This is a genomic window from Aeromonas bestiarum (assembly GCF_000819745.1).
Taxonomy (GTDB): domain Bacteria; phylum Pseudomonadota; class Gammaproteobacteria; order Enterobacterales; family Aeromonadaceae; genus Aeromonas; species Aeromonas bestiarum.
On the sequence record NZ_CDDA01000037.1, the window covers coordinates 168,980 to 224,395 of the forward strand.

The following is a 55,416-nucleotide window of genomic DNA, read 5'->3' on the forward strand; positions in this document are numbered from 1 at the left end:
CGATCAAGAGAACGAAGATGCAACACGGCTGATGTCATGGATGCGCCTCGCTGCGGTGGCAGGCCTGCTGGCCGGCCTGACCGCTTGCAGTACCCGGCCGCCGGCCCAGCCGGAGAACCTGTGCCAGATCTTTCGGGAGAAACCCGAGTGGCACAAGGCGGCACTCAAGATGAACGAGAAGTGGGGTACACCGATCCAGGTGGTGATGGCCATGATGTACCAGGAGTCCTCCTTCGTACACGACGCCCAGCCGCCGATGGGGTACTTCCTCTTCATCCCGACCGGGCGGGCCAGCTCCGCTTATGGTTATGCCCAGGTGAAAGACGAAACCTGGGACGATTACCAGCGGGAAACCGGCAACGGCTGGAGCAGTCGCGACGACTTTGCCGACGCCATCGATTTCATGGGCTGGTACACTAACAAGGCCCAGCGGCTGAACGGCACCTCCAAGTGGGATGCCTATGGCCAGTATCTCAACTATCACGAAGGGTGGGGTGGCTACCGGCGTGGCAGCTACCGCAGCAAGGGGTGGTTGATGAAGACCTCCCGCAAGGTAGAGGCTCGCGCCCAGCGCTACGGCGCCCAGTATCGACAATGCAAGGATCAGCTCTCCAGCGGGGGCTGGTTCTGGTAACCAAATCAGGAGTCAGAAATGCCGTTATTGGACAGTTTTACCGTTGACCACACCCGCATGGAAGCCCCTGCGGTACGCGTGGCCAAGACAATGCAGACCCCGAACAAGGACACCATTACCGTGTTCGATCTGCGTTTCTGCGTGCCGAACCAGGAGATCCTCTCCGAGCGTGGCATCCACACCCTCGAGCACCTGTTTGCCGGTTTCATGCGTGATCACCTGAACGGCAATGGGGTGGAGATCATAGACATCTCCCCCATGGGTTGCCGTACCGGCTTCTACATGAGCCTGATCGGCGCACCGGACGAGGCCCGTGTCGGCGCAGCCTGGCAAGCGGCCATGAGCGATGTGCTGACAGTGCAGGATCAGGCCAAAATCCCGGAGTTGAACGAATACCAGTGTGGCACCTTCAGCATGCATTCGCTGGAAGAGGCCCATGCCATCGCCCGTCACGTGCTGGAGCGCGGCATTGGCGTCAACCACAACGACGAGCTGGCCCTGCCGGAAGAGAAGCTGAAAAGCCTCTGAGCCTGGTATCGCCAGCATGAAAAAGGCCGGTCATTGACCGGCCTTTTTGTTGTCTGGAAGGATCAGGATGGCAGCGGCATCACCCGGTTTCGGCCCAGTTCCTTGGCTTTGTAGAGCAGCTTGTCGGTACGTTCGACCAGGGCATCGCCCGTCTCCTGGCCATTGTACTCGCCCACCCCGAACGAAGCCGTGATGTGGTCGATGCGGCGGCCAGACTTGCGATCCAGAATGGACATCTTCTCGATGGCCCGGCGCAGGCTCTCGGCCATCTGGCGGCTCAGGGCCAGGCTGCGCATGGGCACCAGCAGGGCAAACTCCTCGCCACCGAGCCGGTAGGCGGTGATGCCCTCCTTGCAGGTTTCCCGCAGCCGCTTGCTGAAGGCGCGCAATACCTGATCCCCCAGCAGATGGCCATATTCATCGTTGAAGTTCTTGAAGCGGTCTATGTCCGACAAAATGAGAGAGAAGGGGCGCTTGCCGCGGATCAGGCCGTCTATCTCCAGATCGAAGGCGCGTCGGTTGAGCAGGGAGGTGAGGGCATCCTCGTTGGCCAACTTGCGAGTCTCATTCAGCGCCTCGCGCAGCTCCTTGATCTCCTTCTCGGCGCTGCTGAGCTGATTGCGAAAATGCATGGTCGACATGCGAACATCCCGCGACTCGCGTACCAGATCCCGCAGGATACCCATGGTATCCTCCAGGCTCAGCCCCTCATCGTCGATGAGGCTCAGCCGATCGAAGCTCTTGTCGAGCATCTCCTGGAACATGCCGGTGTCGGAGATGGCATCCTGCATGCTATGGCCGAGCTCGTTGGCCATGGCAGCCAGAGTGAGCTTCATCGCCTCCATCTGCTGCTCGTCCTCGGCGGCGAGATGCTGGTGATAGAGGCGTTCGCAAGTGGTGAGAGAGCAGGTGCCCTGCAGCTTGATGGCCTGATCGATGGCCTGATTGAGCTCGGGCATGCTGGCGGCCACATAGTTATACCAAAGGGTGTAATTATCCGGCGTCGTGGGAATTTGATACTTGATCATCAGGGGAACCGCCTGCTTCAGATAGGCGGCGGATTGGGCGAACGAGTCCTTGCTCATGAGTTCCGTGTCTCATCATGCCTGCAAACTTTGCATAGTATGACAGAGAGATTGGCCAAAAGGCAGCCGATGGATGCCATTAGCTCCCCCCTTCGATATAATGTCTGCGTTATTACCTACCCTAAGGCCTGCTTATGTCTCAAAAAGATCCTTTCCTCCAACGCGAGGCCGAAAAATACGAAAACCCCATCGCCAGTCGCGAGATGCTGCTGGAGCTCATCAAGGGCCATGAAAAACCCATGTCCCGGGAAGAGCTGGCCAAGGCTCTCAAACTGACCGACGAAGAGCCGTTGGAAGCCTTGCGCCGTCGTCTGCGCGCCATGGAGCGTGATGGGCAACTCGTGTTCACTCGCAACCAATGTTATGCCCTGCCGGATCGTCTGAATCTGGTGAAAGGGTATGTACTCGGCCACAAAGATGGTTTCGGTTTTCTGCGCCCGGAAGGTGGTGGACCGGATCTCTATTTGAACAACCGCGAGATGCAGCGCCTGATGCATGGCGACTACGTGCTGGTGCAGCCGACCGAGATTGACCGCAAGGGTCGTCAGGAAGCGCGTCTGGTGCGTCTGCTCAAGTCCCGCGAGGCGGATATCGTCGGCCGTTACTTCGTCGAGAATGGCGTTGGTTTCGTGGTGCCGGATGACAGCCGCATCGGCCAGGACATCATCATCCCCGAAGGGGAAAACAAGGGTGCCCGCCAGAGCCAGGTGGTAGTGGTGCGCATCAATCAGCGTGCCACCTCCCGCATCAACGCGGTCGGTACCGTGCTGGACGTACTGGGCGAGAACATGGCGCCGGGCATGGAGATCGAAATCGCCCTGCGTACCCACGGCATCCCGCATACCTGGCCGGAAGAGGTGACCAAGGAGGTTGCCGGTCTGGGCGAACAGGTACCGGAGAAGGCCAAAGAGGGTCGTATCGACCTGCGAGCTCTGCCGTTGGTCACCATAGACGGGGAAGATGCTCGTGACTTCGATGATGCCGTCTTCTGTGAAGCCAAGCGCGGTGGCGGCTGGCGCTTGTGGGTGGCCATCGCGGATGTCTCCTCCTACGTGAAGCCCGGTACTGCGCTGGATGCCGAAGCGTATCAGCGTGGCAACTCCGTCTACTTCCCCGAGTTCGTGGTGCCCATGCTGCCGGAGGTGCTCTCCAACGGCCTCTGCTCCCTGAACCCGCAGGTCGACCGTCTGTGCATGGTATGCGAGATGACCATCTCAGCAGCCGGCCGCATGTCCGGTTACAAGTTCTACGAAGCCGTGATGAACTCCCACGCGCGCATGACCTACAGCAAGGTGGCTGCGATCCTGGATGGCGAGCCCAAGCTGCGTCAGCAGTACGAGCCGCTGGTGGGTCACATCGAGGAGCTCAACAACCTCTACAAGGCGCTCAAGCACGCTCGTCACCAGCGTGGCGCCGTGGAATTCGAGAGCGAAGAGACCCGCTTCATCTTCAACGCCCAGCGCAAGATCGACCAGATAGTGCCGCTGGTGCGCAACGATGCCCACAAGATCATCGAAGAGTGCATGATCCAGGCGAACGTGGCCGCAGCCCGTTACATCGAGAAGAACGAAGCCTTTGCCCTGTTCCGGGTGCACGACCGTCCGGGCGAAGAGCGTCTGACCGGTTTCCGTGACTTCCTGGCCGAACTGGGTCTGGAGCTCAAGGGGGGCCTCGAGCCAGAGCCGAAAGACTTTGCCGAGCTGGCCGCCAAGTTTGAAGGGCGTCCGGATGCGGAGCTGCTCTCCACCATGCTGCTGCGCTCCATGCGTCAGGCCGTCTATCAGGCCGACAACATAGGTCACTTCGGTCTGGCCCTGAAGTCCTATGCGCACTTCACCTCGCCGATCCGTCGTTACCCCGACCTCATCCTGCACCGCGCCATCAAGTACCAGACGGCCAAGGAGCAACAGGGCAATCTGCGCCACAAGTGGACTCCGAGCGGTGGTTACCACTACCAGCTGGAAGAAGTGGATCCCATGGGCGAGCACTGCTCCATGACAGAGCGCCGTGCCGACGATGCGACCCGCGACGTGGCCGACTGGCTCAAGTGCGAGTACATGCTGGACCACGTGGGTGACGAGTTCGACGGCGTCATCGCCAGCGTCACCGGCTTTGGTTTCTTCGTCCGTCTGGCGGAGATCCACATCGACGGTCTGGTGCACGTCAGCACCCTCACCAATGACTACTACCAGTTTGATCCCCTGCACATGCAGCTGATCGGCGAGAACTTCCGCCGTCGCTACCGTCTGGGCGACAAGGTACGCGTCAAGGTGATGGGCGTGAACCTGGACGATCGCAAGATCGACTTCGTGATGGTGGAAGCGCCACTCACCGGCAAGGATGGCAAAGAGGTAGTGCGCAAGCCTGCCAAGGGTGGCCAGCGTCACGATAAACGCAAAGAGGGCAAGGATACCGGTAAATCCGACAAGGGTGGCCGCGCCAAGCCCAGCAACAGACGACCGAGCAAAAAGGCTCGTGATAAGGTCAAGAGCACGAAATGAGTACTGAACTGATCTACGGCATTCACGCTGTATCTGCGCTGCTTGAGCGTACCCCGGAGCGTTTCATCGAAGTGTGGGCCCTCAAGGGCCGGGATGACGACCGGCTGCAACCCCTGCTGACCGAGCTTGAATCCCTCGGTCTCAAGGTGCAGAGCGTGAACCGCAAGACGCTCGATGACAAAGCCGAAGGCAGCAATCACCAGGGCATCATGGCCAAGGTGATAGAGGCGCCCAAGCTGGCCGAGCACGATCTGGCCAGCCTGCTGGACAGCTTGGCGGTGCAAGAGACCGCCCCCTTCCTGCTGGTGCTGGACGGGGTGACTGATCCGCACAACCTGGGTGCCTGCCTGCGCAGCGCCGATGCGGCCGGGGTCCATGCGGTGATAGTGCCGCGGGACAAGGCCAGCGGCCTGACCTCTGTGGTGCGCAAGGTCGCCTGTGGTGCCGCCGAAGTGGTGCCGCTGATCCAGGTCACCAACCTGGCCCGCAGCCTGCGCGAGTTGCAGGAGCGCGGCATCTGGCTGGTCGGTACCGCCGGTGAGGCAGATCACGACCTCTATCAGGCCAAGCTGACCGGCCCCATGGCACTGGTCATGGGCGCCGAAGGCAAGGGCATGCGCCGCCTGACTCGCGAGCATTGCGACGAACTGGTGAGCATCCCTATGGCCGGGGCCGTCTCCAGCCTCAATGTCTCGGTGGCAACGGGCGTCTGCCTGTTCGAAGCCGTGCGTCAGCGTCGCGCCTGAGGCGAACGGGATGGACAGACCCCCGTTTAGCCGGGATCGGGTCATGAATGAGCAGGAGGCCACGCGCCTCCTCTCTTTTGCCCGGCCTTTGACCCTGAGCCCTCGTTCCTGCCTCTGGCATGCCGGTGACCAGCCCGATCTGCTGGTCAAGGTGGAGCAGGGGTTGCTGCGAGCCAAGGTGGTGCTGGCGGATGGGCGCGAGTACATCAAGGAGTTCTATTGGGAGGGGGACGAGTTTATCGACTTCCACCATCTGCTCAGTGGGGAACCCGCCCGCTACAGTGTTGAGGCGCTGGAGCCCTGCCGCCTGCAACTCTTCAACCTGAGCGATTTGCGTCAGCTCCCTTGCTGGTCCGCCTGGTATCACCACTTGCTGGCGGTACAGTTGCGTATCAAGGAAGAGAAAGAGTTGCTGCTGTTGACCGAGAGCCCCCAGGCCCGTTATCAGCACTTCCTGCAATGCTTCCCCGAGCTGGACGCCAGGGTGCCGGATCACCAGATAGCCGCTTATCTGGGCATCACCCCCATCAGCCTGAGCCGCATTCGCAAACGGCTGAAGGATCTTAACAAAGGTTAATGCCAGCCCGTTGCTGGCTGGCTATGCTGCCTTTCTCATCATGAGCAAGGAATCCCCATGAACTGGTCCCTCAAGTCTTTTGAACAACTCGACGTCAACGAACTGTATGAACTGCTCACCCTGAGATCCCGAGTCTTCGTGGTGGAGCAGACCTGCGTTTTCCTCGATCTGGACGGGGTCGACAAGCACCCCGATGTGCAGCACTTGCTCGGTTGGCAGGATGGCGTGCTGGTGGCCTACGCCAGACTGATGGCGCCCGGCGTGGCCAAGGCGAATCAGGTGGTGATCGGCCGGGTGGTGACGGCGCCCGAGGCCAGAGGCGACGGTCTGGGTCACCAGTTGATGCAGCAGGCGCTGCTGGAATGCGAACAACTGTGGCCCAAGGTCAGCATCTATCTGGGCGCTCAGGCGCACCTGCAGGGTTTCTATGGTCGTCATGGCTTCACCGCCGTGGGTGAGCCCTATCTGGAAGATGACATTCCCCATATCGGCATGACCTCCTCTTAATATCTTTTAGGCATAACAATGAAATTATTATGTCTTGAGGTAGTAAAGAAAACGGGTGCTCGCCGCCATGTTACTGGGTACCCTCTGAGTGATTAATCGGCAACCGTTGATGGATAGGTTTAAAAATGGTTTTTTACCCCATTAATACAGAACAAGATTCAGCGATTGAGCCGTTGAGCCATTTTATCTGCGTTCGCCACACGAGCGGCTGTCGCTGATGGAGCTGTTGCGCAAGCGGTTCGCTCTGGACCTGCAAACCTTCGCCATCATCACCCTGGTGCTGGGCAATCTGGCCCAGGCCTTCTCCGATGTGCTGGTCAAGCTGATCGGCCCCGGTTTCAGCCCCTTCCAATACATGTTCCTGCGCCAGCTGCTGACCCTGCTGGTGCTGCTGCCTTTCATGCTGCGGGTGCCGAGAGCGGCCTGGGGACTGGGCGCCTGGAAATGGCACCTGCTGCGCGGTCACCTCTGCCTGCTCGGCGGGGGCGGCATGATGCTGGCCCTGACCCAGCTGCCGCTGGCCACGGCCAACGCCATCTTCTACGTCTCTCCGCTGCTGACCCTGCCGCTAGCGGCCTGGCTGCTCAAGGAGAAGATCAATTCCCGGGTCTGGTTGCTGGGAGGCATGGGGCTGATCGGGGTCGTGTTCGTGCTCAAGCCGGGGGATTTTCATCTGGCGGGGCTGGGTGCCCTGGTGACCGCCTTCACCCTGGCGCTGTTCAACGTGACCGGCCGCAAGCTGCCAGCGGGTATCTCTGTGGTGGCGACCCTGTTCTGGGCCAACCTGCTGGCATTGCCACTGACGGCGGGCTTGGCGGTGAATCAATGGCAGCCGGTGGACTGGCGTCTGCTGGCGCTGATCGGTGGCAGCGGCGTGATGCAACTGCTCTACCATGCCAGTTGCATCTATGCCTATCGGCAGGTCGAGGCCAACCGCATCGCGACGACCGAGTATTCCGGCCTGATGTTCGTGGTGCTGCTGGGGGTCTGGCTGTTTGGCGAGATCCCTGCCTGGAACCTCTGGGTCGGGGTGGGCTTTATCCTGCTGGCCATCCATTGGCAGCGTCGCCTGCGCTAGCGCGCTCTCCTCCATATGACAAACCGGCTGCTTGCCGGTTTGTCATATGAGCAGCTTATGAAGCCGATCCCGGTTGTGGCACCGAAAATAGGCTAGCCTGTCCCGCTCTCAGTGACAGGAACCCCATCGTGACACCCACCCTCTTTGCGGCCATCCTGCTGGCCGCGCTGCTGCACGCCCTCTGGAATGCGCTGGCCAAGCGCCAGGCCGAGGGGCGCGTCAGCGTCTTGCTGGTCTCCCTCTGCTCCGGGCTGTTTGCCGCCCCCTTCTTGCCGCTGGTGGGGTTGCCTGTGGCTGCCGAATACCCCTGGCTGGCGCTCTCCATCCTGCTGCATTGCGGCTATTGCCTGTTTCTCGGTCGGGCCTATCGACTGGGGGAGTTCGGCCAGATCTATCCGCTGGCCCGTGGCAGTGCCCCCCTGGTGACCCTCTTGCTCGGGGCCCTGCTGCTGGGGGAGGTGCCCGGTGGGCTGGCGGTAGCGGGTGCCCTGGTGCTGGTGAGCGGGGTGCTGTTGATGGCCTGGCGCGGCGGTATCAGGCTGGCGCCTGCTGCCCTGCGTGCCGTGCTGATCACGGCGCTGTTCACCGCCGCCTATACCCTGTCCGACGGCGCTGGCGCCCGCTCGGCCGGGGCGCCTGTGCGCTACACCCTCTGGCTGTTTGCCCTGACTGCGCTGATGATGCCGCTGCTGATGCGCTGGCAGAGTCGCACCGCCTGGCGTGCGCTCGATCTCGCGGCATGGCGTACCGGTGCCCTCGGCGGTGCTCTGTCACTGCTTGCCTACGGCATCGTCATCTGGGCCATGACCCTGGCGCCCATCGGACTGGTGGCGGCGCTGCGCGAGAGCAGCGTGCTGTTTGCCATGCTGCTCTCCTGGGGCTGGCTGGGGGAGAAGCTGGGGCGGGTACGGCTGTGGGCCGCGTTGGTGATCCTCTGCGGTATCTTGCTGATCCGCCTCGGCTGATGGGTGACGACGTCAGGCCGGGATAGCCCCGGCCTGACGGTTGGCTCAGGGAGTGACCCGGGTCGTCAGGGTGAAGCCCTCCTCGCAGGGGGCGAGCTGCACCCGCACCTGGCCCAGCTCGGCCAAGGTGCCGACATGGGTGCCGCCGCAGGGGATGGTGACCTCTTTACCTTCAAGCATGCAGTGCCAGTAGCGCGAAGCTATGATGGCCTCGCCGGCCCGGCTGCGGCGGATCTCGCCACCGGCCGACAGCCAGTCTGCCAACTGCTGGTTTACGCTGGTCTCGATCTGCGCCAGTTCCGCCAACAAAGCGTCACTATTGACCCCCTTCTTGCGCAGGCTCTTGCCGATGCGGTACTGCTCCAGGGAACCCATGGGCTCGACCCGCGAGGTCTGGATGGCGAGGCGGTCAAAGTCGGGCTGATCCAGCGCGTCGCGCTCGCTCACCTCTTTGCGCCAGTAGGGAACCAGCATCCGGTTGAGGGCCAGCGCTGCCAGATGGCAGCCGCTGTGGCCCAGGCTCAGGGCGTGGCGGACTGTGGCATCTACCTTCAGTTCAACCCGTGAGCCCACCGCCAGAGAGTGCCGGCCTGCCAGGGGATGCACCACCACGAAGGCCCAGCCTTCGGCGCCACGCTTGACCGGAATCTCTGTGTCCACGAACAGTTCGCCTTCCGGGCTGATGGCGCCCATGCGGCAGGGGCCCACACTGGCATCGCCGCCATCCCAGCAAACCGTGCCCACATCGCCTGGCTGATCGGGCCAGAGGTGGCTCTGGGGGTGGAAAGGGGTGAGGTCGGTGACCAGCAGGCTGGTGTCGCCGCTCTGGCAGAAGAGCACGCTGGCCTGTTCATGATGGTGGCCCAGCACGAAGCTGGCTCGGGTATGTTCCATGGATGGCTCCTGCGAATCGAAGAGGAAGAGAGAGCCGCAGCATACGCCAAAGTGCAGGCCGGCTCATTAACCTGGGTTAATGAGCCGGCCTGAATCGCGGGTTGTGAGCGCTAGATCATGGCGACCAGCAGGTAGGCGTTGAGCCCGATCACCAGCGCGACTATGAGGCGGCCGACTGCCTGGGTCACCGGGTGGTTGCGATACTCGCCCATCAGCGCCCTATCGCCGGTCAGGATCAGCAGCGGAATGAGCGCCAGCGCGATACCGAAGCTCAGCACCACCTGGCTCAGCACCAATATTTCGGTGGTGTTGAGCCCCATGGCGATCACCACGAAGGCGGGGGCCATGGTGATGGCGCGGCGCAGCCAGAGCGGTATGGTGAAGCGCACGAAGCCTTGCATCACCACCTGACCGGCGAGTGTACCCACTACCGTGGAGGAGATGCCTGAGGCCACCAGTGACAGGCCGAACAGGGTGGCGGCGGCCTGACCCAGCAAGGGAGTGAGCGTCTGGTAGGCGGTTTCGAGTTCGGCCACGGGCTGGTTGCCGGCGCCGTGGAAGGCGGCCGCCGCCATGGCCATCATGGCCAGGTTGACGAAGCCGGCTATGGTCATGGCGATCGCGACGTCCACCCGGGTGGTGTGCAGTCGCTGAGGTACTGTGCCCTGATCCTGGGTGTGCTGGGTCAGCGCCGAGTGCAGGTAGATGACGTGAGGCATGACGGTTGCACCGAGCACGCCAGCGGCCAGATAGACGGCGTCGCTGTTGGGCAGACCGGGGAAGAGGGCGCCTTCCAGCAGGCTGGGCAGGTGGGGGCGGGAGAACACCAGCTCGACGATATAGGCCGCCGCCACGAACAGTAACAGACCGCCAACCACGAACTCCAGCGGCTTCTGACCGCGGGATTGCAGCATCAGAATGCCCCAGGTGACCACGGCCGTGATGCCGGCGCCTTCCAGCAGGGTGACGCCGAGCAGCAGCTTGAAACCCACGGCCGCACCGATGAACTCGGCAAGATCCGTGGCCATGGCGATGATCTCCGCCTGTACCCAGTAGGCCCAGACCGCTGGTTTGGGCAGCCGATCGCGGATGTGCTCCGCCAGGTTCTTGCCGGTGACTATGCCGAGCTTGGCTGAGAGGGTCTGCACCAGCATGGCCATCAGATTCGCCCATACCACCACCCACAGCAGCTGATAACCGAAGGTGGAGCCGGCCTGGATATTGGTGGCGAAGTTGCCCGGGTCTATATAGCCGATGGCGGCGATAAAGGCGGGGCCAAGCAGGGTCAGTTTGAATTTGCGGGCCGGGATGGCCGTGGTCAGCGCGGGTTGCATGGAATCACCCTCCATAAGATTATGGAGATAGAATAGATCTAAATGATAATTATTATCAATTGATGTTTTGTATCATACCCATAGATAAAAACATCTGTGGCGGCCAGTTGCAGTGAGGGATGTGATTTCGTACAATACGCCGCCCTAGAAAGCAGTGTCTAAACACACCATACGTTCCTTGCCTCCGAGGTCTGGCTGCACCTGGGCGGAGGCTGAATTAATCCGTAAGGAGCTAAAATGCGTCATTACGAAATCGTCTTCATGGTTCATCCGGACCAGAGCGAGCAAGTACCCGGCATGATCGAGCGTTACACCGGCGCTATCACCACCGCAGGTGGTACTATCCATCGCATGGAAGATTGGGGCCGTCGTCAACTGGCTTACCCGATCGACAAGCTGCACAAAGCTCACTACGTTCTGATGAACGTGGAAGCAGAGCAAGCCGTTATCGATGAACTGGAAACCAACTTCCGTTTCAACGATGCCGTTATCCGCAACATGATCATGCGCACCAAGCACGCCGTGACTGAAGTTTCTCCGATGGCCAAGGCCAAGGAAGAGCGCTTCGTCCGTCGTGACGACGAGCGCCGCGAAGATACTGTTGAAGCAGCGTCTTCCGAAGAGTAATTCTGGATCACTGAATAGAGGATAAAGGCCATGGCACGTTATTTCCGTCGTCGTAAGTTCTGCCGCTTCACTGCCGAGAACGTTACCGAGATCGACTACAAAGATATCGTTACTCTGAAAAACTACGTCACTGAATCTGGCAAGATCGTACCGAGCCGTATCACCGGTACCCGCGCCAAGTATCAGCGTCAGCTGGCACGCGCCATCAAGCGTGCTCGTTACCTGGCTCTGCTGCCGTACACCGATCTGCACAACAAGTAAGAATCGGCCCGGCACTTAAGCCTAACTCAACTTTTATAGAGGAAAGGTAATGCAAGTTATCCTGCTCGACAAAATCGCCAAACTGGGCGGTCTGGGTGATCAAGTCGCTGTTAAAGCTGGCTACGCCCGTAACTATCTGATCCCGCAAGGCAAAGCCGTTATGGCTACCAAGGCCAACATCGAGACTTTCGATGCTCGCCGTGCTGAACTGGAAGCCAAACTGGCTGCCGGTAAAGCTGCCGCTGAAGAGCGCGCTGCCAAGCTGGGTGAACTGGCTGCTGTTGTCATCGCCTCCAAATCTGGCGACGAAGGCAAGCTGTTCGGTTCCATCGGTACCCGTGACGTGGCTGAAGCCATCACTGCTGCCGGCGTTGCTGTTGCCAAGAGCGAGGTCCGCATGGGCAACGTTCTGCGTAACACCGGCGAGTACGAAGTTGTTGTTCAGCTGCACGCTGACGTCAAAGCAACCGTACAAGTTCAGGTTGTTGCCCTGTAATAGCGTTTCGCTTTTGCAGAAAAACCCGCGCATTTGCGCGGGTTTTTTATTTTGGGATCAAAGGGTAAAGTGAGGTTCTGTTCCTCTGGAGGAGATCCTTATGGCAGCCTGGGTCGAAGGTAGGGTCATCGAGCGCATCGAATGGACCCCCACCCTGTTTTCCCTGCGTGTGGAGGCCGAACTCGCCCCCTACAAGGCAGGTCAATTTACCAAGCTGGCCCTCGAGCAGGGTGAGCGCCGCATCCAGCGGGCCTACTCTTTCGTCAATCCCCCCTCTGCGCCTTACCACGAGTTTTACTTCGTCGAGATCCAGGGCGGTGAGCTGACGCCTTCCCTCGGTTCCCTGCAAACGGGCGACACTCTGCTGGTGCAATCCCAGGCGACCGGCTTTCTGACCCTGGATGAGCTTCCACCAGGCCACGATCTCTGGCTGCTCTCCACAGGTACCGCCATAGGCCCCTTCCTCTCCATGCTGGCGGACGGCGAGGCGTTCGAGCGCTTCGAGAACCTGGTGTTGGTGCACGGGGTACGCAAGGGGGAGGAGCTGAGCTACCGAGCACTGATCGATGGTTTTTCCGAGCGCCACGGCGAGCGTTTTCGCTACGTGCCCTTCGTCAGCCGCGAGGCCTGGCCCGATGCGATGGAAGGGCGGATCCCGGCGGCCATCGCCGACGGGCGACTGCAGGAGCGAGTCGGGCTCGCATTTTCACCCGAGCTGAGCCAGGTGCTGATCTGTGGCAATCCGGCCATGGTGAAGGAGACGCAACAGACCTTGCTGGCATTGGGGCTGGCCAAGAACCTGCGGCGGGCGCCGGGCAACATCAGTGCGGAGAATTACTGGTAGTCCAATGAACACAGGGGCCATGGGCCCCCGTGTTATGGCTGCTGTGGTTTCGGCTAGTTCTTCTTGCCGTTGCCGTTGCCCTTCTGCTTGTTGTGGCCCTGACCCGGATTGTTGCCGCTGTGGATGCTGCGGTTGTAGTGATCGCGATACTTGCCATCCACCTTGTCGCAGTTGAGCTGGATCCGGCTGTCGCCTATGCCGAGATCCAGGCAGTTGTTCTGCCACCAGTCGTACTCTTTCTGATCCCAGTTGATGTCCAGCTTGATGTCGTCGGTGGAGAGCTTGACGCCATCGTTGTTCTTGGAGGGCGGCGCCGCAAAGGCCACACCATGGACCAGCAGGAGGGAGAGCAGCAGGGCGGTTTTATTCATGATGACCTCGGATTCAGGGTGATTGCTATCAGTCTAGAAGGTGCAGGCTTAACCTGAACGGAACCAGCCATCATTGTGGCTGCGCCGGCTTTGCGGCTTGGCACCTCACCTTGCCAGGGGGGCTGCGCCGCTTCTGCGGTTCGACGGGCCCGCTTGTCATTGCGTCGAGGCTGGCAGCTTGGGTTCGGCCCGTCATCATGCCGGTGGCGGCTATTTGCCCAATCTGGTCGCAGCCTGTCCATTCAGGGCCGTATCTGATTGAATTCAAACGATTAGCCTTCATTCTGTCGATGGGGGGACTATAATCGGCAGCCAACTTTTCCTGCACAGTATCCCCACTTCATCATGAATACACAGGCTTCCGCCATATTGCGCTACCCCAAGGGGTGGTTCGCTCTGACCACGGTGTACAGTTTTACCGGGCTGGCCATTCTGGCCTCCATCGTCTTCTCCCTGTTGCTGTTTCTCTCCATCGACGACAACCCCCTGATGAAGTGGTTGTTCGGCGGTCTGGCCATCATCTTCGAACTGGGCAAGTTCTACGTCTGGTACGAGTACGGCGAGTGCAAGGCGCGCCGCGATCTCGGCGGTGCCTTCTGGTCGCTGCTGTTCTACAGCGTGCTGGCCGCCATCTCCATCGGCGGCAGCATAGGTGGCATCAACAGTGCCACCAACACCATCTTGAGCCAGCAGGCGCGCCACGAGCGGGAGCTGGCCCGTTTCGACGAGCAGATCGCCAGCATAGAGCGCCAGATCCAGCTCAACGAAGAGGCGGCCCGCAAGTACATAGAGATGGCGCGTATCTCCAGCGGCGTCAGCGGCTTGCAGCAGGCCAACACCAAGCTCAGGTTGAAGCAGGATGAGTTGCGCCAGGAGCGGGACGCCAAGCCGCTCAACGAGCAGTCCTCCATGCTGGGGCTGATGAGCAGTCTGGCGGACGGGGTGGGCATGAGTATCAGCCAGGTGCAGTTTCTGCTGGTCTGTTTCCTCTCGGTGCTGCTGGATGTGTTTGGCGCCTTCTTCGTCAGCCTGATCGGCGAGGAGAACCGCTTTCGTCGCATCTGGCTGTGGCAGCAGGCGCGGGAGCAGGCCGCGGCGCGGCAGGCGGAGGCGGCGATCACTGCGCCCCCGGTGGCGAGCAAGCCGGAACCCGAGCCCGCCGTGGTGGCCCAGGTGCGCTCCGTGCTGGAGAGCGGCGAGCTCAAGTGCAGCAAGCGCGGGGTAGCCGAGGCGTTGTCGCTGTCGCTGGAAGAGGTGGACAGGGTATTTCAGCATCTGCTGGCCCAGGGGGTGCTGGGGCAGGGCAGCAATCGCCACTACCACCTCAGCGCGCAAGCGGGTTGATGATCTGGCCACCTAGAGGTGGCCTTTTTGTTGCCGCGTGCGGGCGGCGCTAGTGAGTCAGCACCATCATCAGGCTGAGGAAGGCGGCCAGCCCCCCACCTATGCCGATGATCCAGTAAAACCCCTTGGCCCCCTGTTTGAGCGGGATGCGGAAGTAGAGCAGAAACGCCCACCACCCCAGGGCCAGCAACAGAGGAATAAGAAACATTCGAGCCATGGTGTCCTCGCTGTTATTCTGTTGACCCTTGATCAGTCAACAGGATGGATTGTGCAATGACGCAGCTACAGATTACCGCATTCGGCGACCCCTCGGTACTCAAGCTCAACCCTTCGCAGGGCAAGGTGCCCGCCGAGGGGGAAGTCCGGGTGCGCATCTGCTTTGCGGGAGTCAATCCCATCGATGCCAAGACCCGGGCCGGCCTTGGCTGGGCGGCGGCCCAGAACAAGGACAAGCTGCCCTGGACGCCGGGTTATGATGTGGCTGGCGTGATTGAGAAGGTGGGCCCAGGCGTGACCTCGCTGGCAGAGGGAGATCAAGTGTGCGGCATGGTGGGCTTTCCGCTGGCGGGCGGCGCCTATGCCGACAGCACTGTGGTGAACGCAGAGGCGCTGGTCAAGCTAGATGGCATCAGCCTCAAACAGGGCGCAGCCCTGCCGCTGGCCGGTCTCACCGCCTGGCAGGGGCTGTTTGAACATGGTGCCCTCAAGGCCGGGCAGCGGGTGCTGATCCTGGCCGGTGCCGGCGGGGTTGGCCATCTGGCGGTGCAGTTTGCCAGCGCTTACGGCGCCGAGGTGGTCGCCACGGCCAGTCGTGACAATCACGGTTTTCTCCATGGCCTGGGGGCCGGTCATCTTGTGGATTACCACGACGCCGACTGGGTCGCGCAGATCCTGGCCCTGGGTGGGCAGGTCGATCTGGTGCTGGATCTGGTGGGCGGCGAGAGCGGCAAGGCGGCGATGGCTTGCGTCAAGCCCGGTGGCCGTCTGGTGACTGTGCCCACCATCACGGCCCAGCAGATCAAGGATGCGGCGGTCGATGCCGGCATAGAGGTGCTCGGCATGCTGGTGCACCCCGACAGCAAACAGCTGGCCCAGATGCTGATCCTGCTGCGCCAGGGGGATGTACACATCACGGTCGGTGGCGAGTTTGCTCTGGCCGAGGGGGCGCTGGCCCATCAGGCCATCGAACAGGGTCATGTGCGTGGCAAGCTGGTGCTGCGCATGCCTGCCGCCGATGGTCAGCCCGGATGACTGGCATTGCCGAGATGGGGCTGGGCTGGCTGTTTCTGAGCGCCTTCACCTCCGCCACCCTGCTGCCCGGCAGCTCGGAAGTGCTGCTGGGGGCCATGGCGGCCAAGGGCGAGTGGAGCATGACCAGCCTGCTGCTGTGGGCGACGCTTGGCAATACCCTCGGCTCCATGACCACCTGGTGGCTCGGCTGGCTCGCCACCTTCAAGAAAAAACCGGAAGATTTTCAAGGCCGTGGGGAACAAAAAGCCCTCGGCTGGCTCAAACAACATGGTCACTGGTGTCTGCTGCTGGCCTGGACGCCCGTGGTCGGCGATGGCCTCTGTCTGCTGGCCGGTTGGCTGCGTCTCTCCTTCTGGCGCTCTCTCATCCTGATCGGGCTTGGCAAATTATTGCGTTATGCCCTGGTTTTTCTGTTGGCCAGTCACATTTTCTAGCCCCTTTCTTCACTCACGAGGTAACCGTGAACAAACTCATTCCATTAAGTCTTCTTCTGGGCTTCACCCTGCCCGTGCTGGCAGCCCCCACCCTGGTGTCGGAGCAGGTCAAGGAAGAGGGCAAGCTCGGCATCCCTTACCAGATGTACAAGCTGGACAACGGTCTGACCGTGATCCTGGCGCCCGACAAGTCAGATCCCCTGGTGCACCTCGACGTCACCTATCACGTGGGTTCGGCCCGCGAGCAGGTGGGCAAGTCCGGGTTTGCCCACTTCTTCGAACACATGATGTTCCAGGGCTCGAAACACGTTGGCGATCAGGAGCATATGCGGATCATCAACGAGGCGGGTGGCGACATGAACGGCACCACCAACAAGGATCGCACCAATTACTACGAGACTGTGCCGGCCAATCAGCTGGAGAAGGTGCTCTGGCTGGAAGCGGATCGCATGGGCTTCCTGCTCGATGCGGTGAGCCAGAAGAAGTTCGAGATCCAGCGCGCCACCGTCAAGAACGAGCGCGCCCAGCGCATCGACAACCAGCCCTATGGCCTGGTGAGCGAGAAGGTGGGGGAGGCGCTCTACCCGCGCACCCATCCCTACTCCTGGCAGCCCATCGGCTATGTGGAGGATCTGGACCGGGTCGGGGTGGATGACCTCAAGCAGTTCTTCCTGCGCTGGTACGGCCCGAACAACGCCACCCTGACCCTGGGCGGCGACTTCGATACCAAACAGGCGCTGGCCTGGATCGAGCAGTACTTCGGTTCCATCCCGCGCGGTCCTGACGTGGCCGAGCCGACCCCGGAGCCGGTGAGCTTGCCCGAGACCCGCTACGTGACGCTGGAGGACAAGGTCCATCTGCCGCTGCTCTACATCAGCTACCCGACCGTCGCTCTCGGCGATCCGCAGGAGCCGGCGCTGGACATGTTTGCCGACGTGCTCGGCGGCTCCGCCAGCTCCATGCTCTACCAGTCGCTGGTGAAAACCGGCAAGGCCATAGACGTGGGCGCCTCCCACTACTGCGAGGAGCTGGCCTGCACCCTGACCGTCTATGCCTATCCCAACCCGGCGGTGGATGGCAGCCTCAAGACCCTCAAGGGGGAAGTGGACAAGGTGATCGGCGAGTTTGCCGGTCGCGGCCTCAAGCCGGAGGATCTGGAAAAGGCCATCAGCAGCTATCGCGCCTCGGCCATCTGGGGTCTGGACAGCGTCTCCGGCAAGGTGAGCCAGCTCGCCATGGGCCAGGTGTTCGCCCAGGATCCCAACTATGTGTTCAAGAGCCTGGATGCCATCGGCAAGGTGATCCCTGAGCAGGTCAAGGCGGCCTATGACAAGTTCATCGTGGACAAGCCGGCCGTGGTGCTGAGCGTGGTGCCCAAGGGCAAGACGGATTGGCAGGTGACCAAGCCGAACTTTACCCCCGCCAAGCGCGAGCTGCCCGATTACAGCCAGCATGGGGAGCCGCTGGCACTGCGCCCGGTCAAGGACAACTTCGATCGCAGCGTGCAGCCCAAGGCGGCGGATGCGGTCAGTGTCAAGGTGCCCGCCATCTGGCACGGCAAGCTCGACAAGGGGATCGAGATCATCGGCACCCAGAGTGACGAGATCCCGGCCGTTTCCATCATGGTCGCCCTGCCGGGCGGCATGCGGGCCGAAGGCAAGGGGGAGCTGGGGCTCGCCAGCCTCACCGCCAGCATGATGGGACAGGGCTCGGTACGCCTGACCGAGGCCCAGCTCAGCGATGAGCTGCAAAAGCTCGGCTCCAGCGTCAGCGTCTCCAGTGCCCAGTACAGCAACCTGGTCACCATCAGCAGCCTGACCGACAAGCTGCCCCAGACACTGGCGCTGGTGCGCGAGGTGTTTGAGCGGCCCGGCATGCGGGAGGCGGACTTCGAACGGGTCAAGGCGCAGATGCTGCAAGGCATGAAGCAGAGCGAACAGCAGCCGGAGTGGCTGGCAGGCCAGGCGTTCCGCGAGCTGGTCTATGGCAAGCAGAACCGCCTCGGTCAACCGGGTGACGGTGTGCTGGCCGACGTCGAGAAGCTGACCCTGGCGGACGTGAAGCGCTTCTATCAGAACTACTACAACCCGACCAACGCCAAGGTGGTGGTAGTCGGGGATGTGGCTCAGCAGCAGGTGGAGGATCAACTCGGCTTCCTGACCCAGTGGAAGGGCGCCACGCCGGTACTCGGCAGCCTCAAACCCAAGGGTGAGCAGGCCAAGCCGGGCATCTATCTGGTGGACAAGCCGGGGGCACCCCAGTCGGTGATCCGCATCGGTCGTCGTGCCATGGCGTTTGATACCACGGGGGATTACTTCACCGCCGGGCTGATGAACTTCAACCTGGGGGGCAACTTCAACAGCCGCATCAACCTCAACCTGCGCGAAGACAAGGGCTACACCTACGGGGCCAGCTCGGGCTTCTCCGCCAACCGCGAGGTGGGTACCTTCGCCACCGGCGCCAATGTGCGGGCCGATGCGACCGTGGATGCCATCCGTCAGTTCCTCAAGGAGATGGACAGCTACCGCGCGACCGGCCCGACCCCGGTGGAGCTGGCCTACATGCGCAGCGCCGTCTCCCAGCAGGATGCGCTCTCTTACGAAACCCTGGGCCAGAAGGCAGGCTTCCTGCTGCAGATGATCATGTATGACCTGAAGCCGGACTATGTGCAGGCCCAGAACCAGCTGATCAAAACGGTGTCACCCGAGGCGCTCAAAGCCAGCGCCGCCCGCTGGCTCGATCCGGCCGACATGGTGATTGTGGTGGTGGGTGACAAGCAAAAGCTTGAAAAACCCCTGAAGGAGCTTCATCTTCCCATCTATCCGCTGCAGCTGCCCTGAGGGCGCTTCATAAAAATAGCGCCGCCCCCCTGTGGGGCGGCCACACATGAGCCGTGAATATGACTACTACTAGCTTGTCACTCACCGAGTTGTTGACCGCCCTGGGTTCACCGGAACGGCTGACGGCCCTCAAGGGGATCCGGCGCGGGATCGAACGTGAATGTCTGCGCATCACGCCGGAAGGGACCCTCTCCCAGACGGATCACCCCAGGAGTCTGGGCTCGGCCCTGACCCATGCCAACATCACCACCGACTACTCGGAGAGCCTGCTGGAGTTCATCACCCCGGCCACCGACTCCATCGACAGCCTGATCGAACAGCTGGGCGACATCCATCGCCACGCCATCCATCATCTCGGTGACGAGCGCATCTGGCCGCTCTCCATGCCCTGCTTCGTCGGCGACGAGGAGAGCATACGGCTGGCCCAGTACGGCAGCTCCAACATAGGGCGGATGAAGACCCTCTACCGGCAGGGGCTGAAGAACCGCTACGGCAGCCTGATGCAGGTGATCGCCGGGGTGCACTTCAACTTCTCCATGCCGGACAGCTTCTGGAGCGAGTGGCAGGATCTGGTATGCGAAGGCTGTTGCAGCCAGCGCTTCATCTCCGACAAGTACATGGGGTTGATTCGCAACGTCTACCGCTTCGGCTGGCTGGTGCCTTACCTGTTCGGTGCTTCACCGGCCATCTGCGATTCTTTCTTGAAGGGACGCAAGAGCAGCCTGCCGTTCCAGAAGACCGGCAAGGGTACCCTCTATCTGCCCTATGCCACTGCCCTGCGCCTGTCTGATCTCGGCTACACCAGCAGCTCCCAGAGCAAGCTCAACATCAGCCACGACAACCTGCCCGCCTATGTGGCCAGCCTGCGCCGCGCCATCAGCACCCATGACCCCGAGTTTGCCAAGATAGGGGTCAAGGTGAACGGCGAGTACCGTCAGCTCAACGACAACGTGCTGCAGCTGGAGAACGAGCTGTACGCACCGATCCGGCCCAAGCGCACCCCGCGCAGCGGCGAGAAACCCTCGGATGCGCTGGAGCAGCGCGGCATCGAATACATAGAGCTGCGCACCGTGGACGTGAACCCCTTCACCCCGTTCGGCATAGATGTGGATCAGATCCGCTTCTTCGATCTGTTCCTGGTCTGGTGCCTGCTGCGCCCGTCTCCCGTGCTGGGTGACGAGGAGATTGCCCGCAATCGCCGCAACCAGAACAAGGTGGTGCTGGAAGGGCGTCGCCCCGGCCTGGAGCTTGAAGACGAGCAAGGCAACGCCATCGGCCTCAAGGAGTTCGGTCTCAAGCTGTTCGACGAGCTGGCTCAGGTGGCCTCCCTGCTGGATCGCTGCTGTGGCCGCAACCGCTACCGCGAGACCCTGGCCATGCACCGCGAGAAGCTGCTCAATCCCGAGCTGACCTACTCGGCCCGCCTGCTCAAGCAGTTGTTGGAAAGCGGCCAGGACAACGGCTGCTTCGGTGACGAGCTGGCGAGCCGCTATCGGGAAGAGATGCTGGCTGGCGAGCTGCAGTACTGGGACCAGGCCTACTTCGCGGGCGAGGCACGGGAATCGCTGGCCAAGCAGCGGGAGCGGGAGCGCAGCGACAGCCTGTCGTTCGACGACTTCCTGGCCGACTACTTCGGTACCCGCCAGACCACGACCTGATCCGTCCGCCTTTCGATCCGCAAGCCGCTCCTGGAGCGGCTTTTTTATTGCGCCTCTCCCGCCTCTCCCGCCTCTCCCCTGCGTATTTCCGTGGCCCCGAGCGTTCGAAAATGGCGCCCGAAAATAAGTGTGAGTCAGCCTTCACTTCAGCAGGGCGGGTGGGGCTTTTATTGTCAATCCGCTCACATTTCCTCCTTTTGCGGCTTGAGTCTTGCGCCGTGGGCGCCTAACGTCACGGCAACTGAAACGATTCAGCTTTCACAAAAACCATTCACAAGAACAAGAGACACGAGGATAAATCCATGTTGAAGAGACTCTCCATTGCCGTACTGCTCGCCCTGGGCGCGAGCTCGGGCCAGGCCGCCGAATTTCTGCTGACCGACTCCCAGCAGGGGCTGGATGTGGGGGACTGGAAGATCAGCAGCGACAAGCTGGGGATCAAGAGCCCGGTACCCTTCTCCGTCGAGAAGAAGCGGCTGCACGGCGGGCGTCAGGAGGGGGTGGATCTGCTGATCGTCGACAACGGCGTGATGAAGATTACCCTGGTGCCGACCCGCGGCATGGGGATCAAGGAGGTCAAGGGGGCCGATGTGCGCCTCGGTTGGGATTCTCCCGTCAAGGAGGTGGTCAACCCGGCCTTCATCGATCTGGAGAGCCGCGCCGGTCTGGGCTGGCTCGATGGCTTCAACGAGATGCTGGTGCGTTGCGGCTACGAGTGGACCGGTCACCCCGGAGTCGACGACGACGGCCGCCTCAAGAGCTTGCACGGCCGGGTGCAGAACATACCGGCGTCCGTGGTCAGCGTGACCATAGACGAGGAGCCGCCCTATGCCATTCACGTGCTGGGCCGGGTGGACGAGCGCACCTTCAAGATGAGCGAACTGGTCACCTGGACCCAGCTGAGCGTAGTGCCCGGTCAGGCGGAGTTTGCCCTGCAGGACAAGCTGACCAACCACGCCGACTACGAGAACGAGTACCAGATCATCTATCACAGCAACTTCGGGGCGCCGATCCTGGAGGAGGGGGCGCGCGTCAGCACCCCGGTGAAGCAGATCTCCCCGTTCAACGACTACGCCAAGGCGGGGCTGAAGAGCTGGCAAACCTATCTGGGGCCGACCAAGGGCTTCGATGAGATGGTGTTCAATCTGGTGCCCTACAGCGACGCCGAGGGCAATACCCTGGCGGTGCTGAACAACCGGCAGGGCAGCGCCGGTGTGGCTGTGGGTTACAACACGCACCAGTTGCCCGTGCTGACTCTGTGGAAGAACACCGACACCCGGGCCCAGGGCTATGTGACGGGTATCGAGCCCGGCACCAGCTATGCCTACAGCACCAAGTACCAGCGTCCGCTGGGGCTGGTACCCAAGATCCAGCCGGGGGAGACCAAGACCTTCGATCTGACCTATCGCCTGCTGCGCAATGGGGAGGAGGTGAAGCAGGCGCTGGCCCAGGTGGATAAGATCCAGGCCGGCCGTCCCACAGAGCTGCGCGAGCAGCCGCTGGTCAAGCTGCCCTGAGTGGCAAGCACACAGCAAAAAGCCGCTCTTGAAGCGGCTTTTTTATTTCCCTGAACCCGAGCGGTCTTAGACGTGGTTGTACATGGCCTCGATCTCGTTCTGGTACTTGGATTCGATGATCTTGCGGCGCAGCTTCATGGTGGGGGTGATCTCCCCCAGCTCCATGGAGAAGGCGCTCGGCAGCAGGGTGAACTTCTTCACCTGCTCGAACTTGGCCAGCTCCTTTTGCAGATCCTGGATGCGGGCATCGAAGAACTCCATCACCCGGGAGTTGCGCAGCAGCTCGGTCTTGCACTGGTATTGCAGGTTGATGGAGCGGGCGTACTCCTCCAGCGACTCGAAGCAGGGCACGATCAGCGCCGACACGAAGTGGCGGGCATCGGCGACGATGGCGATCTGCTCGATGAAGCGATCCTTGCCTATGGTCCCTTCCACCAGTTGCGGTGCCACGTACTTGCCGTTGGAGGTCTTCATCAGCTCCTTGAGGCGCTCGGTGAAGTAGATGTTGCCGTCGCCGTCGAGCTCGCCCGCATCGCCGGTGCGCAGGAAGCCGTCTTCGGTCATCACCTCGGCGGTGGCGTCTGGCTTGTTGTAGTAGCCGCGCATCACGGTCGGGGAGCGCACCAGCAGCTCGTTGCTCTCACCCAGCTTCACTTCTATGCCGCTGAGGGCCGTGCCGATGGAGCCCAGCTTGAACTGGTGGTCCTCGTAGCAGCAGACGGTGGCCGTGGTTTCTGTCATGCCGTAGCCGTACTTGAGGTTGAGCCCCATGGCCTGGAAGAAGAAGTTCACGTCGTCGGCGAGGCGGGCACCCGCCACCGGCAGAAAGCGAGTGCGACCACCGAAGCGGGCGCGCAGCTTGCGAAACACCAGTCGCTCCGCCAGCCAGAGCTGGGCGTAGAGCAGCGGCGAGGTCGCCTTGCCGGCCTGACGGCTGGCGACCAGCTGCTTGCCGACGCCGGTGGCCCAGCCAAACAGGGCACGGCGCAGGCGTGGCGCCTGAGCCACCTTGGCCTGGATCATGGCGTAGGCCTTCTCGTAGAGGCGCGGCACGGCGCACATCACGGTCGGCTGCACCTCGCCGATGACATCCATCACCTTCTGCGGATCGCGGATATAGACGTTTTCGGCGCCGCAGTAGAGCACATAGTAGGTCCAGGCGCGCTCGAACACGTGGCTGAGCGGCAGCATGCACAGCGACACATCCTGCTCGTTCAGATCGAGGCGGCTGTTGTGCATCTCGAAGCAGGCGGCGATGTTGGCAAAATCGAGCATGACCCCCTTGGGTTCACCCGTGGTGCCGGAGGTGTAGATCAGGGTCAGCAGGTCGTCCATCCGGTACTGGGTTTCCCGTACCCGCAACTCCTGCTCGCTGGCCTGATGGTTGCCGGAGACCAGAAAGGCCTGGAAGTGGCTGGCCGCCGGGCAGTCACGCAGGTTGACCTTGCCATCGAGGGCGACTATCTGGCGGATCTCGCCATCCTTCAACAGCGTGAGTGCCTGATCGAACTGGGCCTGTTCACCGACGAACAGCAGGCCTATGTTGGCATCGCGCACTATATAGCGCAGTTGCTCAAGGGTGCTGGTGGGGTAGATGGGCACGCTGACACCGCGGGCGGCGAGGATACCGAGATCGGCCTGGGTCCACTCCGGCATGTTGCGGGCGTAGAGGCCGACCATTTCGGTGGGCTGGTGGCCGGCGCGGATCAGCGCCTGGGCGCAGTAGTCCATGGCCTGTCCCAGGGTACGCCAGCCGATGGCACGCCACTGGCCATCCTGTTGTACGCGCAGGGCGGCCTTGTTGCCAAGCCGGGCGATACGTTCACGCATCAGTCGAACCAGATGGAGTTTCGGCATCAGTCAAACATCCTCAAGTAACAGTTGTACGCCCGCAGGGGCACTAAAAATCGCGCTGGAGTTTAAACTCTAAGATTACAGCTTACAAGTGTGCGCTGTTTGTCTTGGATCACAAAGTCAGCAATCTGGGCAAGCTTGGGGCATGATGGTCGATGACCAAGAGGAGCCATTCAGGGAGGGTGAACAATGAGTATCGGGATCAAGGGGATGGTCACAGGGGCATTGCTGTTGTTGGCCGGGGCTGGCGGGCTCTGGTTTGCGCTGGGGGATATGGCCAGCGAGCAAGACAACCCCTGGCTCATCGGCGCCGATGGGTACGCCAAGGCGCAGCAGCTGGCACTGCACAAGGGCTATCCGCTGCTCTATGTGATCGAGCGCGCCAAGTGCCGACGCTGCAAGGTGCTGGACGCCACATTGTGGCAGTCACAGGAGATGGCGCCCGTGCTGGCCAGGCTGGTCAAGGTGCGGCTCAACCCGGATGCGGGGGATGGCAGCGAGCACATACTGCGCCGCTTCCCGCAGGTGGCGACCCCGCCCGGCATCTATGTGCAGCAGCCGGGGGAACCGCTAAAGCCCATCAAGATAGTGGTGGACCTGCAGCAGATCTGGATGCCGGGCGTCACCTGGCGGCGCGGCTTCTTCATGCCGTTGTCGGCGGCCGGCTTTGAAGCCGTACTGCACACCACCCAGAGCCTGCAGGATCCGGCTCTCGACAATGCGCCGCTGCTGTAGGGCGGCGGTCTAGCCGAAATCGAACAGGCGGGACATGAGCACGGCGTCTTCCCGATCCTGGCCTGTGCCATAGTAGTCGGCCCGGCGGCAATACTCGGCAAATCCCTCGCTCTCGTAGAGACCGATGGCTGTCTTGTTGCTGTCGCGCACCTCCAGGAACCAGGCCTCGGCCCCCTTCGCCTTGCTGCGCGTCAGATATTCCTTCAGCAGCGCCCGTCCCAGCCCCTTGCCCTGACAGTCGGGGTGCACGCAGATGTTCATCAGCGAGCTGTCGCCCGCCACCAGATCCGAGATGTAGAAACCGGCGGGGCGGCCATCCAGCAGCATCAAGCCATTGAGATAGCGTGGCCCGAAGCAGGAGATCAGGTTGGCCTGGCTCCAGGGCTCCTTGTGGGCGGCCTGTTCAATGGGGTAAATCAGCTCGAAATCTGTCTCGAGCAGTGGACGAAACTCAGGCATGGTGGCTCCGGGTCGGGGCGGCGGAAGGAAAGGGGGCAGATCCGGGCAACACGATCGCTTAACCGAGGCGCGATCTGAGTTGCTGCCACAGCGCCCGTTTCTGGGCCGGTGTCGGCGTGAGCGGGCAGACCAGCGCATCGGGCCAGGCGGGGTCGGCCCGTTCCAGCCAGAGCTGGGGGGGCTTGTGCCCGGCGGGCAGCGTGGTCAGCAGCGTCACCTCGTCGACGCCTATGCCGAGCAGCTGGCACAGATCCGCCAGCAGGGTCGGGGCGGGCAGGCGAGGGGCCAGGATCCAGAGCTTGCCGGCCGGCGGCGTGTCGAGTTCAGGCTGGGCCAGTTCGACGGAGGGCAGATCCCGAGCAGGGGCTGGCTCGGCGGCCTCCTGGTCGCCTGGGGCGGCATGGGCCCCCAGCAGGGTCGGGCGGCGCAGTTGCCAGCTCTGTATGCCCATGCGGGCCAACAGGGTTTGACGCATCAGGTCGGGCGTGAGGCCGCTTTGCTCAAGGGATGGCGCCTGATGGGTGCTCTGACGCTCGGGATCTTGCATGGCTGTGGCTCTGTCTTGATCTGCATTGGTGAAAAAAGCTCTGCGCAGGGTACACTCGAACGCGTTTTGCTGCATCTTTTGCGGTATGTTTTAGCCAGGAGTGGTGGCCCAGCGCCCATGCGCCCGCCGGTTTTTCCCGCAGGTGGCCTCGACACAATACAATAAGCAGAACAGGGAACATTCGACCGAGTCGCGGGTGTGCCGGTTCCAGACAACCCCAGTATCGGAAGTGCGCTTATGCCACCTTTAGCATCACAGAATCTTCGCCTTGCCCCCATTCATGAACGCTTGCCACGCCTGCTGTCGGCCCTCGGCGAGGGATTGTATGAGCGCCAGGATGCCCTGCGGCTCGGTCTGCTGGCCGCCCTCAGCGGTGAGAGCGTCTTCCTGCTGGGCCCGCCCGGCATCGCCAAGAGCCTGATCGCCCGCCGCCTCAAGCTGGCCTTCCATGAGGCGCGGCACTTCGAGTACCTGATGACCCGCTTCAGCACGCCGGAGGAGGTGTTCGGCCCCCTCTCCATTCAGGCGCTGAAGGAGGATGGCAAGTACCTGCGGCTCACCACGGGCTACCTGCCGGAGGCCGAGGTGGTGTTCCTCGACGAGATCTGGAAGGCGGGCCCCGCCATCCTCAACACCCTGCTCACCGCCATCAACGAGCGACAGTTTCGCAACGGCGACAGCCAGCACCCCATCCCCATGCGGCTGCTGGTGACCGCCTCCAACGAGCTGCCGGCGCCGGACAGCGGGCTGGAGGCGCTTTACGATCGCATGCTGGTGCGGATCTGGATGGACAGGGTGCAGGAGAAGGCCAACTTCCAGGCCATGCTGGCGAGCGACGGCCAGTCCCATCAGAACCTGCCGCCCTCGGTGCAGATCCACAGCGAAGAGTATGAGGCCTGGCAGGTGCAGATCGACCAGGTGCGGCTGCCCGACGACTGCTTCGAGCTCATCTATCAGCTGCGCCAGCAGCTCGACAGCCAGCTGGCCCACAGCTGCTACGTGTCGGATCGGCGCTGGAAGAAGGCGGTCAGGCTCATCAAGGCGAGCGCCTTCTTCAACGGCCGCGACGAGGTGGCCCCCCTGGATCTGCTGCTGTTCAAGGATTGCCTCTGGCACGACGATGCCTCCCGCACCGCCCTGCTGGAAATGATGACCGAATTTTCCCGCCTCTACGGCTACCAGCAACTGGCCATGACCCGCCAGCTGATGGGGCTGCGGGATCAGTTCAAGCAGCTCAGGAGCGCTGTGGCCCAGCGCCTGTGCTGCAAGGCGAAGCAGCGCCAGCAGTGGTTCGGACGCCGCGCCCGCGGCATCCAGATCCCGCTGGCCAATGCCCGTCCGTTTGGCAAGCTGGTGCACTTCAACCTGCTCACCCCGGCGGCGCTGGATGGCGATGATCCGGAGCGGCTGATCGAGACTCTGGTGTTCGATCGCACCCTGCTGTCGCACTGGCACCCCACCGGCGAGGCGCTGGTGGGCTGGCCGCTCGGCAACCCCAAGGAGGGGCACTACGAGCTGGTGCTGGACGACGAGCTGCGGCTGCAGGTGCTGGACCTGCAACGCCAGCAGATCCCCCTGGTGCTGGTGGAGCGCACGGCCATCCCCGAGGTGGTGATAGCCCCCTGGCAGGCGGCGCTCACCGGACTGCTGGCCGAGAGCGGCCTGCTGCAACAGGAGCTCAAGCGTCAGCGCGGCCTGTTCGAGCGCCATCAGCAGCACCTCTTCATCGGCCGTCACTGGCTGCAGCAGGTGGAAGACAGCTTCTTCGTGCTGAACCGGGATCTGGAGCAGCTGCGCAGCGACATCAGCCACTGGCACGATCGTCTGCCAAAGCTGGACGCCTGAGCCATGGGGAGCGTGAGTGGGGTAGCCATGAGCCATGTCGGCGGAGGTCGCCATGCTTGAGATCGGCATGATGGACTTGGGGCTGCTCATCGGCGAGGGGGAGCTGGCGGGGGAGATGGCGCTGCTGCTCGCCTCGGCGCCCAAGATCTCCGAGTTCATCAAGCGCTCCCCGCTGCAGGGCAAGCTGCTGCAAAAGCGTATCCGGCGCTGGAGCGAGCAGCTCGGCGAGGAGATGCGCCACAAGCCGGTGCCGGTGGCGCTGGAGCAGGAGTACCGCTTGTATCAGGCGCACAAGGGCCTGCCGCTGGCCGAGTTGATGGGGCGCCTGCCGACCCTGCTGGACGGGCTGGAACAGTTCAGCCCCTTCGCCGGCGAGGCGCGCAGCCTGGTGCGCCAGATCATGGCCCACCCCACCGACAGTCAGCGGCTGTTGCTGATGGAGAAGTGGCGCACCAGCCTGGTGGGCAGCCTGCTGCAGCTGCAGCAGCAGATCGCCGAGGCGGAGCGGGAGAAGCAGCGCCAGGAGATAGAAGATCAGCTGCTGGCGAGCCGCACCCTGGCCGATGCGCTGGATCCGAACCAGATCTCGGCGGGCGGCCTCTGGGATCTGGCCCAGGGCAGTTGGCACAAGCGCAGCCTGGTGCTGATCAAGCAGTACGCCCGCATGCTGCAGCGCGAACCCCTGCTGGCCGAGATAGCCAACCTGCTGGGGCGCAGCGAGCAGGACAACCGGGCCAACGAGTCCCCGGTGCCGCCGGTGCAGGTACACGAGCTGGAAGAGGTGCAGACCGACGACGTGCCGGACGATCTGGTGGGCATACACCCCGCCAGCGATCTGATGCGGCTGTTGCCGAGCGAGGCCGTGATGCTGGCCCTGCCCGAGCTGGAGCTGGAGTTCTATCGCCGCTATCTGGAGCGGCGCCTGCTCAGCTACCAGTCGCGGGGCACCTTGCCGCGCCAGCGCCTCCTGCTGCGCACCCCCGAGCTGGGGGGCCATCAGCTGCAGCAGCGGGGCCCTTTCATCGTCTGCATCGATACCTCGGGCTCCATGGGCGGTTATCCGGAGGAGTGCGCCAAGGCGCTGTTTCTGGCGTTGCTAAAGGTGGCGATGGACGAGAAGCGGGGCTGCTATCTGATGCTGTTTTCTACCGAGGTGGCGACCCTGGAGATCACCGCAGACACGGGTCTGGACAAGGCGGAGCGCTTCCTCTCCATGAGTTTTCACGGCGGCACCGATCTGGTGCCCTGCCTCGAGAAGGCGTTGATCAAGCTCGATGATCCCGCCTTCGCCAGGGCCGACGTGCTGGTGGTTTCCGACTTCATCGCCCAGAGCCTGCCCCACGCCCTGCTGGATCGGATGAACCGCCAGCGCAAGCAGCAGACCCGCTTCCACGCCGTCGCCATGTCCCGCCACGCCAAGCCGGCGCTGCTGCGGGTGTTCGACAACAGCTGGCTACTCGACTGCGGCCTGCGCGGTCGCCTGTTGCGCCGCTGGCAGCGCAGTTGAAACGCGCCGTGCCGGCAGACTGGCCAGCACAACCCCGACACACAAGAGGCCAAGCGCCAGCCACACCGGCGGCGTGACGGCTTCTCCCAGTAGCCACCAGGCCAGCATGGCTGCCATCACGGGCGTGAGCGAGCCCAGCGCCGAACTGATCTCGGCGCCCAGGGTGCGGATGGCGTGGGCGTAACAGAGCGCCGCCAGCAGGCCGGCGCCTATCCCTTGCAGCAAGCCCTGCCATAGCCAGACGCTGGCATGACTCACTGCGGGCAAGGGGCTCCACAGGAGCGTTGGCAGCAGCAACAGGGCCGACGGCACCGCCACCAGCGCGGCCGCATCCAGCGCCGCCAGTCCGCTGCGTCTGACCGCCAGGGTAAACAGGGCCCACAGCAGGGCCGCCCCCAGAAAGCAGACTTGTCCCTGCCACAATCCCGGCTTTCCGCCCAGCAACAGGGTAGCGGTGGCCAGCGCTATGAGGGCGAGCCCCCAGCGCCGCTGCGCGGGGCAGGGGGCGCGCCACAGCAGCAGGCTCAGCAGGCTGACCATGAGAGGCACTGTGCCCGGGATCAGGGCGCTGCCCTGGGCCACAGGGGCCAGCTGCATGCCGGTGGCGCCGAGCCAGAAGAAGGGCAGGCCGGCCCCCGCCAGCATGGCCAGCTGCCAGCGCAGGGGTGTGCGGCGCAGGCGGATGCGGTGACGCCAGTAATAGGGGAGCAGTAGCAGGGCCGGGATGCCAAAGCGCAGCAGCGCCAGCGCCTGTGGCGGGAGTTTTTCCTCGGCGCCGAGGCGCAGGGAGAGAAAGAAACCGGACCAGAGCAGCACGGTGGCGAGGGCGGCGGCCCAGCCGCTGCAACGGGGTGACAGTGTGAATGACATCGGGCTCCCTCCATGGCGTGTCCCGGGTCATTATCTCGCCAGGGGGGCGGGTGTTGCAGGGCAAACTGTTTGAGAAATTCGGGTGTAATTGCTAGTTTCAGCCAATCCAAAAGGGATTTTTACCGGATATCACCAAGATGCTCGACAGGATTGATTTACATCTGCTGCGCTTGCTGCAACAGGATGGGCGCCTAACGACCGTGGAGCTGGCAGAGCGGGTCGGCTTGTCTGCCTCCCCTTGTGCCCGGCGTCTGAAGCGGCTGGAGGGGGAGGGCCACATACGGGGGTATCGCGCCGTGCTGGCGCGGGAGAAGCTCGGCCTTGGCATCACCATCTTCGTCAACGTGCGGCTCAGCCAGCACAGGGAGCCGCTGGTGGAGGCCTTCGAGCAGGCGGTGGCGGCCATGGCGGAGGTGATCAGCTGTCACACAGTCTCCGGCAACTACGACTACCTGCTGGAGGTGGTGGTGCCCGACCTGCCCGCCTACGAGCAGTGGATCCGGCGGTTGCAGTCCCAGGACATGGTCAACGACATCAGCAGCCACTTCGCCATTCGCGCGGTCAAGGTGATGGGGCCGCTGCCCATTTGACCAGATTCAGGTACAGGGCTGGTGGCCGAGCCCGCGCTCGTTCACCTGCTCCTGATCCAGCAGCGGCTGACCGCTCGGCTGGGAGACGTAAAAGCCCCGCTTGCCGCTGCGCTTGACCCTGTACATGGCCTGATCGGCCCGGGCCAGCGCCGTGCTGAAGTCATCCTGTGGCCGGATCGCCGCTATCCCCATGCTCAGCCCCACGGCGGCGTCGCCGTTGGGCAGCTCGAACGGGGTCGAGATGGCATCTATGCAGCGGCGGGCCAGGTGGCTGGTGCGGGGATCCTCGCTCTGCCAGGGCAGCAGCAACACGAACTCGTCGCCGCCGAGGCGGCCGATCCTGACCCCCTCCTCGCAGCAGGCCTTGAGTCGCCGGGTGAGGGCAATCAGCAGCTCGTCCCCGGCCCTGTGGCCCAGGTTGTCGTTGACCTGCTTGAAGTCGTCGAGATCGATGAAGCAGATGGCCTCGAACGTCTGCGGGAACTGGCGTTGCAGCGCTGTGCGGTTGAGCAGGCCCGTGAGGGGGTCCCGGTGGGCCAGCTGGGCCAGCTGCTGCTCGTACTCCTTCTCGTGGGTGATGTCGATGTGGGTGCCCATCACCCGCAGCGGCTTGCCCTCTTCATCCCACTCCACCACCCGGCCCCGATCCAGCACCCAGGTTATCTTGCCATCCTTGGCGATCATGCGGTGCATCGCCTGATAAAACGGGCTCTTGCCGCTCAGGTGATCGAAGAAGGCCTGCAACACCCGCTCCCTGTCTTCCGGATGCAGGTGTTCACGCCACACATCAAAGTGGGCCGACAGCTCCTTGGGCTGGTAGCCGAGCATGGCGCCCCAGCGCCGGTTGAAGATGATGAGTTTGCCGGTGGGGACGTGATTCTGCCAGATGCACAGGCCTGTGCCGTCCATGGCGGCCTCCAGCTTCTCCCGTGCATCCTCGGCCACCCGCTTCAGCCGCTCATTCTCCTGCAGCAGCCTGTCATAGGCGGCCTGCAGCTCCTCGTGTGTCATGAAGGCACTCTTCCCTGTGGTGAATGTCGCTATAGTCGATGCTGATTTTCCTCCTGTAAAGGGGATGAGATCGCCAGTGTGAGGGCCAGCCTGAACCTGTGGTTTTTATCTCCCTCACTCTGGTTGCTGTGCCCATGGGCAAGGAGAGATATGATGGGGCATCCGAGTGCCAGCACCATCGAATGGGGAAACCGAACCGGCATGAAACGCATCATGACCTTGATCCTGCTGACCAGCCTGTGTGGCGCCCCCGCGTGGGCGGCCAGGGTGCCGCTCGTCGAGCCGCAACTGTCCCGAGAGTTGAAACTGCTGGAGGAGGGATTCCAGCCAGACCGCATGTTCCGCTTGCGCATCGCCGCCCTGGTGGCGAGCCGCGCCGCTTACCCGCCCGAGGTGCAGGGCCGCATAGTCCGGCTGCAGTGCTGGGCCATGTCAGCCGAGCGGGACAGCGAATATCGGGCCGTGGTGGCCTTTGCCGACCAGGAGCTGGCCCTTGCCCGTGAGCGCAAGGACAGGATCACCGAGAGCGGCCTGCTCACCTGTCGCGGTTTTCACCAGCAGATGCTGGGCAAGATGGAGCAGGCCGGGGCCGATTACGAGCAGGCGCTGGCGCTGGCGCGCAGGCTGGGGGATAGGGTGCAGGAGGCCGACATCCTCAGCTACCGTGGCGACATGAAAGCCTATCAGGGGGAGCTGGCCGAGGGGCTGATGGAGCTCATCGAGGCACACAAGCGCTTCGAGGCGCTGGGGCAGGATGGCAAGGCGCGGGAGGTGTTGTCCCAGATCGCCAACGCCTACCGGCGCATGGGGCTCTATGCACGGGCCGAAGGCTACTTTCAGGAGCTGGAGCGCGACTACAGCACCCTGGGGGATCAGGAGCGGCTGGTGGACATTCGCTCCCAGCAGGGGCTGCTCTATGCCGAGATGGGGGAGTTCAACCGCGCCCTGCCGCTGATGGCGCAGGCCGAGCAGCTCTATCGTTCGCAACACAAGGAGGGCTTGCTGGCCTGGATCCAGATCGAAATGGCCACCATCCTGATCAACCAGGGCAAGGTGGCCGAGGCCATGGCCAGACTGCAGCAGGCCGATGTCATACTGCGCAGCCGCGAGGATGTCGACAGTGTGACCCTGGCCCACTGGCAACTGGTGATGGGCATGGCGGAGGACGCGCTGGGCCATCCGACCAAGGCACTCTACTACCTGACGCACGCCGAACCCATATTTGCCAGGGAGAAGAACCAGCGCTTCCTGGCACGGGTCTACGAGGTGCGGGCCCGCATTCTCGAACAGCAGGGCCAGGTCAATGCGGCCCTGGCCAGCCTCAAGCTGTACGTGCAGACCCGGCACGCCCTCGAACTGGTGCTCAGGGAGCAGCGCTCCCTGCAGATGCGCTTCGAGTTCGATCTGGCCCGCAAGGAGCTGGAGAACCAGGCCCTCAAGACCAAGCAACTGTTGCAGGAGGCCAAGCTCAAGCAGTTGCAGGAGCGGCGGCAATGGCAATACGTGGTGGTGATCCTGCTGCTGGTGGTGATGGGCATGCTGGCGCTGTACCAGTTCAACCGCTCCCGCAAGCTGCGCCGGCTCGCCATGACAGATGACCTCACCGGCATCCACAACCGCCGCCAGATCCAGGCCCAGGGGCAGGCCTGGTTCAAGCAGGCGAGGGAGCAGGGCAAGTCCCTGTGCGTGCTGATCCTGGACATAGACCACTTCAAGCAGGTCAACGACAGGCTGGGCCACCACATGGGGGATCAGGTGCTGGCGGCCGTCGCCAGGAGCATAGCCGCCCAGCTGCGCACCCTGGACAGGGTGGGGCGCAACGGCGGCGAGGAGTTTCTGGTGCTGTTGCCCGACACCTGCATGGCGGAGGCGGTCGAGGTGGCGGAGCGGATCCGCCATCGGGTCTCCCAGCTGCACATCGAGGGGATGCCGGAGGGGCATCCGGTGCACGTCAGCATAGGCTGTGCCCAATACAGCCCTCTCGACGACAGCCTGGGGGATCTGATCCAGCGAGCCGACGAAGCCATGTACAGGGCCAAACAGGCCGGCCGCAATCGGGTGATGCGGTCCGAGTAGGGCGCTCCGGCGCCCTTCGCGAACGGCCCTAAGCCGGGCTGGGTATTTTTCACTCGCGCGGGTATAATGTCGCGCAATTTTGCTTTGACTCAGGCGAGAAGACCCATGTAATGCAACCCGTTTCCCCTGTCCCACCCGGTTGGCCTCGGTGCCGGCCCGTGTGGCGTTAGTTGCATGCAGTCCTGTGTATGCCGGCGGACCCGAGGCCGCATACATGCAAATGTGCCGTGAGTCGAATGCGGCATCCCGGATTTATTCCCACGGTGGCCAAGGCCATCGCTCAATAGAAGAACGTTGAATTATGTCAGCTGAATTTCTGAGTGAAGTCTCCAAGAGACGCACTTTTGCGATCATCTCGCACCCGGATGCGGGTAAAACCACCATCACCGAAAAAGTCCTGCTGTTCGGACAGGCCATTCAGCGCGCCGGTACCGTCAAGGGCCGTGGCTCAGGCCAGCATGCCAAATCCGACTGGATGGAGATGGAGAAGCAGCGCGGTATCTCCATCACCACCTCTGTGATGCAGTTCCCCTATGCCAACTGCCTGGTCAACCTGCTCGATACCCCGGGTCACGAGGACTTCTCCGAAGATACCTACCGTACCCTCACCGCGGTCGACTGTTGCCTGATGGTCATCGATGCCGCCAAGGGTGTTGAAGACAGAACCCGCAAGCTGATGGAAGTCACCCGTCTGCGGGACACCCCCATACTCACCTTCATGAACAAGCTGGACCGCGAAGTGCGCGATCCCATGGAAGTGATGGACGAGGTGGAGCGCGAGCTGAAGATCATGTGCGCCCCCATCACCTGGCCCATCGGCTGCGGCAAGTCCTTCAAGGGTGTCTATCACCTCTACAAGGATGAGGTCTATCTGTACCAGACAGGTCAGGGCCACACCATCCAGGAGAAGCGGGTGGTCAAGGGCCTGCACAACCCGGATCTGGACGCCGCCATCGGCGAGGATCTGGCGGCCCAGCTGCGCGGTGAACTGGAGCTGGTGCAAGGTGCCTCCCCCGAGTTCGATCACGAGGCCTTCATCGCCGGCGAGATGACCCCGGTCTTCTTCGGTACCGCGCTCGGCAACTTCGGCGTCGACCATATGCTGGATGGCCTGACCGACTGGGCGCCTGCGCCCATGCCGCGCAAGGCCGAGAGCCGTCTGGTCGAGGCGACCGAGGAGAAATTCTCCGGCTTCGTGTTCAAGATCCAGGCGAACATGGATCCGAAACACCGCGACCGTATCGCCTTCATGCGCGTGGTGTCCGGCACCTACTCCAAGGGCATGAAGATGCGCCACGTGCGCATCGGCAAGGACGTCAACATCTCAGACGCCGTCACCTTCATGGCCGGTGACCGGGAGCAGGCGATCGAGGCCGTCGCGGGCGATATCATAGGTCTGCACAACCACGGCACCATACAGATAGGCGACACCTTTACCCAGGGTGAGGATCTCAAGTTCACCGGCATCCCGAACTTTGCCCCCGAGCTGTTCCGCCGCATCCGCCTGCGCGATCCGCTCAAGCAGAAGCAGCTGCTCAAGGGGCTGGTGCAGCTCTCCGAAGAGGGCGCCGTGCAGGTGTTCCGTCCGCTCATCAGCAACGATCTCATCGTCGGCGCCGTCGGTGTGCTGCAGTTCGATGTTGTGGTTTCGCGTCTGAAGAGCGAATACAACGTCGAGGCCCTGTACGAGGCGGTCAACGTCTCCACCGCCCGCTGGGTGGAAGGGACCGACGTCAAGAAGTTCGAGGAGTTCAAGCGCAAGAACGAGTTGAACCTGGCGCTGGATGGCGGTGACAACCTCACCTACATAGCCCCGACCATGGTCAACCTGCGTCTGTCTCAGGAGCGTCACCCGGACGTTCACTTCCGTCAGACTCGCGAGCACTGATAAGCGCTTGCCCGATAGGCTGACAAGATAAAAGAAGACCCCGCCCAGGCGGGGTCTTTTTTTGCATGGCGATCAAGGATCTGATGGGGGGAAGGGCCAGCTGGAGACCGGCCTGGATGGCGTCAGGCCTCGTCCTCCATGCCGCTGGCGAGGCTCGCCAGCCAGCGTTTGACCAGCCGCAGCTCGGTTTCATCGAGGGGGGCCGCCAGCGCCAGCTCCAGCAGGGCGACCCTGGCCTTGGCCTGCGCCAGCAGTTCAGCCCCGGCGGGACTGAGGCTGAGCTGCTGGATACGGCCATGAACCGCGTGAGGGGTGCGGGCCAGCAGGCCGCTGCGCTCCAGGCTGGTCACCATGGGGCTTATCGTCTGGGGGGTGAGCAGGGTCAGCCGGGCCAGCTCGGCGTTGGAGCCGCCGGGGTAGGCATCCAGCATGGTCAGCAGGGCAAACTGGGGGGCCGTGACGGGCAAGTCCGCCAGTGCCCGCTCCATGCGCAGGCGCTGGGCGGCGGCGGCCTGGCGCAGCAGGTAGCCGAGGTGGCCCGCCTCGCCACGCTTGCCTTCGCCGGGGGCGGGAGTCTCTGGTTTCAATCCAGTCTCAACAGGGGGCTTGTCTATCATGTCAGGGTGCTGATATGTTGTTCGTGTCCTGATATTAAGCCATGACGAAGGAGAACACCAGAATGAGCACCCGCATCGATTACCCCCACTTTCGCCAGCTGCTGCCGGCAGCCCACGATGCCCTGATCGCCGCCGGCAAGGCGGTGGACGACGCCGGCCTCGACAAGGAGCTGAGCGAGCTGATGAAGCTGCGCGCCTCCCAGCTCAACGGCTGCAGCTTCTGCCTGCAATATCATCTCAACATCGCCCGTCGCAGCGGGGTGGGGCAGGCCAGGCTGGATCAGCTAGCTGCCTGGCGCGATGCCACCGTCTTCACAGCGCCTGAGCGGGCGGCCCTGGCCTGGACCGAGTGCCTGACCCGTTTGCCCGAGGCCGGGGTGCCCGATGCGCTCTATGGGGAGCTGCGCGAGCACTTCAGCGAAGCCGAGATAGTGCAGCTGTCGGTGACGGTTGCCACCATCAACAGCTGGAACCGGCTCGGGGTGGCGCTGCGCTTCGTACCGCCCGCCGCTCAGCTTTAAGCAGAAGAAAAGGGCGGCACCAGTGCCGCCCTTTTCTCATCCTCGACCCCATGCCTCAGGCGAGCGTCTGGCCATCGCCGGTGCCAAGCGCCAGCACCATGCAGATCTCGCAGGCATCGTGGCCGGTGCAGCCGAGCGGCCCCGGCAGGTGCTCGAAACCCAGCGACTCGTAGAGCGTGGTCGCCTCGCGCAACACCTCGGTGGTTTCCAGATAGCAGCGCTGGTAACCCAGGATTCTCGCCTCGTCCAGCGCCTGCAACACGAGTCTCCGCCCCAGTCCCAGCCCGCGCAGGGAGGGCATGAAGTACATCTTCTGCAGCTCGCAGACCCGATCCTCTTCCCCCGCCAGCGGCGCTATGCCACCGCCACCGAGGATGGTGCCATCGGGTCCCTCGATCACCCAGTAGCGGCTCTTCTCCCCTTGGTAGGTCTCGTGCAGCCGATCCAGGTTGGGGTCGGCCACGCCATAGCCCTTGTCGGCGGTGAGGCCATATTCGGCGGAGACGGCGCGCACCACGGCGGCGATATGGGGGTTGTCGGCGGCTGTGATGGGACGGATGCGGTAGCCCTGCTGACGGCGGGCGCGGGAGAGGGCGCTGCGGTAGAGACGCAGGCCGGCCCACAGCTGCTCGCGCTCGCTCAGGGTGAGCTGGGCCAGGGTCTCTTCCATGGCGTTGTCCATCTCCTGATGCAGATCCAGCAGCTGGGCCTGGCCGGCGATGGTGAGGCGCGCCTCCTTGCTGCGGCCATCGGACGGATGGGGGTGCCAGCTGATGAGCTCGCGCTCGGCGAGCCGCGCCAGCGGACGGCTGGCGTTGGATTTGTCGATGCGCAGCCGCTCTGCCAGCTGCTGGTTGGTGGCGGGGCCGTTCTCCAGCTCGATCAGCAGATGGGCTTCTAGCGGGGTGAGCGCCAGTTCGCCGCACTGCTGGGAGAGCATGCCGAGTTCGCGAACCAGATCGCGCGACAGGGCGCGCAGGGGACGGGGATCCATATCAGGGCTTCCTATTTGGTTGTCGTCAACAACCAATATAGTCAACAAGTTGTCACTAGCAACCTTTTTATGGGGCTTGAGTGGTGGAGCAGGAGGCGGGCAAGGAGAAGATGGACATAAAAAAAGGGCCCGTAAGGGGCCCAAACATTGGAAACCCGCGCCCGGAAGCGCGGATCCCATCCTTGGTCGGTCATGAACCGGCGTGCTTACACCAGCTCGGCCAGCATGGCGTCGGCATAGGGAACCAGCGTCTCGCCCTTCTGCACCCTGGCGATGTAATCCGGGTTGGCGATCAGCGGGCGGCCGATGGCGACGAGGTCGAAGCGGTTGGCCTTGATGGCATCCAGCGCTGTGTCGGCGCTGTAGTTGCCCACCCCCACCAGATGACCGTCGTAGTGGGCGCGCAGGTAGTCGGAGGCACGGCCATCCAGATAGTCGAAGGTGAGGCTGTCATCGAAGATGCCCAGATGCACATAGGCCAGGGCGCGCCGGTTCAGTTCGCTCAGCAGATGGTCGAACACGGCGCGATCCCGCTGGTCACCCTCAAGGTGCACATAGGCGCCGGGGGAGAGGCGCAGGCCAACCCGCTCGGATCCGATGCGGGCGTTGACCGCATCCACCACTTCCAGTGCGAAGCGGCTCATGTTCTCCGGGCTGCCACCGTACTGATCGCTGCGCAGGTTGCTCGAATGGTGCAGGAACTGATCGATGAGGTAGCCGTTGGCGCCGTGGATCTCCACCCCGTCAAAGCCCGCTTCGATGGCGTTGGCGGCGGCCTGGGCGTAATCCTCAGCCAGCTGGGCGATTTCGCTCTCGGTCAGGGCGCGCGGCACCTGATAGACCAGCTCGCGCATGCGCGGTACCGTGCCTTCATGGGCGACGGCAGACGGTGCCAGCACCTCGCCATGGTGGAAGAAGGGGTGGGAGAGGCGACCCACGTGCCACAGCTGGGCGAAGATCTTGCCGCCATTGGCGTGCACGGCGCTGGTGACGTTTTTCCAGCCGGCGATCTGCTCCGGGCTGTAGATCCCCGGGGTGTTGGGATAGCCCTGGCCGTCCGGACGAATGATGGTGGCTTCGGAGATGATGAGGCCGATGTCGGCACGACGGGCGTAATAGGCGGCCATCTGCTCGGTAGGCACCAGGCCCGGGCCGGCCATGCAACGGGTAAGCGGTGCCATCATGAAGCGATTCGCGAGGGTGAGGGTGTCGTTGAGGCGATAGGGCTGAAACAGGGTATTCATGATCGTCTGTCCTGAGGGAGTGATTCTTGAACGTGCATTCAAGACGTTTTTTGTTTTGTGTGCAAGTCTTTTTTTGAACGAGCATTCAAGATGGGTTGGTCTTGCCTGCCCGCTGGGGTAAACTTGCCGCCCTTTTTGTTCCCCCTCATCGGCTCTGCGCCGGTGATCGCTTTTTCAACGGAGAAACCATGCGCAGCGCCGAGTTCAACCGGGACGACGTCTTGCGAAATGCCATGGAGGCATTTCGGGCCAAGGGTTACGCCAAGACCACCATGCAGGAGCTGGTGGCGGCGACCGGGTTGCATCCGGGCAGCCTCTACGCTGCGTTTGGCAACAAGCGTGGCCTGCTGCTGGCGGCGGTCGATCACTATGTGCAGGAGAAAAGCGCGCTGCGCCGTGGCTTCTTTGCCGGCCAGAGCCCGCTGGCGGGGGTGCAGGCCTACCTCAGCCAGATAGTGAACGATGCCCTGTGCGGCACCTGTCTGGTGACGCGCACCCTGATGGAGCTGGCGGAGCAGGACGAAGAGCTGCACCTGCGGCTCAAGGCCATCTATGCCGAGCTGGACGCCGATCTGGCGCAGATCCTGAGTCTCGCCCAGCAGCGCGGCGAGCTGATGGCCGACCGCGACATCCCGACCCTGACCGCCTTCCTGCTCATCAATATCCAGGGTCTGGTCACCTTTGCCCAGTGTCGCCCCGACCACGCCCTGCTCGATGGCGTCGTCACCCAGCTGATGACGGCCCTGCGGGCATGATGACAGGCAGAGAAACAACAGTGGCTCCCGCGGGAGCCACTGTTGTTTCTGGGGATGTTACACGCAGCTGGGTTGTTTGCTCCCTTCTCCCCTCACGGGAGAAGGGTTGTGGATGAGGGGCAGTCTCTGCTCAGCGCAATGAGAGCAAAAGAAGTCCCAGTACGGCCTCCATCCGACTCAATACATCGTTATTCCACACCCTGATCACCTGAAAGCCCTGCTCATTGAGGTAGGCCGTTCTTGCGTCATCATGATGCTGCCCTGCCGGTTCATTGTGCTGCGACCCATCTACCTCGATGATCAGCCTTTGCTCAAGAGAGATGAAATCGACAATGTAGGGCCCGATGGGCATCTGACGACGAAATTTCACTCCCGCCAGACGGCGATCGTGCAATTGCAGCCACAGCTTCTGCTCGGCAAGGGTGGCTTCTCGCCTCATGTGCTTGGCAAACGGATGGGTCTTCATGGTGCCTATCCAGAGGTATTCGACCCTATTAGATATAGCCATTCCCTCGTCTGGTGGCTGAGTGGGTTCCTTCCCCTCACCCTGGCCCTCTCCCAGAGGGAGAGGGGACAGCTCGAGGCATCGTTGCGAGCCGGGGACAAGAGCCCCGCTTTGGAGGCATGGAGAGCGAAACCAAACTAGCGGGCAGAGCAGCAAAGCTAACGATGACTCAAGGTTATCTGCGGGCACTGTGTGCTCCCTTCTCCCCTTGCGGGAGAAGGGTTGGGGATGAGGGGGGGCATTTACAGCGGAAGAGAAGGGGCTCGAGAGAGCTTTATTCGGGCCAACCAGCTCCTTCATCAGATCCTTGAGCCATACCAATGCGGGCTGCCGGGCATGGTACGTGAGATGCCAGACGCAGCGGGCTTACCTCGGGCCAACCAGCTCCTTCATCAGACCCTTGAGCCATACCAGTGCCGGTTGCTGCGCATGCACCGGGTGCCAGACGCAGTTGAGGTGATAGTCGGGCACGTCCGCAGGCAGCGGCAGGCTCTTGAGTGGCCAGTGGCTGGCGAGCAGTTCGGCCACCATGCTGGGCAGCACCAGAAGGTGGTCGCTCTGGCTGACGATGGCGGCGGCGGACATATAGCTCTGACTGTTGACCGAGATGGTGCGACTAAAGCCCAGCGTCTTCAGATAGCGATCCAGGCTCGCCTCCGAGGTGCCGAGCGGCGAGTGGAACACGTGGGGCATGGCGATCAGCTGCTCAAGCGTGATGCGCTCCTGCCATTGGGAGGGATCGCTCTCGGCCCCGGTGGTTGCCGATTTGGCAATGGGCAGATCGGCGCGCACCAGCCCGGCCAGCGGCTCTGTGAGCCAGGTCTCCTTGCCCAGATACCCAGGCACCTGCATGTACTCGTCAAAGCCCAGCACCAGATCGATTTCGCCGCTCGCCAGCTCGGCTTCGGGCAGGGTGTCGCGCAGTATGCGGATCTCTATGGTGACCCCGGGCGCCAGCCCCTTGAGGCGCTGAATGAGCGGCGGGATCAGCACGCACTCCACGTAATCCGTGGTGCAGAGCACAAAGCGCCGCTTCGACTGGCTCGGCTCAAATACCTCCTCGTCGGAGAGCTGCTGCTCCAGCAGTCGCAGCGCCTGCTGCACGCCAAGATGCAGCCGTTGGGCGCGCGGGGTGGGCAGCATCCCCTGCGGGGTGCGCACCAGCAGCGGATCGCCAAAGAAGGTGCGCAACCGACCTAGAGCGTGGCTCATGGCGGGCTGGCTGATAAAGAGTGTCTCGGCGGCGCGGGTGACGCTGCCTTGCGTCATCAGGGCGTCAAAGGCGAGCAGCAGATTGAGGTCGAGCTGGTGCAGTTTCATGGTGAGATAATTTGCCGTGCTTATGGGACAATCCATCCTATTCATTTGATGGATGGGTGCGCAACTTCTTACACTGCGGGCCACGCTTATTTTTTCCAGGGGGCGCCCGTCCGGCACGCTGCCGGGGCGGGGGCCCGCCCGTTTTCCCCATTACCGGCCCCGTGAGGCGTGCATCGCCATCACAGGCCCGCAAGGATATTGCGATGAGCATCAAGACGATCAACTCCACCCCAGTCGCCGACGGCTTCACCATGCCCGCCGAGTGGGCGCATCAGCAGGCCGTCTGGATGATCTGGCCGTTCCGTCCGGACAACTGGCGTGAGGCCGGTCGTTTCGCCCAACAGACTTTTGCCAAGGTGGCCGATGCCATAGGCCAGGCCACTCCTGTCTTTATGGGGGTGCCGGCCGAGTTTATGGAGCAGGCCCGCGCCATTATGCCCGCCCACGTTACCCTGGTAGAAATGGCTAGCGATGACTGCTGGGCTCGCGACACAGGCCCGACCGTGGTCACCAGCGCGGCCGGCGAGTGCCGTGGGGTGGACTGGGGCTTCAACGCCTGGGGCGGCCACAAGGGCGGTCTCTACTACCCCTGGGATCAGGATGAAAAAGTGGCGGCCCAGATGCTGGCCCAGCACGGCATGGATCGTTACGATGCGCCGCTCATTCTGGAAGGGGGCTCCATCCACGTCGATGGCGAAGGCACCTGCATGACCACAGCCGAGTGCCTGCTCAACGAAAACCGCAACCCGCACCTGAGCAAGGAGCAGATCGAAGCTTATCTGCGTGACTATCTGGGCGTGAAGAGCTTTATCTGGCTGGGCGAGGGCGTCTATATGGACGAGACCGACGGCCACATCGACAACATCTGCTGCTTCGTGCGCCCGGGCGAAGTGGCCCTGCACTGGACCGACGATCAAAACGATCCCCAGTTCGCCCGCTCCCTGGCCGCCCTCAAGGTGCTGGAAGCTGCGGTGGACGCCAAGGGTCGCAAGCTGAAAGTGTGGAAGCTGCCCCAGCCGGGCCCGCTGTTCTGCACCGAGGAAGAGTCTGCCGGTGTCGAGAGCGGTACCGGTGTGCCGCGCGAGGCAGAAGGTCGTCTGGCCGGCTCCTATGTGAACTTCCTTATCACCAACGATCGCATCGTCTATCCGCTGCTGGATGCCGCCACCGATGGCGAAGCCCAGCGCATTCTGGAAGAGATCTTCCCGGAGCACACAGTGGTCGGCGTACCGGCCCGCGAGATCCTGCTGGGCGGTGGCAATATCCACTGCATCACCCAGCAGATCCCCTCCGGCAAGTAAGAACCGGTTCCAGTTGGTATTCAAAACCCCACGCTGGTGGGGTTTTATCTCTTGATGATGTGATGGTCGCAAGCGCTGATGCGGCGACCACCATCACAAACAGTCACCCTTTTACAGGAGATCCCCATGATCGAAGTGACAGAGGTTTCCATTGCCGAGCTGCGCGGTGCGCTCGAAGCAGGCCGCACCACAGCGGTCGAACTGGTCAAGGCCTATCTGGCCCGGATCAAAGCCTACAACGGCCCCGAGACTGCCACCAAGCTGAACGCCCTGGTGGTCGCCAACCCCGATGCACTGAAAGAAGCGCAAGCCTCCGATGCCCGCCGCGCCCGTGGCGAGCCCCTGAGCCCGCTTGACGGCATCCCCTACACCGCCAAAGACAGCTATCTGGTCAAGGGGCTGACTGCCGCCTCCGGCAGCCCGGCCTTCAAGGATCTGGTCGCCCAGCGCGATGCCTTTACCGTTGAGCGGCTGCGCGCCGCCGGTGCCATCTGCCTTGGCAAGACCAATATGCCGCCCATGGCCAATGGCGGCATGCAGCGCGGCGTCTATGGCCGTGCCGAGAGCCCCTACAACGCCGACTACCTGACTGCGCCGTTTGCTTCCGGTTCCTCCAACGGTGCCGGCACCGGCACCGCCGCCAGCTTCTCCGCCTTCGGTCTGGCGGAAGAGACCTGGTCGAGCGGCCGTGGCCCTGCCTCCAACAACGGCCTGTGTGCCTATACACCGTCCCGTGGCGTCATCTCGGTGCGCGGCAACTGGCCGCTGACCCCGACCATGGATGTTGTGGTGCCCTACGCCCGGACGATAGCAGATCTGCTGGAAGTGCTGGATGTGGTGGTGGCTGACGATAGCGAGACCCGTGGCGATCTCTGGCGTATGCAGCCCTGGGTCAAGATCCCCAAGGCCTCCGAGGTGCGCCCGGCCTCCTACCTTGAGCTGGCCGCAAAGCCCGATGCCCTCAAGGGCAAGCGCTTCGGCGTGCCGCGCATGTTTATCAACAAGGATGAACTGGCGGGCACCAGCGAAAACCCCGGCATCGGCGGTCCGACCGGTCAGCGCATCCATACCCGTCCGACCGTGATTGCTCTGTGGGAAGAAGCCCGCAAGGCGCTGGAAGCCGCAGGCGCGATCGTTGTCGAAGTGGACTTCCCGCTGGTCTCCAACTGCGAAGGGGACAGACCCGGCGCGCCGACCGTGTTCAATCGCGGCATAGTCACCCCCGAGTTCCTCAACGACGAGCTGTGGGAGCTATCCGGCTGGGCGTTCGACGACTTCCTGCGCGCCAACGGCGATCCCAAACTCAATAAATTGGCCGATGTGGATGGCCCCAAGATCTTCCCCCACGATCCGGGCACCTTGCCGAACCGCGAGGGCGATCTGGCGGCGGGCATGGACGAGTACGTCAAGATGGCCAAGCGCGGCCTCAAACGCTTTGACGAGATTGCCTCCGTGCCGGACGGCCTGCGCGGCCTTGAAAAGACCCGCAAGCTGGATCTGGAAGACTGGATGGACGGGCTCAAGCTCGATGCCGTGCTCTTCCCCACCGTCGCCGATGTCGGCCCGGCTGACGCGGATGTGAATCCGGCCTCCGCCGATATCGCCTGGAGCAACGGCATCTGGGTTGCCAACGGCAACCTAGCCATTCGCCACCTCGGCGTGCCGACCGTCACAGTCCCCATGGGCGTCATGGCCGATATCGGTATGCCGGTGGGGCTGACCTTCGCCGGTCGCGCCTATGACGACAACAAGCTGCTGCGCTTCGCCTCGGCCTTCGAGTCCACCGGCAGCAAGCGCAGGGTGCCGCCACGGACGCCGCCGCTGGGGTGATTGCTGTTGTGAGTTAAATCTCTCGGGTTCTTTCTGAGATAAAAAACCACCCGTTATACGGGTGGTTTTTTATATAGATATTTCATACCTATTAATTTTGATGTATAAGTTTTTTATTGCTCATTTATTAATTTTTTTAGTATCCGCTTAGGGTGGAATACTAGAGGACCTATTTTATATTCCACTAATGATATTGCACCATCGAATAAATCCAATCTGTCATTTTGTAAACTTTCCAATAAAGATATTTTTGCTTTCGCTGATTGCAATTGCTCTTGTAATTTACCATTAGAGATATTTTGAAGCTCTATTATAGAACTCTTAATATCACATTGCTGAGTAAAAAACATTACCTGTTGCTGTAGAGATTGAATAAATATTTTTGATTCAATATCATTTTTTGTTTGGCTTACTGGAATATGATCTGAATAAGGAAGGGATAGGTATAAATATAAAGCTTTTTCTATGTTTTCCTTAAATGCACTTTCGTCGTTTTTAGTAATGGTTAGAAAAGTGTATCCTTCTTTGTTTTCAGTCGATACGTCAGCATTAATCCCAATTTGTTTCAGAAGTTCGCCGAACCATAAAACATATTGGGAGCAGATCACTTCATAACCGGTTGGGAATTTGAAGATTTTAACTATTAACTCTGATTTTACGTTCATTAATAGTTCTTTTTTTAGCTCTATTAGTTTTAGTTTTGCTGCATGTGCAAAACGTTCGATTTCATCAATAACATTGCCATGTTCGATGACGTCCTTAACTTCAAAAATTAATCCATAGCCATCATCGTCAATTAAATCGACACTTTCACAAAAACCAGTGAGCTTTGACTCATAGTGTTGCGATATATATGCTGGCGGGACAAGTTCAGACCAGTCTTTGTAATTGAAAATAAACGAATATTCTACTTCTATGTGATTGTTCTCTTTGTTTAATACAACCATTTCTAAATATTTAAATGACTGTGATTTATAGAAGTCAGAGATCATTAAATTATCAGGAAACGAATCTACAGTTATATCTGATAATTTGTTTATGACATATCCTTTATCTCTTGGTTCCCAAATATAACTGTATTCACTTGTTTCATTTTTGCTGATGGATGTGAGTAAGTTGCCATCTAAGTAGACCTGCAAGGTATCATCAATATGTTCAAAAGTGATGCTCAACTTTGAATCTCCAATAATAAGTTTAATACTTTCTTAGTTAGTATAATCTTTCTTTTGGGTTAGATTGAAGCCCGTTTTTATATATCAGGTCGTAGGTTCGAATAGCGAAGCGTATTCAGACGATCGCGGATAGGTCGTGGCTGAGAAGCCGCTGAAATCCGGAGTTTCCTGCCTGTCTTGCCATGACTCGGTGCGCTGCGGTAAACGGACGATTACGCTGCGCTAATCGACCCTACATAATGGGGCTTATTGTTACCTCCCCCTCATCCCCAGCCCTTCTCCCGCAAGGGGAGAAGGGGGCAAACAGGCTCCGCTGATTATGCGTTGGCTCTGTGGTGCGGGTGAATATGAGTGGCTTGGTATTGGCACGGGCCATCCCCTCTCCCTCGGGAGAGGGTTAGGGTGAGGGGTCGCTATCTGTGCTGTGGTTCGAATTGCGAAGCGTATTCGGACGTTCGCGAATAGGAGGTTGCAGCCGATTTTTCCGGACTTTCCTCAGACTTCACCTTCTCTTCACACAAGCCCATTTCCCCTTCACAAATCTCCCGTATTTTCTGCCCACTGCTAAAAAGGCCCGGCTTGCCACAGGGGTGGCGAGGGGCCGGTTGGATCTAGGGAGCAAGATGATGAAAGGTTGGATAAAGTGCGGGCTGGCCGGGGCCCTGGTGCTGGTGGCGAGCTTCTGGGGTGGCAGCGTGCATGCGGCGGCGATCTCCCTCACTCAGGTGAGCGGCCCCGTGTATGTGGTTGAAGATAACTACTATGTACAGGAAAACTCCATGGTCTATTTCGGGGCCAAGGGGGTGACGGTAGTGGGGGCGACCTGGACGCCGGATACCGCCCGCGAGCTGCACAAGCTGATCAAGCGGGTCAGCAGCAAGCCCGTGCTGGAGGTGATCAACACCAACTATCACACCGACAGGGCGGGGGGTAACGCCTACTGGAAGTCCATCGGCGCCAGGGTGGTATCGACGCGCCAGACCCGGGATCTGATGAAGAGCGACTGGGCCGAAATTGTCGCCTTTACCCGCAAGGGGCTGCCTGAGTACCCGGACTTGCCACTGGTGCTGCCAAACGAAGTGCACGACGGCGACTTCACCCTGCAAGAGGGCAAGCTGCGCGCCTTCTACGCGGGCCCGGCCCACACCCCGGATGGCATCTTTGTCTACTTCCCCGAGGAGCAGGTGCTCTATGGCAACTGCATCCTCAAGGAGAAGCTGGGCAACCTGAGCTTTGCCGATGTGAAGGCCTATCCGCAGACGCTGGCGCGGCTCAAGGCCATGAAGCTGCCGATCAAGATTGTGGTAGGCGGCCATGACTCGCCGCTGCACGGCCCCGAGCTGATTGATCACTACGAGACGCTGATCAAGGCCGCGCCGCAGGTATAGAGAACCAGGCCGCAGGGGTAACAAGAGGTGTCGCCCCCTTGAAAGGTGCTGGCCAGAGAAAACGCCCGAATGGGCGTTTTCCTGTTTTCAGCGCACCGGATTTCCTGTGGCCGATCTCCGAGTCTTGCCAATCGGCAGCCGGCCCCCGGCATTAAGGCTGTTCAAGCCGGGTGCGCTTTCATAAGATGGATTCCTCTCTGGCCAGCCATTAACAAGCAATTGATATGCAATATAAATCCCTCGAGCGGCTGAAGCAGGCCTTTATCACCGGCATGTGGGCGTCGCTTGCCAGCATCATCATCGGCTTCGCCTTCAAGGTGTGGCTGGCGCAGTGGGTGGCCAAGGGGGATCTGGCGCTGTTCAACAGCGTGGTGGATTTGATCTCTTTGTCGCTGATCCTGATGACCGGCTTTCGCTCCTCCATGGTGGTGAGCTACTCCCAGACCAAGAACGACAGAGACATCATCAATATCTTCCGCTACTTCCTCATCGGCATAGTGCTGCTCACCTGGGGGCTGGTGATCCCCTATATCAAGCACGGGCTCCATATCCGGGTGGAGTACCTGCAACTGGTGGGGGTCATCTTCGGGCTGGGGCTCAAGGTCTATTTCACCAATCTGGTGGCCATGTACCGCATGTACGATATCTCCAACAGGGTCACCTGGCTGGAGCCGCTCGCCAACGCCCTGCTGTTTATGGCCTGTTACTTCGGGCTGGGGATGGATGCGCTCTCGTCGCTCTTCTACGGGCTGACCTGCTCTTCGCTGGTCATCGCCGGTTATATGTATCTCTATCGGCGCAGGGCCATCGCCACCCGGCCGCTGGCCAAAGTCGAGCTCGGCCCCGAGATGCGCAGCTATGTGAAGAAGAGCTTCACCGCCTCGCTGGAGGCGGGGGCCAGTATCCTGATGATCTACATCACGGTACTGCTCACCATACGCCACTTCAGCATCGACGAGCTGGGGGATTTCCAGGTGGTGGTGCGCCCCATCTTCACCTATATGACGCTGCTGTTTGTCTTCCCGATTTACCGCTTCGTGCTGCCTGAGCTGGCAGTCAATCTGCGCAACGGCGATCACCGGCAGATCAGGATGATCCGCCGCTGGATCTTCCGTCTCTCGGCCATCGTCAGCCTGGTGTTCTTTGTGCTGATGCTGCTGGCGGGCAAGCCGCTGGTGTTGCTGTTGTTCCCCGTCGACTATGTGGGGGCCGTGCCCGTGCTGTTCCACTTCTCCATCTTCTTCATCTTCATGATGCTCAACGGCTACCAGCTCGCCTATATCAAGGCCCACGGCCACTTCACCCAGAGCCTGCTGATCCGCCTGGTCGGCATAGTGGCGCTGGTGGCGGCCTACTATCTGGTGGCCGAGTTCACCAGCAACGTGGTGGCCATTATCGTGGCGCTGGGGCTGGGCTATATGGTGATGTTTATCCTCTCCACCTTGGCGGAGCGGCAGATCCTGAAATCCCTGCCACTGGTGCTGGCGGCCCGTTAGCTGGTCAGTCGCCAAGGGTGGCGCTGGCCCGTATCGGACAACAAAAAACGCCCATGCGGGCGTTTTTTGTGGGCGGCGTTGAGGCCGCTTAACGCTTGGGCTTGCCGCTCTTGTTGTTACCGCCGAGGGCCTGTTTTCTGGCTCTCTGCTTCTGGGCCGCCTTGCCGTTGCGGCGTGGCTCGGGCTCGAAGCGGGTGAGGTCGGGCTCAAAGCCCGGGAACCACTGTTGGGGCAAGCGAGTGTCGAGCACGGCTTCCACCTTTTCCAGCAGAGGCGCATCTTCCGGGCTGAACAATGTGATGGCCAGCCCCTTGTTGCCGGCGCGGCCGGTGCGACCGATACGGTGGACGTAATCCTCTGCGACAAACGGGAACTCGAGGTTGATCACGTAGTTGAGATCGCTGATATCGAGGCCGCGGGCCGCCACGTCGGTGGCGACCAGCGCCTGCAGGGTGCCGGCGCGAAACTCCAGCAGCACCTTCTCCCGCGCCCCTTGCGACAGATCGCCGTGGAAGGCCAGCGCATTGATGCCCGCCTTGCCAAGCTGCTGGGCCAGCTTGTCGGCCCCCTGCCGGGTGCGGCTGAAGATAAGCACAGGCGCCCAGCCCTTCACCTTGATCAGGTGCTCCAGCAACGCCAGCTTGCGCTCGCCATCCACCGCATAGACCCGCTGCTCCACCTCGGCCGCCGTGGTGTTGCGCGGTGCCACTTCGATCAGTTCGGGGTCGCGCAGCAGCACCCGGCTCAAGGCAAACAGGTTGTCATCGCAGGTGGCCGAAAACAGCAGGGTCTGGCGATCCGCCGGTATCTGTTTGAGCAGCGCCTTGATCTCATCCATAAAGCCCATGTCTAGCATCCGGTCCGCCTCGTCAAACACCAGATGGCTGAGGCGCTCAAGGCTCAGCGCCCCCTGGCGCAGATGGTCGAGCAGCCGACCCGGGGTGGCGATCAGCAGATCCACCCCGGCTTTAAGTGCCTCGACCTGCGCGGCTATGCTGACCCCGCCATAGACCAGGGCGCTGGTGAGACCCGTACCTTGCCCGTAGCGCGCGACGCTCTCGTGTACCTGCACCGCCAGCTCGCGGGTCGGCACCAGCACCAGGGCGCGGATCGGGCGGGTGGTGTCGCTCGCCGGGTGCTGCATCAATTGCTCCAGCAGCGGCAGCACGAAAGCGGCGGTCTTGCCGGTGCCGGTCTGGGCGCCCGCCATCAGATCCCGCCCCGCCAGAATGGTGGGGATGGCGCGGGCCTGAATGGGGGTCGGCGCGGCATAACCCAGTTCGGTCAGGGTCTGTTGCAAACGGGGGGAGAGGGCCAGTTCGGTAAAGGAGGCAATGGACATAGGGGCACCAGTGTGGGGTTATCGCGGCCAGAGCCACGATGGAAACAATCGTAGTGGCCGGCATGGTAACAGAAGCGGGGGCATGGGCAGAAGGCGGGCGAGGGGACTGGCCTCTATCCCGCGCTTCGCCCTGCTGGTCGTGCTCGGGAGCTGCGCCATGGCGAGCAGCTCCCTGTGCTGGTTAACGGCAGTGAAACACCTCTTCCAGCGCATCCACCACGGCTCGTACCCTGCTGGCCTTCTGCAGGTCGGGGTGGAGCACCAGCCAGATGTCGACCGGATCGCTGAGGGCGGGCAGCACCCGCACCAGCTCGGTCTCTTTGTCTGCCAGAAAGGTGGAGAGCAGGGCTATTCCCAGCCCCTGACGGGCCGCCGCCAGCAACAGTAGCTGGGCATTGCACTGCAGCACCACGTTCGGTTCGTGCAGCGGCTCCCCGCACAGGCTGTGCCAGTGGCGGGAGACCAGCTCTTTGGCAAACAGCAGCAGGGCGTGCTGACTCAGCCCGTGGCCGCTCTTGGGCGTGCCGTGGTGGACCAGATAGTCGCGAGAGGCGTAGAGCCCCATCTCTATGGTGGTGAGCCGCTTGATCACCAGCTCGTCGTTGTCGGGACGCAGTCCCCGGATGGCGAGATCGGCCTCCCGGTAGGCGATGTCGCTGACGCTGACCGCCGTCTGCAGGCTGAGGCGGATACCGGGGTGGCGCTCGCGCAGCAAGGTGAGGGCGGGGAGCACGAAAGCCTGAGCCAGGGTGTCTGTGGTGGCGATGCGCACCTCGCCACACAGGCTCTGATCCCCGGCGCTCGCCTTGCGTTCTATGGCCTTGATGGCCTGCTCCATGGCGCTGGCATCCGCCAACATGGTTTCGCCGAGGGGGCTCAGGTCATAGAGTTTGGGGGTGCGGATAAAGAGTTTGGAACCCAGGTTCTGTTCCAGCGCCGTGATGCGCCGCCCGACGGTGGCCTGATCGACCCCCAGCACTCCGGCTGCGCCACGCAGTGTGCCCTGTCTTGCCAATGCCAGAAAAAAACGTGCGTCATCCCAGTTGATCATCGAGCCTCCCACTCAAAGTGCCCCCTCGGGGCGAGCCCATTAGAAGCCAGCGCAGGCGGGATCACAAGGCGAGTGTGGCCTTGCTGGCATGCAAATAGATGTCATTGGCATGCATTATTGAAGCAGCATGATGCATTTGTGCCGCTGTCGGGAGGGATGGACGGGCGCTATCATGGCGCCTCTCGTCAGCGGCCTTGCCCGCCCTCATCGGAGCCTTGCATGTCATCATCCCTCTGTGCCGCCGCCCCCTCTGCGGCGGCTACCTCTCATCGCGCCATCCTGCTGTTTCTGCCGCTGGCCCTGATGTCGGCGCTGCTCAACAGCAGCGTGCCCACCCCCCTCTATCCCCACTACCAGCAGGTGCTGGCGCTGAGCGATGTCAGCCTCACCCTGATCTATGGCGGCTATGCGGCCGGGGTGCTCATCTCCTTGTTCGGGGTGGGCAATCTGGCGGGGCGGGTGGCGGACTTGCGCGCCATGATCCTGCCGGCGCTGCTGGCGGTCGCGGGGGGCGCCCTGCTCTTTTCCCTGGCCGATTCGTTCTGGTCGCTGCTGCTGGCACGGGTGCTGGCCGGGATTGGCACGGGAGCTCTGACCGGCGCCGCCAATGTGGCGTTGCTGCGTTTCGGCCCCCGCGACGGCGGCAAGCGGGCGGCCCTCAGTGCGACCCTCTCCTTCACCGCCGGACTGGCGCTCGGCCCGGTATTCAGCGGGCTGGCGTTGCAGCTGGACTTCTATCCGACTCAGCTGCCCTTTCTGCTCATCATGGGGCTGGCGGCCTGCGCCATGGCAGGTGTTGTGCTGAGCTGGCCCGCCAGCGCACAAGGGGCGCCGACCGCGGCGCACGGGCAGGGCAAGGGATCCCTGGGGGAGGGGCTCAAGGTCACTGGGATTGCATTCTTTCTCTGCGCAGCGGCCCTGTTTACCGCCTGGGCGGTGGCGGCCAGCCTGCTGGCCATCGGCCCCAAGGTGGTGAGCCAGTTGCTGGGGATGCGGGATCTCGGCCTGTTCGGTTATCTGATCGCGGCTTATATGGTGCTCTCCGGCCTGTGCCAGCTCTGGGCCCGCCGCCTCGATGCCCGCCATACTCTGCAGAGCGGTTGCCTGGCGCTGGCACTCTGCGTGCTGCTGTTTACCGGCGCCGTGCACGTCCAGTCGCTCTGGCTGGCGGGGCTTGGGCTGCTGGTGGCCGGTTATGCCCAGGGCGCCGTGTTTGTCGGCAGTGCGACCCTGGTCAACCGCATCTCCCCCGGCGCCAGCCACGCCCGGCTGGTGTCGCTCTTCTATGTGATCGCCTATGTAGCGAACTGGGTGCCTGTGCTGCTGGGCTGGGTGAGTGACAGCGTCGGCCTGCGGGCGGCGGTGGATCTGCTCGCCGTCGGCAGCGTGCTGATCAGCCTTGGGCTGGCCTGGGGGGTATGGCGCAGTCGCTTCGAGCGGGCTGCGACTTGATAGGCTCGCCCATCAATCCGCCAGCAACACGCGTTTGGCATCCAGATGGTGCATCCATTCCCGCAGGATCAGCAGCACGGCGGCAAAGCGTCGCCCCTTGGGCAGGTGGGCCGCCGCCAGCGGATCCCCTTCCACCGTAGCGGCAAACTGGCCGAACAGCTGCTCTATGCTCTCCCGGCTCAGCTCATGGCTGCCGAGCTCGCCAGCCAGCGGGAGCGGGCTGTGCAGCGTCACCAGCTCGTGGGCCGGAATGCGGGCCGCCAGCGGCATCAGCACATCCTCCACCACCATGATGGCTCGCTCCAGTTCGAGTGCGCTCGGCGGATCCTGGCGAAACGGGCCCGGCGTCATGGCCTCGAGACCAAATGCCAGCTTGTAGGTGATGGTGATGCCGTCTGCCTGGGTGATCTGCACCTTGCTGGTCTGCTCCTCCAGCTTCAGCATGATGGTGGGGTGGCTGCTTGTCATGGGATCTCCTTGCCGTGTTGATGACCAGACCTATCCATACACCCGCCCATGCTTGCTGGCGAGGGCTTTCAGCTCCCCCATCCGGGTGATACGGCTTGCAAACTTGGTTATTGATGGCATTCTAGATGTCTAAATGGCTATTTTCATCTCTACGCTTCAGGAGTTCTGATATGGATATTCGCACCGCTCCCCGCGCTCTCGCGCTCGCCCTCCTGCTGACCAGCAGCCTCGCCTGTGCCAACGAGGCTCTGGTGATCCAGACCGACTTTGGTCTCAAGGATGGCGCCGTCTCGGCCATGAAGGGGGTCGCCTTCGGGGTGGACCGCACCCTGCCGCTCTATGATCTGACCCACGAGATCCCGGCCTACAACATCTGGGAAGCCTCCTACCGCCTCTATCAGACCATCAACTACTGGCCCAAGGGCACAGTCTTCGTCAGCGTGGTGGATCCGGGCGTGGGTACGGCACGCCACTCTGTGGTGCTCAAGACCAGGAGTGGTCACTACATAGTCTCGCCGGACAACGGCACCCTGACCCTGGTGGCCGAGCACTTCGGCATCGAGGCGGTGCGCCAGATCGACGAGAAGCGCAATCGCCTCAAGGGCTCCGAGAAGTCCTACACCTTCCACGGCCGCGACGTTTACGCCTACACTGGCGCCCGGTTGGCCTCCGGTGCCATCAGCTATGAGCAGGTGGGCTCGCTGCTGCCGGCCGAGGTGGTGAAGATCCCTTATCAGCCTGCTGTGGCCGAGCAAGACGGCACCGTCAAGGGCACAATCCCGATCCTGGATGTGCAGTACGGCAACGTCTGGACCAACATAGACGAGACACTGCTTGCCAAAGCGGGCGTCAACAAGGGGGATCAGGCCTGCCTCAAGATCAGCGAAGGGGACGTGCTCAAGTACGAGGGCAAGGCCCCCTACGTCAGCAGCTTCGGGGATGTACCGGAAGGCCAGCCGCTGGTCTACCTCAACAGCCTGCTGCAGGTCTCGGTGGCGCTGAACATGGACAGCTTCGCCGCCAAACATCAGGTGCAGTCCGGTGCCAACTGGCATATCAGCCTGAAGAAGTGCTCATGATCATCAGCTGGCACCACTCACAGCGGGCGCCACGGCGCCCGTTTTGTTGCTGCTTATCGCAGCGCGGCGGGTGGCGGCACTTCTATATAGCGCCCGTCCAGCTCCCGCTGGTAGTAGTGGCCGGCTCTGACGTAGTAGCGACGGCCATCCAGATCCAGCGGGATGAGGCTCGCGTCCGTCTGCACCTCGATCACCCGGGTTGGCGGCGTGACCACCACATAGTGACTCTCCTGCTGCTGGTAATAGATGCCGCCGAGCACATAGTAGGTGAGCCCGGCCAGCATGATTGTCTCCACTCCGCCGGGCAGCAGGTCGATGCGATGGCCCGGCGCGGGGGCGGACCAGGGGCCCGCATAGTGGCCATGGCGGGTCGCGGGAGGCGACATCTCCCGTCCCGGCGGGCCGCCAGCTCCACCCCCGCCAGCACTCGCGGGGAGGGTGAAGAGCAGCGCCAGTGCCCAGGGCCAGGAGCTATCCCTGTTCATCCTATTGGCCCTTGAGCGGGGCTGTGGCGGACTGGAGCCTGATTGGCTGGGGTGGCAGCTCCCGCACGCTGACCATTACCTCGTAACCTTTGTTGGCCTCGGCGGCGGGGATGTTCTTGAACAGCTCCTGGGCCGTGGCCCGGGGATCCTTGCTCTGCTTGCTGGCCTGATAGAGAACCGGGGGCGGCGCCGGCATCTGAGCGCCGTGGTGGCCTGGCATGGGGGGCGGCATGTCGCTGGCATGTACAGACAGGCTGCCGAGCAGCAGGGGCAACAGGAGGGTTTTGCATGGCATGGGATGACTCCGTCCGGGTGAATATGGCCCATCAAACGCCAGCATGGCTCTGCGCTCAATCGCTTTTACACCCCCTTTTCACCCCCTTTACAGTTGTGACAACGGGCGCCTGGGCGCCCGTTGTGTGTCATGGGAGGAGGTCGGCCTCAAAACTCGTTGGAGAGCGCCTTGTAACCCTTGACCAGATCTATGTTGGTGTGGGCCACGTCCTCGGAGAACTCGGTGGC

Annotated in this window: 54 protein-coding genes (1 of these 54 running past the window's edge); 32 read left to right on the forward strand and 22 right to left on the reverse strand. The window is 62.2% G+C overall.

The features are described 5' to 3' along the window. The first annotated feature begins 40 nt into the window (after positions 1-40). Together BN1118_RS19125 and luxS are read left to right on the forward strand one after the other, a co-directional pair. The gene (locus tag BN1118_RS19125; RefSeq protein WP_276203889.1) at positions 41-634 is read left to right on the forward strand and encodes a transglycosylase SLT domain-containing protein; all 594 of its coding nucleotides are present in this window, start codon (positions 41-43) and stop codon (positions 632-634) included. An 18-nt stretch (positions 635-652) separates the two neighbouring features. After that, a complete protein-coding gene (luxS, locus tag BN1118_RS19130) occupies positions 653-1,162 on the forward strand; it encodes an S-ribosylhomocysteine lyase (protein ID WP_042869168.1) in 510 nt (169 codons plus the stop codon). A 62-nt stretch (positions 1,163-1,224) separates the two neighbouring features. Here luxS and BN1118_RS19135 read toward each other — a convergent pair whose 3' ends face one another. After that, positions 1,225-2,247: a GGDEF domain-containing protein gene (locus tag BN1118_RS19135; protein WP_043557531.1), complete on the reverse strand. Its 1,023-nt coding sequence runs from the start codon at positions 2,245-2,247 to the stop codon at positions 1,225-1,227. A gap of 134 nt (positions 2,248-2,381) precedes the next feature. Here BN1118_RS19135 and rnr point away from each other — a divergent pair, with 134 nt between their 5' ends. From rnr to BN1118_RS19165, 6 genes are all read left to right on the forward strand, one after another. Beyond that, positions 2,382-4,748, forward strand: coding sequence for a ribonuclease R (gene rnr / locus BN1118_RS19140; RefSeq protein WP_042869173.1), 2,367 nt, complete (start codon positions 2,382-2,384; stop codon positions 4,746-4,748). Next, complete coding sequence (gene rlmB, locus BN1118_RS19145) at positions 4,745-5,494, forward strand: 23S rRNA (guanosine(2251)-2'-O)-methyltransferase RlmB (protein WP_043557532.1); 750 nt, start codon at positions 4,745-4,747, stop codon at positions 5,492-5,494. The genes rnr and rlmB overlap by 4 nt, the downstream gene beginning before the upstream one ends. 10 nt (positions 5,495-5,504) lie before the next feature. Next, a complete protein-coding gene (locus BN1118_RS19150; RefSeq protein ID WP_043557533.1) occupies positions 5,505-6,071 on the forward strand; it encodes a Crp/Fnr family transcriptional regulator in 567 nt (188 codons plus the stop codon). 57 nt (positions 6,072-6,128) lie between these two features. Next, positions 6,129-6,578 (forward strand): GNAT family N-acetyltransferase, encoded by a 450-nt coding sequence (locus tag BN1118_RS19155; RefSeq protein WP_043557534.1) that lies wholly within the window; start codon positions 6,129-6,131, stop codon positions 6,576-6,578. A 217-nt stretch (positions 6,579-6,795) separates the two neighbouring features. Continuing rightward, complete coding sequence (locus BN1118_RS19160) at positions 6,796-7,656, forward strand: DMT family transporter (RefSeq protein WP_043557535.1); 861 nt, start codon at positions 6,796-6,798, stop codon at positions 7,654-7,656. Between the two features lie 128 nt (positions 7,657-7,784). Continuing rightward, positions 7,785-8,621: a DMT family transporter gene (locus BN1118_RS19165; RefSeq protein WP_043557536.1), complete on the forward strand. Its 837-nt coding sequence runs from the start codon at positions 7,785-7,787 to the stop codon at positions 8,619-8,621. A 45-nt stretch (positions 8,622-8,666) separates the two neighbouring features. On the opposite strand, the gene BN1118_RS19170 is transcribed toward BN1118_RS19165, so the two are convergent. Then, positions 8,667-9,515, reverse strand: coding sequence for an alanyl-tRNA editing protein (locus BN1118_RS19170; RefSeq protein WP_043557537.1), 849 nt, complete (start codon positions 9,513-9,515; stop codon positions 8,667-8,669). Between the two features lie 110 nt (positions 9,516-9,625). Next, complete coding sequence (locus BN1118_RS19175) at positions 9,626-10,849, reverse strand: Nramp family divalent metal transporter (protein WP_043557538.1); 1,224 nt, start codon at positions 10,847-10,849, stop codon at positions 9,626-9,628. Between the two features lie 237 nt (positions 10,850-11,086). Between BN1118_RS19175 and rpsF the strand changes: the two genes are divergently transcribed. From rpsF to BN1118_RS19195, 4 genes are all read left to right on the forward strand, one after another. Beyond that, positions 11,087-11,476, forward strand: coding sequence for a 30S ribosomal protein S6 (gene rpsF, locus BN1118_RS19180; protein ID WP_005313395.1), 390 nt, complete (start codon positions 11,087-11,089; stop codon positions 11,474-11,476). Between the two features lie 30 nt (positions 11,477-11,506). Beyond that, positions 11,507-11,737, forward strand: a complete 231-nt coding sequence (gene rpsR, locus BN1118_RS19185) for a 30S ribosomal protein S18 (protein WP_005313392.1) — start codon at positions 11,507-11,509, stop codon at positions 11,735-11,737. Between the two features lie 49 nt (positions 11,738-11,786). Further along, entirely contained in the window at positions 11,787-12,233 is a 447-nt protein-coding gene (gene rplI, locus BN1118_RS19190; protein ID WP_043135484.1) for a 50S ribosomal protein L9, read from the forward strand. 100 nt (positions 12,234-12,333) lie between these two features. After that, complete coding sequence (locus BN1118_RS19195; RefSeq protein WP_043557539.1) at positions 12,334-13,077, forward strand: ferredoxin--NADP reductase; 744 nt, start codon at positions 12,334-12,336, stop codon at positions 13,075-13,077. A 53-nt stretch (positions 13,078-13,130) separates the two neighbouring features. Here BN1118_RS19195 and BN1118_RS19200 read toward each other — a convergent pair whose 3' ends face one another. Then, the gene (locus BN1118_RS19200; RefSeq protein WP_043557540.1) at positions 13,131-13,448 is read right to left on the reverse strand and encodes a hypothetical protein; all 318 of its coding nucleotides are present in this window, start codon (positions 13,446-13,448) and stop codon (positions 13,131-13,133) included. Positions 13,449-13,793: 345 nt separating this feature from the next. Here BN1118_RS19200 and BN1118_RS19205 point away from each other — a divergent pair, with 345 nt between their 5' ends. Next, positions 13,794-14,792, forward strand: coding sequence for a hypothetical protein (locus BN1118_RS19205; RefSeq protein WP_043135488.1), 999 nt, complete (start codon positions 13,794-13,796; stop codon positions 14,790-14,792). A 49-nt stretch (positions 14,793-14,841) separates the two neighbouring features. Here the strand turns inward: BN1118_RS19205 and BN1118_RS21930 are convergent, their stop codons facing one another. Continuing rightward, positions 14,842-15,009: a hypothetical protein gene (locus tag BN1118_RS21930; RefSeq protein WP_005308905.1), complete on the reverse strand. Its 168-nt coding sequence runs from the start codon at positions 15,007-15,009 to the stop codon at positions 14,842-14,844. A 56-nt stretch (positions 15,010-15,065) separates the two neighbouring features. Between BN1118_RS21930 and BN1118_RS19210 the strand changes: the two genes are divergently transcribed. The 5 genes from BN1118_RS19210 to BN1118_RS19230 all read left to right on the forward strand — a co-directional run bounded on the left by BN1118_RS19210 (position 15,066) and on the right by BN1118_RS19230 (position 22,492). Further along, positions 15,066-16,043: an NADP-dependent oxidoreductase gene (locus tag BN1118_RS19210; protein ID WP_043557541.1), complete on the forward strand. Its 978-nt coding sequence runs from the start codon at positions 15,066-15,068 to the stop codon at positions 16,041-16,043. After that, positions 16,040-16,477, forward strand: a complete 438-nt coding sequence (locus BN1118_RS19215) for a YqaA family protein (RefSeq protein ID WP_043135490.1) — start codon at positions 16,040-16,042, stop codon at positions 16,475-16,477. Before BN1118_RS19210 ends, BN1118_RS19215 begins: the two co-directional genes overlap by 4 nt. Positions 16,478-16,503: 26 nt before the next feature. Next, positions 16,504-19,317 (forward strand): M16 family metallopeptidase, encoded by a 2,814-nt coding sequence (locus BN1118_RS19220; protein WP_043557542.1) that lies wholly within the window; start codon positions 16,504-16,506, stop codon positions 19,315-19,317. Between the two features lie 59 nt (positions 19,318-19,376). Continuing rightward, the gene (gene gshA, locus BN1118_RS19225) at positions 19,377-20,975 is read left to right on the forward strand and encodes a glutamate--cysteine ligase (RefSeq protein ID WP_043557543.1); all 1,599 of its coding nucleotides are present in this window, start codon (positions 19,377-19,379) and stop codon (positions 20,973-20,975) included. A gap of 302 nt (positions 20,976-21,277) precedes the next feature. Beyond that, entirely contained in the window at positions 21,278-22,492 is a 1,215-nt protein-coding gene (locus BN1118_RS19230) for an aldose 1-epimerase family protein (protein ID WP_043557544.1), read from the forward strand. A 66-nt stretch (positions 22,493-22,558) separates the two neighbouring features. Here BN1118_RS19230 and BN1118_RS19235 read toward each other — a convergent pair whose 3' ends face one another. Further along, the gene (locus BN1118_RS19235) at positions 22,559-24,349 is read right to left on the reverse strand and encodes an AMP-dependent synthetase/ligase (RefSeq protein WP_043557545.1); all 1,791 of its coding nucleotides are present in this window, start codon (positions 24,347-24,349) and stop codon (positions 22,559-22,561) included. A gap of 186 nt (positions 24,350-24,535) precedes the next feature. Between BN1118_RS19235 and BN1118_RS19240 the strand changes: the two genes are divergently transcribed. Beyond that, complete coding sequence (locus tag BN1118_RS19240) at positions 24,536-25,081, forward strand: thioredoxin domain-containing protein (RefSeq protein ID WP_043557546.1); 546 nt, start codon at positions 24,536-24,538, stop codon at positions 25,079-25,081. 9 nt (positions 25,082-25,090) lie between these two features. On the opposite strand, the gene rimI is transcribed toward BN1118_RS19240, so the two are convergent. Further along, positions 25,091-25,540 (reverse strand): ribosomal protein S18-alanine N-acetyltransferase, encoded by a 450-nt coding sequence (rimI, locus tag BN1118_RS19245; protein WP_043557547.1) that lies wholly within the window; start codon positions 25,538-25,540, stop codon positions 25,091-25,093. 58 nt (positions 25,541-25,598) lie between these two features. Continuing rightward, the gene (locus BN1118_RS19250) at positions 25,599-26,087 is read right to left on the reverse strand and encodes a hypothetical protein (protein ID WP_043557577.1); all 489 of its coding nucleotides are present in this window, start codon (positions 26,085-26,087) and stop codon (positions 25,599-25,601) included. A gap of 237 nt (positions 26,088-26,324) precedes the next feature. Here BN1118_RS19250 and BN1118_RS19255 point away from each other — a divergent pair, with 237 nt between their 5' ends. Both BN1118_RS19255 and viaA read left to right on the forward strand, forming a co-directional pair. Continuing rightward, positions 26,325-27,932 carry an ATPase RavA domain-containing protein gene (locus BN1118_RS19255; protein WP_043557548.1) on the forward strand — a complete coding sequence of 536 codons (1,608 nt, stop codon included), beginning with the start codon at positions 26,325-26,327 and terminating at the stop codon, positions 27,930-27,932. Positions 27,933-27,984: 52 nt separating this feature from the next. Further along, on the forward strand, positions 27,985-29,439 hold the full coding sequence (viaA, locus tag BN1118_RS19260) for an ATPase RavA stimulator ViaA (RefSeq protein ID WP_043135542.1): 1,455 nt from the start codon (positions 27,985-27,987) through the stop codon (positions 29,437-29,439). On the opposite strand, the gene BN1118_RS19265 is transcribed toward viaA, so the two are convergent. Continuing rightward, positions 29,386-30,309, reverse strand: a complete 924-nt coding sequence (locus tag BN1118_RS19265; RefSeq protein WP_043557549.1) for a DMT family transporter — start codon at positions 30,307-30,309, stop codon at positions 29,386-29,388. The two genes, viaA and BN1118_RS19265, sit on opposite strands and share 54 nt — an antisense overlap. Positions 30,310-30,446: 137 nt before the next feature. Between BN1118_RS19265 and BN1118_RS19270 the strand changes: the two genes are divergently transcribed. Next, positions 30,447-30,899 (forward strand): Lrp/AsnC family transcriptional regulator, encoded by a 453-nt coding sequence (locus BN1118_RS19270; protein WP_043135501.1) that lies wholly within the window; start codon positions 30,447-30,449, stop codon positions 30,897-30,899. A gap of 6 nt (positions 30,900-30,905) precedes the next feature. On the opposite strand, the gene BN1118_RS19275 is transcribed toward BN1118_RS19270, so the two are convergent. Beyond that, a complete protein-coding gene (locus BN1118_RS19275; protein WP_043557550.1) occupies positions 30,906-31,910 on the reverse strand; it encodes a sensor domain-containing diguanylate cyclase in 1,005 nt (334 codons plus the stop codon). A gap of 213 nt (positions 31,911-32,123) precedes the next feature. Between BN1118_RS19275 and BN1118_RS22095 the strand changes: the two genes are divergently transcribed. Together BN1118_RS22095 and prfC are read left to right on the forward strand one after the other, a co-directional pair. Next, positions 32,124-33,986, forward strand: a complete 1,863-nt coding sequence (locus BN1118_RS22095; protein WP_043557578.1) for a diguanylate cyclase — start codon at positions 32,124-32,126, stop codon at positions 33,984-33,986. A gap of 298 nt (positions 33,987-34,284) precedes the next feature. Then, positions 34,285-35,874, forward strand: a complete 1,590-nt coding sequence (prfC, locus tag BN1118_RS19285; protein ID WP_098980750.1) for a peptide chain release factor 3 — start codon at positions 34,285-34,287, stop codon at positions 35,872-35,874. 122 nt (positions 35,875-35,996) lie between these two features. On the opposite strand, the gene BN1118_RS19290 is transcribed toward prfC, so the two are convergent. Beyond that, positions 35,997-36,461 (reverse strand): MarR family winged helix-turn-helix transcriptional regulator, encoded by a 465-nt coding sequence (locus BN1118_RS19290; protein ID WP_244463647.1) that lies wholly within the window; start codon positions 36,459-36,461, stop codon positions 35,997-35,999. A gap of 92 nt (positions 36,462-36,553) precedes the next feature. On the opposite strand from BN1118_RS19290, the gene BN1118_RS19295 reads away from it, so the two are divergent. Then, positions 36,554-37,012, forward strand: a complete 459-nt coding sequence (locus BN1118_RS19295; RefSeq protein ID WP_043557552.1) for a carboxymuconolactone decarboxylase family protein — start codon at positions 36,554-36,556, stop codon at positions 37,010-37,012. A gap of 55 nt (positions 37,013-37,067) precedes the next feature. Here BN1118_RS19295 and BN1118_RS21400 read toward each other — a convergent pair whose 3' ends face one another. Both BN1118_RS21400 and BN1118_RS19305 read right to left on the reverse strand, forming a co-directional pair. Beyond that, positions 37,068-38,006, reverse strand: coding sequence for a bifunctional helix-turn-helix transcriptional regulator/GNAT family N-acetyltransferase (locus tag BN1118_RS21400; protein WP_043557553.1), 939 nt, complete (start codon positions 38,004-38,006; stop codon positions 37,068-37,070). Positions 38,007-38,212: 206 nt separating this feature from the next. Then, entirely contained in the window at positions 38,213-39,250 is a 1,038-nt protein-coding gene (locus tag BN1118_RS19305) for an alkene reductase (RefSeq protein ID WP_043557554.1), read from the reverse strand. Positions 39,251-39,438: 188 nt separating this feature from the next. On the opposite strand from BN1118_RS19305, the gene BN1118_RS19310 reads away from it, so the two are divergent. Next, on the forward strand, positions 39,439-40,005 hold the full coding sequence (locus tag BN1118_RS19310; protein ID WP_042869217.1) for a TetR/AcrR family transcriptional regulator: 567 nt from the start codon (positions 39,439-39,441) through the stop codon (positions 40,003-40,005). A 130-nt stretch (positions 40,006-40,135) separates the two neighbouring features. Here BN1118_RS19310 and BN1118_RS19315 read toward each other — a convergent pair whose 3' ends face one another. Continuing rightward, the gene (locus BN1118_RS19315) at positions 40,136-40,471 is read right to left on the reverse strand and encodes an endonuclease domain-containing protein (RefSeq protein WP_043557579.1); all 336 of its coding nucleotides are present in this window, start codon (positions 40,469-40,471) and stop codon (positions 40,136-40,138) included. Between the two features lie 405 nt (positions 40,472-40,876). Next, positions 40,877-41,830 (reverse strand): LysR family transcriptional regulator, encoded by a 954-nt coding sequence (locus BN1118_RS19320; RefSeq protein WP_043557555.1) that lies wholly within the window; start codon positions 41,828-41,830, stop codon positions 40,877-40,879. Positions 41,831-42,033: 203 nt separating this feature from the next. On the opposite strand from BN1118_RS19320, the gene aguA reads away from it, so the two are divergent. Both aguA and BN1118_RS19330 read left to right on the forward strand, forming a co-directional pair. After that, a complete protein-coding gene (aguA, locus tag BN1118_RS19325) occupies positions 42,034-43,131 on the forward strand; it encodes an agmatine deiminase (protein WP_043557556.1) in 1,098 nt (365 codons plus the stop codon). Positions 43,132-43,257: 126 nt separating this feature from the next. Beyond that, complete coding sequence (locus tag BN1118_RS19330) at positions 43,258-44,961, forward strand: amidase (RefSeq protein ID WP_043557557.1); 1,704 nt, start codon at positions 43,258-43,260, stop codon at positions 44,959-44,961. Positions 44,962-45,074: 113 nt separating this feature from the next. On the opposite strand, the gene BN1118_RS19335 is transcribed toward BN1118_RS19330, so the two are convergent. Further along, positions 45,075-46,133, reverse strand: a complete 1,059-nt coding sequence (locus tag BN1118_RS19335; RefSeq protein WP_156995137.1) for a hypothetical protein — start codon at positions 46,131-46,133, stop codon at positions 45,075-45,077. A 623-nt stretch (positions 46,134-46,756) separates the two neighbouring features. Between BN1118_RS19335 and cphA the strand changes: the two genes are divergently transcribed. Then, the gene (cphA, locus tag BN1118_RS19340) at positions 46,757-47,521 is read left to right on the forward strand and encodes a CphA family subclass B2 metallo-beta-lactamase (protein WP_084214200.1); all 765 of its coding nucleotides are present in this window, start codon (positions 46,757-46,759) and stop codon (positions 47,519-47,521) included. Positions 47,522-47,745: 224 nt separating this feature from the next. Further along, entirely contained in the window at positions 47,746-49,017 is a 1,272-nt protein-coding gene (locus BN1118_RS19345; RefSeq protein ID WP_043557560.1) for a membrane protein, read from the forward strand. A gap of 88 nt (positions 49,018-49,105) precedes the next feature. Here the strand turns inward: BN1118_RS19345 and BN1118_RS19350 are convergent, their stop codons facing one another. Beyond that, entirely contained in the window at positions 49,106-50,359 is a 1,254-nt protein-coding gene (locus BN1118_RS19350; protein WP_043557561.1) for a DEAD/DEAH box helicase, read from the reverse strand. Positions 50,360-50,540: 181 nt separating this feature from the next. After that, a complete protein-coding gene (locus tag BN1118_RS19355) occupies positions 50,541-51,410 on the reverse strand; it encodes a LysR family transcriptional regulator (RefSeq protein ID WP_043557562.1) in 870 nt (289 codons plus the stop codon). Between the two features lie 219 nt (positions 51,411-51,629). Between BN1118_RS19355 and BN1118_RS19360 the strand changes: the two genes are divergently transcribed. Next, positions 51,630-52,862 carry an MFS transporter gene (locus BN1118_RS19360; protein WP_043557563.1) on the forward strand — a complete coding sequence of 411 codons (1,233 nt, stop codon included), beginning with the start codon at positions 51,630-51,632 and terminating at the stop codon, positions 52,860-52,862. A 12-nt stretch (positions 52,863-52,874) separates the two neighbouring features. Here BN1118_RS19360 and BN1118_RS19365 read toward each other — a convergent pair whose 3' ends face one another. Next, positions 52,875-53,330 (reverse strand): hypothetical protein, encoded by a 456-nt coding sequence (locus tag BN1118_RS19365; RefSeq protein WP_043557564.1) that lies wholly within the window; start codon positions 53,328-53,330, stop codon positions 52,875-52,877. A gap of 170 nt (positions 53,331-53,500) precedes the next feature. Here BN1118_RS19365 and BN1118_RS19370 point away from each other — a divergent pair, with 170 nt between their 5' ends. Beyond that, the gene (locus tag BN1118_RS19370; protein WP_043557565.1) at positions 53,501-54,409 is read left to right on the forward strand and encodes an SAM hydrolase/SAM-dependent halogenase family protein; all 909 of its coding nucleotides are present in this window, start codon (positions 53,501-53,503) and stop codon (positions 54,407-54,409) included. Between the two features lie 53 nt (positions 54,410-54,462). On the opposite strand, the gene BN1118_RS19375 is transcribed toward BN1118_RS19370, so the two are convergent. From BN1118_RS19375 to BN1118_RS19385, 3 genes are all read right to left on the reverse strand, one after another. After that, positions 54,463-54,795, reverse strand: a complete 333-nt coding sequence (locus tag BN1118_RS19375; protein ID WP_244463648.1) for a DUF6515 family protein — start codon at positions 54,793-54,795, stop codon at positions 54,463-54,465. Between the two features lie 100 nt (positions 54,796-54,895). Next, the gene (locus BN1118_RS19380) at positions 54,896-55,189 is read right to left on the reverse strand and encodes a hypothetical protein (protein WP_043557567.1); all 294 of its coding nucleotides are present in this window, start codon (positions 55,187-55,189) and stop codon (positions 54,896-54,898) included. 146 nt (positions 55,190-55,335) lie between these two features. Next, positions 55,336-55,416, reverse strand: partial view of a gamma carbonic anhydrase family protein gene (locus tag BN1118_RS19385; RefSeq protein WP_042869323.1) — the final stretch only. Its footprint extends 480 nt past the window's final position; only the last 81 of its 561 coding nucleotides appear in the window; its start codon lies beyond the right edge, outside the window — the gene reads right to left on this strand; the stop codon is at positions 55,336-55,338.

Coding starts and splice junctions, on each gene's coding strand:
- rimI (WP_043557547.1), bottom strand. CDS start 25,540: ATGCCTGAGTTTCGTCCACTGCTCGAGACAGATTTCGAGCTGATTTAC.
- aguA (WP_043557556.1), top strand. CDS start 42,034: ATGAGCATCAAGACGATCAACTCCACCCCAGTCGCCGACGGCTTCACC.
- viaA (WP_043135542.1), top strand. CDS start 27,985: ATGCTTGAGATCGGCATGATGGACTTGGGGCTGCTCATCGGCGAGGGG.
- BN1118_RS19195 (WP_043557539.1), top strand. CDS start 12,334: ATGGCAGCCTGGGTCGAAGGTAGGGTCATCGAGCGCATCGAATGGACC.
- BN1118_RS19320 (WP_043557555.1), bottom strand. CDS start 41,830: ATGAAACTGCACCAGCTCGACCTCAATCTGCTGCTCGCCTTTGACGCC.
- rpsF (WP_005313395.1), top strand. CDS start 11,087: ATGCGTCATTACGAAATCGTCTTCATGGTTCATCCGGACCAGAGCGAG.
- BN1118_RS19170 (WP_043557537.1), bottom strand. CDS start 9,515: ATGGAACATACCCGAGCCAGCTTCGTGCTGGGCCACCATCATGAACAG.
- BN1118_RS19205 (WP_043135488.1), top strand. CDS start 13,794: ATGAATACACAGGCTTCCGCCATATTGCGCTACCCCAAGGGGTGGTTC.
- BN1118_RS19250 (WP_043557577.1), bottom strand. CDS start 26,087: ATGCAAGATCCCGAGCGTCAGAGCACCCATCAGGCGCCATCCCTTGAG.
- BN1118_RS19230 (WP_043557544.1), top strand. CDS start 21,278: ATGTTGAAGAGACTCTCCATTGCCGTACTGCTCGCCCTGGGCGCGAGC.
- gshA (WP_043557543.1), top strand. CDS start 19,377: ATGACTACTACTAGCTTGTCACTCACCGAGTTGTTGACCGCCCTGGGT.
- BN1118_RS19160 (WP_043557535.1), top strand. CDS start 6,796: ATGGAGCTGTTGCGCAAGCGGTTCGCTCTGGACCTGCAAACCTTCGCC.
- BN1118_RS19365 (WP_043557564.1), bottom strand. CDS start 53,330: ATGACAAGCAGCCACCCCACCATCATGCTGAAGCTGGAGGAGCAGACC.
- BN1118_RS19295 (WP_043557552.1), top strand. CDS start 36,554: ATGAGCACCCGCATCGATTACCCCCACTTTCGCCAGCTGCTGCCGGCA.
- BN1118_RS21930 (WP_005308905.1), bottom strand. CDS start 15,009: ATGGCTCGAATGTTTCTTATTCCTCTGTTGCTGGCCCTGGGGTGGTGG.
- BN1118_RS19240 (WP_043557546.1), top strand. CDS start 24,536: ATGAGTATCGGGATCAAGGGGATGGTCACAGGGGCATTGCTGTTGTTG.
- luxS (WP_042869168.1), top strand. CDS start 653: ATGCCGTTATTGGACAGTTTTACCGTTGACCACACCCGCATGGAAGCC.
- BN1118_RS19210 (WP_043557541.1), top strand. CDS start 15,066: ATGACGCAGCTACAGATTACCGCATTCGGCGACCCCTCGGTACTCAAG.
- BN1118_RS19125 (WP_276203889.1), top strand. CDS start 41: ATGCGCCTCGCTGCGGTGGCAGGCCTGCTGGCCGGCCTGACCGCTTGC.
- BN1118_RS19360 (WP_043557563.1), top strand. CDS start 51,630: ATGTCATCATCCCTCTGTGCCGCCGCCCCCTCTGCGGCGGCTACCTCT.
- BN1118_RS19370 (WP_043557565.1), top strand. CDS start 53,501: ATGGATATTCGCACCGCTCCCCGCGCTCTCGCGCTCGCCCTCCTGCTG.
- BN1118_RS19265 (WP_043557549.1), bottom strand. CDS start 30,309: ATGTCATTCACACTGTCACCCCGTTGCAGCGGCTGGGCCGCCGCCCTC.
- BN1118_RS19175 (WP_043557538.1), bottom strand. CDS start 10,849: ATGCAACCCGCGCTGACCACGGCCATCCCGGCCCGCAAATTCAAACTG.
- BN1118_RS19150 (WP_043557533.1), top strand. CDS start 5,505: ATGGACAGACCCCCGTTTAGCCGGGATCGGGTCATGAATGAGCAGGAG.
- BN1118_RS22095 (WP_043557578.1), top strand. CDS start 32,124: ATGACCTTGATCCTGCTGACCAGCCTGTGTGGCGCCCCCGCGTGGGCG.
- BN1118_RS19135 (WP_043557531.1), bottom strand. CDS start 2,247: ATGAGCAAGGACTCGTTCGCCCAATCCGCCGCCTATCTGAAGCAGGCG.
- BN1118_RS19315 (WP_043557579.1), bottom strand. CDS start 40,471: ATGAAGACCCATCCGTTTGCCAAGCACATGAGGCGAGAAGCCACCCTT.
- BN1118_RS19305 (WP_043557554.1), bottom strand. CDS start 39,250: ATGAATACCCTGTTTCAGCCCTATCGCCTCAACGACACCCTCACCCTC.
- rnr (WP_042869173.1), top strand. CDS start 2,382: ATGTCTCAAAAAGATCCTTTCCTCCAACGCGAGGCCGAAAAATACGAA.
- rplI (WP_043135484.1), top strand. CDS start 11,787: ATGCAAGTTATCCTGCTCGACAAAATCGCCAAACTGGGCGGTCTGGGT.
- rpsR (WP_005313392.1), top strand. CDS start 11,507: ATGGCACGTTATTTCCGTCGTCGTAAGTTCTGCCGCTTCACTGCCGAG.
- BN1118_RS19380 (WP_043557567.1), bottom strand. CDS start 55,189: ATGCCATGCAAAACCCTCCTGTTGCCCCTGCTGCTCGGCAGCCTGTCT.
- BN1118_RS19345 (WP_043557560.1), top strand. CDS start 47,746: ATGCAATATAAATCCCTCGAGCGGCTGAAGCAGGCCTTTATCACCGGC.
- cphA (WP_084214200.1), top strand. CDS start 46,757: ATGATGAAAGGTTGGATAAAGTGCGGGCTGGCCGGGGCCCTGGTGCTG.
- BN1118_RS19375 (WP_244463648.1), bottom strand. CDS start 54,795: ATGTCGCCTCCCGCGACCCGCCATGGCCACTATGCGGGCCCCTGGTCC.
- BN1118_RS19275 (WP_043557550.1), bottom strand. CDS start 31,910: ATGACACACGAGGAGCTGCAGGCCGCCTATGACAGGCTGCTGCAGGAG.
- BN1118_RS19155 (WP_043557534.1), top strand. CDS start 6,129: ATGAACTGGTCCCTCAAGTCTTTTGAACAACTCGACGTCAACGAACTG.
- BN1118_RS19330 (WP_043557557.1), top strand. CDS start 43,258: ATGATCGAAGTGACAGAGGTTTCCATTGCCGAGCTGCGCGGTGCGCTC.
- BN1118_RS21400 (WP_043557553.1), bottom strand. CDS start 38,006: ATGGATCCCCGTCCCCTGCGCGCCCTGTCGCGCGATCTGGTTCGCGAA.
- BN1118_RS19355 (WP_043557562.1), bottom strand. CDS start 51,410: ATGATCAACTGGGATGACGCACGTTTTTTTCTGGCATTGGCAAGACAG.
- BN1118_RS19235 (WP_043557545.1), bottom strand. CDS start 24,349: ATGCCGAAACTCCATCTGGTTCGACTGATGCGTGAACGTATCGCCCGG.
- BN1118_RS19200 (WP_043557540.1), bottom strand. CDS start 13,448: ATGAATAAAACCGCCCTGCTGCTCTCCCTCCTGCTGGTCCATGGTGTG.
- BN1118_RS19310 (WP_042869217.1), top strand. CDS start 39,439: ATGCGCAGCGCCGAGTTCAACCGGGACGACGTCTTGCGAAATGCCATG.
- BN1118_RS19255 (WP_043557548.1), top strand. CDS start 26,325: ATGCCACCTTTAGCATCACAGAATCTTCGCCTTGCCCCCATTCATGAA.
- BN1118_RS19350 (WP_043557561.1), bottom strand. CDS start 50,359: ATGTCCATTGCCTCCTTTACCGAACTGGCCCTCTCCCCCCGTTTGCAA.
- BN1118_RS19215 (WP_043135490.1), top strand. CDS start 16,040: ATGACTGGCATTGCCGAGATGGGGCTGGGCTGGCTGTTTCTGAGCGCC.
- BN1118_RS19270 (WP_043135501.1), top strand. CDS start 30,447: ATGCTCGACAGGATTGATTTACATCTGCTGCGCTTGCTGCAACAGGAT.
- rlmB (WP_043557532.1), top strand. CDS start 4,745: ATGAGTACTGAACTGATCTACGGCATTCACGCTGTATCTGCGCTGCTT.